General features: G+C 74.6%; 50 protein-coding genes and 2 pseudogenes (1 of these 52 cut by a window edge). 24 read left to right on the top strand and 28 right to left on the bottom strand.

Translation table 11 applies throughout. The features are described 5' to 3' along the window. Positions 1–169 precede the first annotated feature (169 nt). Entirely contained in the window at positions 170–1267 is a 1098-nt protein-coding gene (locus ACZ38L_RS22795) for a PLP-dependent cysteine synthase family protein (RefSeq protein ID WP_465696440.1), read from the top strand. A 25-nt stretch (positions 1268–1292) separates the two neighbouring features. Further along, the gene (locus ACZ38L_RS22800) at positions 1293–1787 is read left to right on the top strand and encodes a GNAT family N-acetyltransferase (RefSeq protein WP_465696442.1); all 495 of its coding nucleotides are present in this window, start codon (positions 1293–1295) and stop codon (positions 1785–1787) included. 8 nt (positions 1788–1795) lie between these two features. Here ACZ38L_RS22800 and ACZ38L_RS22805 read toward each other — a convergent pair whose 3' ends face one another. The 5 genes from ACZ38L_RS22805 to mscL all read right to left on the bottom strand — a co-directional run bounded on the left by ACZ38L_RS22805 (position 1796) and on the right by mscL (position 7399). Beyond that, positions 1796–2617, bottom strand: coding sequence for a DeoR/GlpR family DNA-binding transcription regulator (locus ACZ38L_RS22805; RefSeq protein ID WP_465696444.1), 822 nt, complete (start codon positions 2615–2617; stop codon positions 1796–1798). A gap of 86 nt (positions 2618–2703) precedes the next feature. Next, on the bottom strand, positions 2704–5094 hold the full coding sequence (locus tag ACZ38L_RS22810; protein ID WP_465696447.1) for a right-handed parallel beta-helix repeat-containing protein: 2391 nt from the start codon (positions 5092–5094) through the stop codon (positions 2704–2706). Positions 5095–5184: 90 nt separating this feature from the next. Next, positions 5185–6048 carry an MOSC domain-containing protein gene (locus ACZ38L_RS22815; protein WP_465696449.1) on the bottom strand — a complete coding sequence of 288 codons (864 nt, stop codon included), beginning with the start codon at positions 6046–6048 and terminating at the stop codon, positions 5185–5187. 139 nt (positions 6049–6187) lie between these two features. Beyond that, on the bottom strand, positions 6188–6736 hold the full coding sequence (locus ACZ38L_RS22820) for a DUF6643 family protein (RefSeq protein WP_465696453.1): 549 nt from the start codon (positions 6734–6736) through the stop codon (positions 6188–6190). Between the two features lie 219 nt (positions 6737–6955). Then, a complete protein-coding gene (gene mscL / locus ACZ38L_RS22825) occupies positions 6956–7399 on the bottom strand; it encodes a large conductance mechanosensitive channel protein MscL (protein WP_465696455.1) in 444 nt (147 codons plus the stop codon). A gap of 293 nt (positions 7400–7692) precedes the next feature. Between mscL and ACZ38L_RS22830 the strand changes: the two genes are divergently transcribed. From ACZ38L_RS22830 to ACZ38L_RS22840, 3 genes are all read left to right on the top strand, one after another. Next, a complete protein-coding gene (locus ACZ38L_RS22830) occupies positions 7693–8790 on the top strand; it encodes a glycosyltransferase family 4 protein (protein WP_465696457.1) in 1098 nt (365 codons plus the stop codon). Between the two features lie 149 nt (positions 8791–8939). After that, entirely contained in the window at positions 8940–9773 is an 834-nt protein-coding gene (locus tag ACZ38L_RS22835) for a slipin family protein (protein ID WP_465696459.1), read from the top strand. Positions 9774–9848: 75 nt separating this feature from the next. Next, on the top strand, positions 9849–10532 hold the full coding sequence (locus tag ACZ38L_RS22840; protein WP_465696462.1) for a thiol:disulfide interchange protein DsbA/DsbL: 684 nt from the start codon (positions 9849–9851) through the stop codon (positions 10530–10532). Positions 10533–10664: 132 nt separating this feature from the next. On the opposite strand, the gene ACZ38L_RS22845 is transcribed toward ACZ38L_RS22840, so the two are convergent. Next, complete coding sequence (locus ACZ38L_RS22845; protein WP_465696464.1) at positions 10665–11882, bottom strand: glycosyltransferase; 1218 nt, start codon at positions 11880–11882, stop codon at positions 10665–10667. A gap of 117 nt (positions 11883–11999) precedes the next feature. Between ACZ38L_RS22845 and ACZ38L_RS22850 the strand changes: the two genes are divergently transcribed. After that, complete coding sequence (locus tag ACZ38L_RS22850; protein WP_465696466.1) at positions 12000–12821, top strand: glutamate racemase; 822 nt, start codon at positions 12000–12002, stop codon at positions 12819–12821. On the opposite strand, the gene ACZ38L_RS22855 is transcribed toward ACZ38L_RS22850, so the two are convergent. The 3 genes from ACZ38L_RS22855 to ACZ38L_RS22865 all read right to left on the bottom strand — a co-directional run bounded on the left by ACZ38L_RS22855 (position 12777) and on the right by ACZ38L_RS22865 (position 15606). Further along, the gene (locus ACZ38L_RS22855; RefSeq protein WP_465696470.1) at positions 12777–13796 is read right to left on the bottom strand and encodes a polysaccharide deacetylase family protein; all 1020 of its coding nucleotides are present in this window, start codon (positions 13794–13796) and stop codon (positions 12777–12779) included. The genes ACZ38L_RS22850 and ACZ38L_RS22855 overlap by 45 nt on opposite strands. 249 nt (positions 13797–14045) lie before the next feature. Continuing rightward, positions 14046–14975 carry an NAD-dependent epimerase/dehydratase family protein gene (locus ACZ38L_RS22860; RefSeq protein WP_465696473.1) on the bottom strand — a complete coding sequence of 310 codons (930 nt, stop codon included), beginning with the start codon at positions 14973–14975 and terminating at the stop codon, positions 14046–14048. Positions 14976–15099: 124 nt separating this feature from the next. Next, positions 15100–15606: a PTS-dependent dihydroxyacetone kinase phosphotransferase subunit DhaM gene (locus tag ACZ38L_RS22865; protein WP_465696476.1), complete on the bottom strand. Its 507-nt coding sequence runs from the start codon at positions 15604–15606 to the stop codon at positions 15100–15102. A 329-nt stretch (positions 15607–15935) separates the two neighbouring features. Between ACZ38L_RS22865 and ACZ38L_RS22870 the strand changes: the two genes are divergently transcribed. From ACZ38L_RS22870 to ACZ38L_RS22880, 3 genes are all read left to right on the top strand, one after another. Further along, positions 15936–16238, top strand: a complete 303-nt coding sequence (locus ACZ38L_RS22870; RefSeq protein WP_465696478.1) for a DUF397 domain-containing protein — start codon at positions 15936–15938, stop codon at positions 16236–16238. A gap of 606 nt (positions 16239–16844) precedes the next feature. Further along, positions 16845–17339 (top strand): hypothetical protein, encoded by a 495-nt coding sequence (locus ACZ38L_RS22875; RefSeq protein WP_465696480.1) that lies wholly within the window; start codon positions 16845–16847, stop codon positions 17337–17339. Positions 17340–17656: 317 nt separating this feature from the next. Continuing rightward, a complete protein-coding gene (locus ACZ38L_RS22880) occupies positions 17657–18829 on the top strand; it encodes an acyl-CoA dehydrogenase family protein (protein WP_465696482.1) in 1173 nt (390 codons plus the stop codon). An 86-nt stretch (positions 18830–18915) separates the two neighbouring features. Here ACZ38L_RS22880 and ACZ38L_RS22885 read toward each other — a convergent pair whose 3' ends face one another. Next, positions 18916–20037 (bottom strand): aminoglycoside phosphotransferase family protein, encoded by a 1122-nt coding sequence (locus ACZ38L_RS22885; RefSeq protein ID WP_465696484.1) that lies wholly within the window; start codon positions 20035–20037, stop codon positions 18916–18918. A 439-nt stretch (positions 20038–20476) separates the two neighbouring features. On the opposite strand from ACZ38L_RS22885, the gene ACZ38L_RS22890 reads away from it, so the two are divergent. Next, positions 20477–21943, top strand: a complete 1467-nt coding sequence (locus ACZ38L_RS22890) for a DNA-binding protein NsdB (protein WP_465696487.1) — start codon at positions 20477–20479, stop codon at positions 21941–21943. A 10-nt stretch (positions 21944–21953) separates the two neighbouring features. Here ACZ38L_RS22890 and ACZ38L_RS22895 read toward each other — a convergent pair whose 3' ends face one another. Both ACZ38L_RS22895 and ACZ38L_RS22900 read right to left on the bottom strand, forming a co-directional pair. After that, on the bottom strand, positions 21954–22127 hold the full coding sequence (locus ACZ38L_RS22895; protein WP_396567364.1) for a hypothetical protein: 174 nt from the start codon (positions 22125–22127) through the stop codon (positions 21954–21956). Positions 22128–22251: 124 nt separating this feature from the next. Continuing rightward, positions 22252–22611, bottom strand: coding sequence for a PAS domain-containing protein (locus ACZ38L_RS22900; protein WP_465696491.1), 360 nt, complete (start codon positions 22609–22611; stop codon positions 22252–22254). 303 nt (positions 22612–22914) lie between these two features. Between ACZ38L_RS22900 and ACZ38L_RS22905 the strand changes: the two genes are divergently transcribed. Further along, complete coding sequence (locus ACZ38L_RS22905; protein ID WP_465696493.1) at positions 22915–24390, top strand: HEAT repeat domain-containing protein; 1476 nt, start codon at positions 22915–22917, stop codon at positions 24388–24390. Here the strand turns inward: ACZ38L_RS22905 and ACZ38L_RS22910 are convergent. The 4 genes from ACZ38L_RS22910 to ACZ38L_RS22925 form a co-directional block, all read right to left on the bottom strand. Next, entirely contained in the window at positions 24371–25513 is a 1143-nt protein-coding gene (locus tag ACZ38L_RS22910) for a MerR family transcriptional regulator (RefSeq protein WP_465696495.1), read from the bottom strand. The genes ACZ38L_RS22905 and ACZ38L_RS22910 overlap by 20 nt on opposite strands. Positions 25514–25581: 68 nt before the next feature. Beyond that, positions 25582–26442, bottom strand: a complete 861-nt coding sequence (locus ACZ38L_RS22915) for a 5-oxoprolinase subunit C family protein (protein ID WP_465696591.1) — start codon at positions 26440–26442, stop codon at positions 25582–25584. Between the two features lie 5 nt (positions 26443–26447). Then, positions 26448–27074 carry a 5-oxoprolinase subunit B family protein gene (locus ACZ38L_RS22920; RefSeq protein ID WP_465696498.1) on the bottom strand — a complete coding sequence of 209 codons (627 nt, stop codon included), beginning with the start codon at positions 27072–27074 and terminating at the stop codon, positions 26448–26450. A gap of 32 nt (positions 27075–27106) precedes the next feature. After that, positions 27107–27883 carry a LamB/YcsF family protein gene (locus tag ACZ38L_RS22925; protein WP_465696501.1) on the bottom strand — a complete coding sequence of 259 codons (777 nt, stop codon included), beginning with the start codon at positions 27881–27883 and terminating at the stop codon, positions 27107–27109. Between the two features lie 189 nt (positions 27884–28072). Between ACZ38L_RS22925 and ACZ38L_RS22930 the strand changes: the two genes are divergently transcribed. After that, positions 28073–28771, top strand: a complete 699-nt coding sequence (locus ACZ38L_RS22930; RefSeq protein WP_465696503.1) for a pyridoxine/pyridoxamine 5'-phosphate oxidase — start codon at positions 28073–28075, stop codon at positions 28769–28771. 52 nt (positions 28772–28823) lie between these two features. Here the strand turns inward: ACZ38L_RS22930 and ACZ38L_RS22935 are convergent, their stop codons facing one another. Next, positions 28824–29354, bottom strand: coding sequence for a hypothetical protein (locus tag ACZ38L_RS22935; RefSeq protein WP_465696505.1), 531 nt, complete (start codon positions 29352–29354; stop codon positions 28824–28826). Between the two features lie 151 nt (positions 29355–29505). Between ACZ38L_RS22935 and ACZ38L_RS22940 the strand changes: the two genes are divergently transcribed. The 3 genes from ACZ38L_RS22940 (at position 29506) to ACZ38L_RS22950 (ending at position 36591) form a co-directional block, all read left to right on the top strand. After that, positions 29506–31038, top strand: coding sequence for a hypothetical protein (locus ACZ38L_RS22940; RefSeq protein ID WP_465696507.1), 1533 nt, complete (start codon positions 29506–29508; stop codon positions 31036–31038). A gap of 67 nt (positions 31039–31105) precedes the next feature. After that, positions 31106–31978, top strand: a complete 873-nt coding sequence (locus ACZ38L_RS22945) for a hypothetical protein (RefSeq protein ID WP_396567441.1) — start codon at positions 31106–31108, stop codon at positions 31976–31978. 50 nt (positions 31979–32028) lie between these two features. Further along, entirely contained in the window at positions 32029–36591 is a 4563-nt protein-coding gene (locus ACZ38L_RS22950; RefSeq protein ID WP_465696509.1) for a hypothetical protein, read from the top strand. Positions 36592–36782: 191 nt separating this feature from the next. On the opposite strand, the gene ACZ38L_RS22955 is transcribed toward ACZ38L_RS22950, so the two are convergent. From ACZ38L_RS22955 to ACZ38L_RS22970, 4 genes are all read right to left on the bottom strand, one after another. Further along, positions 36783–38132, bottom strand: coding sequence for a M1 family metallopeptidase (locus ACZ38L_RS22955; RefSeq protein ID WP_465696512.1), 1350 nt, complete (start codon positions 38130–38132; stop codon positions 36783–36785). Positions 38133–38152: 20 nt separating this feature from the next. Further along, positions 38153–42010, bottom strand: a complete 3858-nt coding sequence (locus ACZ38L_RS22960) for a Pls/PosA family non-ribosomal peptide synthetase (RefSeq protein WP_465696594.1) — start codon at positions 42008–42010, stop codon at positions 38153–38155. Between the two features lie 326 nt (positions 42011–42336). Next, positions 42337–42726, bottom strand: a complete 390-nt coding sequence (locus ACZ38L_RS22965; protein WP_465696515.1) for an SSI family serine proteinase inhibitor — start codon at positions 42724–42726, stop codon at positions 42337–42339. 42 nt (positions 42727–42768) lie between these two features. Continuing rightward, positions 42769–43155, bottom strand: a complete 387-nt coding sequence (locus tag ACZ38L_RS22970; protein WP_465696517.1) for an ArsR/SmtB family transcription factor — start codon at positions 43153–43155, stop codon at positions 42769–42771. A 90-nt stretch (positions 43156–43245) separates the two neighbouring features. Between ACZ38L_RS22970 and ACZ38L_RS22975 the strand changes: the two genes are divergently transcribed. The 4 genes from ACZ38L_RS22975 (at position 43246) to ACZ38L_RS22990 (ending at position 47750) form a co-directional block, all read left to right on the top strand. Then, the gene (locus ACZ38L_RS22975) at positions 43246–44352 is read left to right on the top strand and encodes an NADH:flavin oxidoreductase/NADH oxidase (RefSeq protein ID WP_465696519.1); all 1107 of its coding nucleotides are present in this window, start codon (positions 43246–43248) and stop codon (positions 44350–44352) included. 172 nt (positions 44353–44524) lie between these two features. Continuing rightward, positions 44525–44992, top strand: a complete 468-nt coding sequence (locus tag ACZ38L_RS22980) for a DUF1003 domain-containing protein (protein ID WP_465696521.1) — start codon at positions 44525–44527, stop codon at positions 44990–44992. 189 nt (positions 44993–45181) lie between these two features. Further along, a complete protein-coding gene (locus ACZ38L_RS22985; protein WP_465696523.1) occupies positions 45182–46129 on the top strand; it encodes a CAP domain-containing protein in 948 nt (315 codons plus the stop codon). A 193-nt stretch (positions 46130–46322) separates the two neighbouring features. Next, the gene (locus ACZ38L_RS22990; protein WP_465696525.1) at positions 46323–47750 is read left to right on the top strand and encodes a sigma-70 family RNA polymerase sigma factor; all 1428 of its coding nucleotides are present in this window, start codon (positions 46323–46325) and stop codon (positions 47748–47750) included. 14 nt (positions 47751–47764) lie between these two features. Here ACZ38L_RS22990 and ACZ38L_RS22995 read toward each other — a convergent pair whose 3' ends face one another. After that, the gene (locus ACZ38L_RS22995; RefSeq protein WP_465696527.1) at positions 47765–47992 is read right to left on the bottom strand and encodes a hypothetical protein; all 228 of its coding nucleotides are present in this window, start codon (positions 47990–47992) and stop codon (positions 47765–47767) included. A gap of 291 nt (positions 47993–48283) precedes the next feature. On the opposite strand from ACZ38L_RS22995, the gene ACZ38L_RS23000 reads away from it, so the two are divergent. Beyond that, positions 48284–48487, top strand: a complete 204-nt coding sequence (locus tag ACZ38L_RS23000) for a cold-shock protein (protein ID WP_099897249.1) — start codon at positions 48284–48286, stop codon at positions 48485–48487. 300 nt (positions 48488–48787) lie between these two features. Here the strand turns inward: ACZ38L_RS23000 and ACZ38L_RS23005 are convergent, their stop codons facing one another. The 4 genes from ACZ38L_RS23005 to ACZ38L_RS23020 all read right to left on the bottom strand — a co-directional run bounded on the left by ACZ38L_RS23005 (position 48788) and on the right by ACZ38L_RS23020 (position 51789). Then, positions 48788–50302, bottom strand: a complete 1515-nt coding sequence (locus tag ACZ38L_RS23005) for an FAD-dependent monooxygenase (RefSeq protein ID WP_465696531.1) — start codon at positions 50300–50302, stop codon at positions 48788–48790. Continuing rightward, positions 50299–50421, bottom strand: a complete 123-nt coding sequence (locus tag ACZ38L_RS23010; protein ID WP_465696533.1) for a hypothetical protein — start codon at positions 50419–50421, stop codon at positions 50299–50301. Before ACZ38L_RS23010 ends, ACZ38L_RS23005 begins: the two co-directional genes overlap by 4 nt. A gap of 301 nt (positions 50422–50722) precedes the next feature. Next, positions 50723–51010, bottom strand: coding sequence for a hypothetical protein (locus tag ACZ38L_RS23015; protein ID WP_465696535.1), 288 nt, complete (start codon positions 51008–51010; stop codon positions 50723–50725). Positions 51011–51093: 83 nt separating this feature from the next. Continuing rightward, complete coding sequence (locus ACZ38L_RS23020; protein ID WP_465696537.1) at positions 51094–51789, bottom strand: FadR/GntR family transcriptional regulator; 696 nt, start codon at positions 51787–51789, stop codon at positions 51094–51096. A 181-nt stretch (positions 51790–51970) separates the two neighbouring features. Here ACZ38L_RS23020 and ACZ38L_RS23025 point away from each other — a divergent pair, with 181 nt between their 5' ends. From ACZ38L_RS23025 to ACZ38L_RS23040, 4 genes and pseudogenes are all read left to right on the top strand, one after another. After that, the gene (locus ACZ38L_RS23025) at positions 51971–52546 is read left to right on the top strand and encodes a gluconokinase (RefSeq protein WP_465696539.1); all 576 of its coding nucleotides are present in this window, start codon (positions 51971–51973) and stop codon (positions 52544–52546) included. Further along, positions 52543–53545, top strand: a pseudogene (locus ACZ38L_RS23030) (GntP family permease); the annotation flags it as partial. The gene ACZ38L_RS23025 and the pseudogene ACZ38L_RS23030, both read left to right, overlap by 4 nt. Positions 53546–53985: 440 nt before the next feature. Beyond that, positions 53986–54225, top strand: a complete 240-nt coding sequence (locus ACZ38L_RS23035; RefSeq protein WP_465696541.1) for a hypothetical protein — start codon at positions 53986–53988, stop codon at positions 54223–54225. Positions 54226–54499: 274 nt separating this feature from the next. Beyond that, complete coding sequence (locus ACZ38L_RS23040) at positions 54500–54910, top strand: DUF3592 domain-containing protein (protein WP_465696544.1); 411 nt, start codon at positions 54500–54502, stop codon at positions 54908–54910. Positions 54911–54950: 40 nt separating this feature from the next. On the opposite strand, the gene ACZ38L_RS23045 is transcribed toward ACZ38L_RS23040, so the two are convergent. Further along, entirely contained in the window at positions 54951–55343 is a 393-nt protein-coding gene (locus tag ACZ38L_RS23045; RefSeq protein ID WP_465696546.1) for a transposase, read from the bottom strand. A gap of 79 nt (positions 55344–55422) precedes the next feature. Continuing rightward, positions 55423–55675 (bottom strand): annotated as a pseudogene (locus tag ACZ38L_RS23050) (integrase core domain-containing protein) (it continues 846 nt past the right edge of the window).

The raw sequence follows: 55675 nt of genomic DNA on the forward strand, positions 1-55675 counted from the left end.
CCCCCCCCCCCCCCCCCCCCCCCCCCCCCCCCCCCCCCCCCCCCCCCCCCCCCCCCCCCCCCCCCCCCCCCCCCCCCCCCCCCCCCCCCCCCAGGCCCGCGCGGCGATAAGCGGAAGCTGGAGTTACGGAAATGGTTACTTATCGTAATCATTTGTTACCATCGGTTGCATGGAAACCGTGGATGTGGACCGTTCCGATGCCGACTACCGCGCCTGGCTGAAGGAGGCGGTGCGCAAGGTGCAGGCCGACGCCAACCGCTCGGCCGACACCCACCTGCTGCGCTTCCCGCTGCCCGCGGAGTGGGGGATCGACCTCTACCTCAAGGACGAGTCCACCCACCCGACCGGCAGCCTCAAGCACCGGCTGGCCCGCTCGCTCTTCCTCTACGGCCTCTGCAACGGCTGGATCCGTCCCGGCAAGCCGGTGATCGAGGCCTCCAGCGGTTCCACCGCGGTCTCCGAGGCCTACTTCGCCGCCCTGATCGGGATCCCGTTCGTCGCGGTGATGGCCAGGACCACCAGCCCGGCCAAGATCGACCTGATCGAGTTCCACGGCGGCAGCTGCCACCTGGTCGACGACCCGTCCGAGGTGTACGAGGTGTCCGCCCGGCTGGCCGTCGAGACCGGCGGGCACTACATGGACCAGTTCACCTACGCCGAGCGGGCCACCGACTGGCGGGGCAACAACAACATCGCCGAGTCGATCTTCCACCAGCTGCGCCTGGAGCCGCACCCCGAGCCGGCCTGGATCGTGGCCACCGCGGGCACCGGCGGCACCTCCGCCACCATCGCCCGCTACGTCCGCTACCAGCAGTACGACACCCGGATCTGTGTGGCCGACCCGGAGAACTCCTGCTTCTTCGAGGGCTGGGCGGCGAACGACGCGCACGCGACCTGCGAGCGCGGCTCGCGGATCGAGGGGATCGGCCGGCCCCGGATGGAGCCGAGCTTCGTGCCCGGGGCGATCGACCGGATGATGAAGGTCCCCGACGCCGCCTCGGTCGCCGCCGTGCGGGTGCTGGAGCGGGTGCTCGGCAAGAGGGCCGGTGCCTCGAGCGGCACCGGCCTGTGGAGCGCCCTGAAGATCGTCGGCCAGATGCGGGCCGCCGGCGAGCGGGGCAGCGTGGTCACCCTGATCTGCGATCCGGGCGACCGCTACCTGGACAAGTACTACTCCGACGCCTGGCTGGCCGGGCAGGGCCTGGACATCGCCCCCTACCAGCACGCGCTGGAGTCCTTCCTGGCCGGAAACCACTGGTCGGCGTAGTAGCCGCTGTGATAGTCACACCGTCATGAACGATCTACTGACCGAGCGTCTGATCCTGCACCCCCTCACCGCCGCCGAGGCGGAGCGCGTCGCCGCCGGCGTCGCCGGGCCCGGGGACAACTGGGCCCCCGACTACCCGGCCGAGGGCGAGCGGGTCGGCGCCGGGATGTTCCTCAAGGGCCGCGCCGCGGCGGGTGGTGACGTCCACCCGTTCGGCGGTTACGAGATCCGGCTGCGCGCCGACGGGCGGGCGATCGGCGGCCTGGGCTTCCACGGCGCCCCCGACGGGGACGGCGCGGTGGCGATCGGCTACGGGCTGGCCGAGTCGGCCCGCGGCCGCGGCTACGCCACCGAGGCCGTCCGCGGGATCGTCGCGGTGGCCGCCGACTGGGGCGTCAGGCGGCTGCTGGGCGACACCGACCATGACAACCTGCCCTCGCAGCGGGTGATGCTGGCGGCCGGCCTGGAGCTGATCCACGAGGACGCCGAGCTCAAGTACTACGCGATCACCCTCGCCTGAAGGTCCGCTCAGTCCGTCCGCTCGGCCGGCAGCGGGGCCAGCAGCAGCTCGCGGACGTACTCGCGGGCCGTCGCCGCGGCCTCCTCCGGGAGCGCGGCGTCGGTCACCCAGGTGTCCACCTCGGCCAGCTGGGCGAAGGTGGAGAGCCCGACCGTCCCCCACTTGGTGTGGTCGGCGACCACCACCACCCGGCGGGCGGAGGCCACGAAGTTCCGGTTGGTCTCCGCCTCCGCCAGGTTGGGGGTGGAGAGCCCGGCCTCGGGGGAGAGGCCGTGGGTGCCCAGGAAGAGCAGGTCGAAGTGGAGCGAGCGGATCGCCCGGTCCGCCACCGGACCGACCAGCGCGTCGGAGGGCGTCCGCACGCCCCCGGTGAGCACCACCGTGGTGCCGCCGCCGTCGCCCTGCCGCTGCGCCCGATCGAACACGTCGGCCACCCGGACCGAGTTGGTCACCACGGTCAACTGGCCGACCTCGGTGAGGTGTTGGGCCAGCGCGAAGGTGGTGGTGCCGCCCGAGAGGGCGATCGCGCTGCCGGGGGTGACCAGTGCCGCCGCGGTCCGGGCGATCTCCTCCTTGGCGATCAGCTCCAGTGAGGACTTCGCCTCGAAGCCGGGCTCATGGGTGCGGGCCTCCTCGATCGGCACCGCACCGCCGTGCACCTTCTCCACCGCGCCGATCCGGGCCAGTGCGTCCAGGTCGCGGCGGATCGTCATGTCCGAGACGTTCAGCCGGCGGGTCAGCTCGTTGACCCGCACACCGCCGCGCCGACGCACCTCGTCCAGGATCAGTGCCCGGCGTTGCTCGGCGAGCAGGTTGCTGTTGTCGGCCACGGACGCCGCCCCGCCTCTCAGTGCTCCAGCTGTCCTGCCCATCCTGCCACGCCGGGCCCGGTCGGCGACCGGGCGGTCTGATCAGCTCAGGAGTTCCGGGGCAGGGGCAGGTCGGCCGGGACCAGCAGCTGGAGTTCCTCGGTGGACGGGGTGGCCAGCTGCGCGACCCGCATCGCGTGCCGCTCCACCATGGTCTCGAAGACCTGCCGTGCGGTGCGCCCGTTGCCGAAGTTGGGCCCGCGGTCCAACGTCGCGAAGTGGTCGAGCAGCGCGGCGGCGGTGGCCTCGGCCAGCTGGTACTCGTGCTCCAGGCACTGGGTGCGGGTGATCTCCAGCAGCTCGGCGTCCGAGTAGTCGGGGAACGCGACGGTCCGCGAGAAGCGCGAGGAGACCCCCGGGTTGGCGGAGAGGAACCGCTCCATCTCCGCGGTGTAGCCGGCCACGATCACCACCACCTCGTCCCGGTGGTCCTCCATCAGCTTGACCAGGGTGTCGATCGCCTCCCGGCCGAAGTCCCGGGAGGCGTCCTCGGGCGCCAGCGCGTACGCCTCGTCGATGAAGAGCACCCCGCCGCGCGCCCGGTCGAAGGCGGCGGCGGTGCGGATCGCGGTGGAGCCGATGTGCTCGCCGACCAGGTCGACCCGGGCCACCTCGACCAGGTGGCCGCGCTGCAGCACCCCGAGCGAGGCGAGGATCTCGCCGTAGAGCCGGGCCACCGTGGTCTTGCCGGTGCCGGGGGAGCCGGTGAAGACCAGGTGGCGGCGGAGCGAGGGGGCCTTGAGCCCGGCCTGGCGGCGCCGCCGGCCGACCGAGATCAGGTCGATCAGGGTGCGTACCTCCTGCTTCACGGTGGCCAGGCCGGTCAACGCGTCCAGCTCGGCCAGTGCCTCGTCGGCCGGTCGGCAGTCCGGGATCGGCGCGATCAGCGGGGCCGCCGGTGCGGCGGCGGCCGTGGTCAACTGCGCGGTGCGCGGCGCCGGGAGCGCCTCGGCGAGTGGTGCGGGCGGGCCGACGTCGTCCGAGGTGCAGCCCGCCACCACCGGTCCCGGCTCGGAGAACTCGAAGCCGGCCCGGGCGTTCTGCTCGGCCCGGCAGCGGGTGAGCGCGCTACGGCAGCCGTCGATGATGTGGAAGCCGAAGCCCCGACCCTGGGTGACCCGGCAGTCCTCGAAGCTGCCCCGGCCCTGCGCCGAGACGTACACCGCCGCCTCGGCGCTGCCGCGCACCGTGCACTCGCGCAGCACCGGGTCGGCGCCCTTGGTGACGATCACCCCGGTGGCCACGTCGGCGATCTCGCAGTCGGTGAGCACCCCGCCGCTGCCGTGGTCGCGGAACCAGAACCCGGTGCCCGCCTCCTGCACCCGGCAGCGCGCCAGTTCCACCGAGGCGCCCGAGCTGACCGAGACCGCCGAGCTGCGGATCCGGCTGAACGAGGTGTCGGTGACGGTGGCCCGGGAGTCCCGGTCCAGCACGAAGAGGGCGTCCGGCAGGTCGTACAGCGAGCAGTCGGCCAGGTTGAGCCGGGCGCCGTCGCTGACCCAGATCGCCGGGTAGTCGCCGGTGCTGTCGGAGATCTCGCAGCCGGTGGCCTCCGCGGTGGTGCCCGGGTCCCAGACCGAGAGCGCGCCCCGGCCGAAGGCCCGCACGGTGGTCTGTTCCAGCCTCAGCAGCGAGCGTCCGCGCAGGTCGGCGGCGTTCTCCGGGAGTTCGTGCAGCCGGCAGCCGGTCAGCGTCAGCTCCGCCTCGGTGTCCAGGGTCAGGCCGTTGCCGGTGACCCGGTGGATCGCGCAGTCGGCCAGCCGGCCGGCCGCCTTGGCCTCGGCCTGCACCCCGCTGCCGCGGATCTCGTAGATCTCGCAGCCGGTCAGCTCGGCCAGGCTGCCGGCGTCGGTGAGCAGTACCCCGGCGCCGGCCGCGTGGTGCAGCCGGCAGCGGGCGAGCTTGGCGCCGGCCCCCTCCAGCACGGCCAGCCCGGCCTGCCCGGCGGCCGCCACCTCGCACTCCTCGAAGACCGCGGAGGCGCCCCCGCGCAGCCGCAGGCCCAGCCCGGACGGGTTGCTGACGGTGCAGGCGGTCACCAGGGCCTCGGCGCGGCCGTCCACCTCGATGCCCACCGCGGAGTGGGTGTCCACCCGGCAGCCGGTCAGCCGGGCGGCCACCTCCGGCCCGCTGACCAGGATCGCCGCGGTCGAGCTGTCGTAACCCTCGATCACCAGGTCGCGCACCGAGGCCGCGGCGGTGATGGTCAGCGCGATCCCGGACGGCGGGTCGATCCGGACCGTGCCCGGGCCCTCGGCGGGCAGCACGGTGACCGGCTTGTCGAGCACGACGTTCTCCCGGAACACCCCGGGGCGCACGGTGATGGTGTCGCCGGGCTCGGCGGCGGCGATCGCCTCGCGCAGCGTCTCGTACTCCCCGGCCCGGCGCCGCCAGCGCGAGCCGCTGTCCTGCGTGACCCGGACCCTGTGCTCACCCATGACGTTCCGTCGTCCCGCCTTTCCGCTGTTCACTGTGGGCCCACGGTAGCGTGTCCGGCCGGCCCGCCGGGCTCACCCCGGGACGGGGAGTCAGGCCGCCGGCAGCCGCTCGCCACGGGCCAGTACCGTCACCCGGTCGCCCAGCCGGACGGTGCCCAGCCGGTCCCCGGTCACCCCGCCGGGTCGCACCGGGATCAGATTGACGCCGAACGCGGCCTTGCGGTCGAACCGGTGGCGCGCGGCCAGCGCGCGCAGCGGCTGCGGGCCCTGCCGCAGGCCGGTCTCCTGGTCGGTGGTGGTGATCACGCAGCGGCCGCAGAGCTTGACGGCGCGGAACTCCAACTCGCCCACCAGCAGCCGACGCCAGCCGTCCTCCTCCCACGGCTCGGTGCCCTCGATCACCAGGTTGGGGCGGAACCGTTCCATCGGCAGCGTGGGGTAACCCTCCTCGGCCATCCAGGCGTTGAGCGCGGCCAGGGAGGCGGTGGTGGCGGCCAGCAACGGGAAGCCGTCGGCCATGCTGACGGTGTCGCCGGGCGCGCCGAAGGCCGCGGCGACCGGGCGGGCCAGCGGGTCGTCCAGGTGCAGCAGCCGGACCTCGCCGAGCCGTTCGGCGAACCAGAGTCGGGCCTTCTCCTCGGCCTCACTGGCGGCGAACCGGCTGCCGAAGACGTCACCCACGACGCGCGGCGCGCCGGTGGCGGGGGAAGGCACGGGCACGCGCAGCGGATCGCCGTCCGGCGAGGTGACCAGCAGCGAGCCGTCCTCGGCCAGTTCGGCGCGGTACTGCCCCATCGCGGGCAGCTCGCGCTGGGTCACCGCCTGGCCGTTCGGGCCGGCCAGCATCCAACGACGGTCACCGGCCAGACCCCAGGGCTCAACGGCCGCCTCGGACGGGCTCTGTCGGTACATCGACTTGACGGGGTATCGGTGCAGACCGGCGAGGAGAGGCATGGCCCCATCCTGCCAGGCCACCGGGGCTCACCCGGACCTGCGCGGATGCGCGCGGGCCGTTCGGGACACCGCCTCGCGGCGTCCCGAACGGCCCGTGGATGACCGAATCCCCCTCGGTCCGGCTGACCGGTCCTGATGGTCAGTAGGCCTGCCCCTGGTAGGCCTGCCCCGGCTGGCCGAACTGCCCCTGCGGGTAGGGCGGTTGGGCCGGCTGGCCCGGGTGCTGGAAGAACTGCTGCTGCGGTGGCACCGGCCGGACCGGGGCGACCGGCGCGGCGGGCCCGGGTCGGAAGTTGCCCGGCTGCTGCTCCCAGCCCTGCGGCGCGGCCGGCTGCGGGTAGCCGGGCGCCATCGGCGCGGCGGGCATGCGCTGCCCGGGCAGGTACGGCTGGCCGCCGTAGTTGGGGGTGGGCGGCTGCGGCGCCGGGTAGCTGGGGGCGGGGCTGCCGCCACCGGGGCCGAGGGCCAGCCGGGCCGGCGGCAGGGCCGGCAGCAGGCTGGTGGCCTCGAAGGCCGAGCCGTAGCCGGGACCCGCCTGCGGCGCGGCGGGGGGCAGCGCGGCAGGCACGTTGATCGGCGCGATCTGGGGGACTCCGCGCTCTGCGACCAAGCTGTCGTAGATGGGCGTGCCCGACGAGAAGGACGGAGGGTAGTAGCCGACTCCGTCGTAGGAGCGGGGCGAGGTCATGGGGCATACCGTAAGCCCAGATTGTTCCCCTGAGGAGACTGGGAGGGGTGGTAGTTCAAGTGTTTACACACTCTTCGCTCTCGCAAAGGGCCCGAATCAGGAGAACATCGGACATAGCGCCGTCGATTTCCGGTCATTCGAACACATAGGCGTACGACTGGAACACGCTGCGGCCATGTGTTCCAATAAGGGCCGGTCAGCCGGACGGTCAGCGGTCGATCAGCCGTGGTGCATCGTCTGAGCTGGGAATCCGGGTTGTCCCGCCACCTCCGAGGCGCAGAACGCGCAGCGCTTCGCAGCGGCCGGAATCCGGCTGAGGCACTCCGGGCAGTCGGTCTTGGCCGGCTCGGACGTCTTCGCCCGCTCCAGCCGGGCCTGCAGTCGGCTGACCGGGACCACCACCACGAAGTAGATCACCGTGCTGACCAGCACGAAGCTGATCAGCGCGTTGAGGAAGGCGCCGTACGGGAACCTGGTGCCCGCGACCGTGAAGGCGTGCTGGCTGACGTCGCCGACGATGCCGGTGGCGACCCCGACCAGTGGCGTCAGGAAGGCCGTGACGAACCCGGTGACGACGGCGGTGAAGGCCGCGCCGATGACGATACCGACCGCGAGGTCGACGACGTTTCCGCGCAGCAGGAAGCTGCGGAAGCCCTTGAACACGGCTTGACTCCGGGTGGATCGACGGGGAATCGAGGGGGGAACGCCTCGTCCCCTCGCCCGGCCATCCTGGCCATGCCGGGGGAGCGCGGTCCAGCCGGTGTCACCCGCTCTGGCTAATCCTGACCGTTCGCCAGAAACCGTGGGTCTGCACTGGTTTCGTCCTGCCGTCTTGCCGGCCCTGTCGGTCTCCCTGTCGGTCTCGCCGTCGGTCTCGTCGGTCTCGCCGTCCTCGGCGGCTGCGGAGTCTGCCGAAAGCGCCACCGACCGTCCCGGCCTGTGTCAGGGTTCGGTACATGACAGAGCCCGACCCGGAGTCAGTTCCCCGCGTCCTGCACGTCATGGCCGACCCCCGCCCGTACGGCCCGCAGCGGCTCGCCCGCGACCTCCACGCCGAGCTGCGCCGGCGTGGACGCCCGTCCGAGCTGTGCGCCCTCACCCCGGACGCCCTTGCCGCGGCCGGGCGCGCTGTCCTCGGGCCCACCCGCCACCACCCCGCCGCGCTGCGCGCCCTGCGCGCCGCCGCGCGCCGAGCGGACGTGGTGGTCGCGCACGGCGCCGGCGCACTACCCGCGTGTGCCGTCGCCGTGTTCGGCACCGGCCGCCCGTACGTCAGCGCCGGCCTCGAGACGCCGCGGCGGTGGACGGCGGGCCGGGGCAGCCGGTTGCGCACCGGGCTGCTGCTGCGCCGGGCGGGTGCGGTGACCGCGCCCGCCGAGGGGGCCCGGGCGGTGCTGCTGGAGCGCTTCCGGCTGGCCCCGGACCAAGTGGTCACCCTCCCCGACGCCCGGGCCGCCGACCGCTATCCGCCCGCCGTGAACGCCGCCGACCAGCGGGCCGCCCGAGCCTCGCTCGGCCTGCCGCGGGACGGGCCGGTGGTCGCCTGGGTGGGCGCGCTGGACGCCGAGAGACGTCCCGACCTGGCCGTGCGGGTGGCCGCCGGGGTGCCCGGCGTGCACCTCGCGCTGGCCGGCAGCGGGCCGCTCGCCGTGCCGGCCGCCCCCGGAGTCACCTTGCTCGGTGAACTGCCCGACCCCGCCACGCTCTACCGCGCCGCCGACGCGCTGCTGCTCACCAGTGCGCCCGGTGCCGGCGCGGGGCTGCCCGGCGTGCTGATCGAGGCGGCGCTGGCCGGCCTGCCGTGCGCGGCCACCGACGTCGGCTGGGTCCGCGAGGTGGTCCGTCCCGGGACCACCGGCGGGCTCGCCCCGCACGACGACCCGGCGGCGCTCAGCGCGGCGCTCGGCAGCGTCCTCGCCGGCGCCGGCGCGCTCGGTCCGCGCGCTCGGGCGCACGCGCTGGCGCGGTTCGAGCTGGCCGTCGTCACCGACGCCTGGGAGCTGCTGCTGGCCGCGGTCGCGGCCGGCTGCCGCCCGGGCCGCGCCATCAGCTGATCCGGTCTCCGCTCCGGCGTCAGAACCGTTGTCCTGACGGTGTCGCGGGAGCTCCGGAGGGCGCATACTGGCCCGCACGGCATGCGTCCGCACGACAGGACCCGTGGGGGCCCGGCTCGGCGCACCGCTGAGGGGTCGGGTCGAGGCACATGGGGCTGGGAATCGGCATCGCGGTCGTGCTGCTGTTCTGGTTGGTGACCGGGGTGCGCGTGGTCCAACAGTACGAGCGTGGAGTGGTGTTCCGGCTCGGCCGGGTCCGTGGACGGGTCAAGGAGCCCGGGCTGACCCTGCTGGTCCCGTTGGTGGACCGGATGCGCAAGGTCAACGTCCAGGTCATCACCATGCCGGTGCCGGCCCAGGAGGGCATCACCCGGGACAACGTGTCGGTCCGGGTGGACGCGGTGGTCTACTTCCGGGTGACCGAGCCGATCCGGGCCACCGTCGAGGTGCAGGACTACACCTTCGCGATGTCGCAGGTGGCGCAGACCTCGCTGCGCTCGGTCATCGGCAAGAGCGAGCTGGACGACCTGCTCTCCGGGCGGGAGAACCTGCACCGCGGGCTGGAGCTGATGCTGGAGAGCCCGGCCGAGGGGTGGGGTGTCCAGATCGACCGGGTGGAGATCAAGGACGTCGCGCTGCCGGACTCGATGAAGCGCTCGATGGCTCGCCAGGCCGAGGCCGACCGCGAGCGGCGGGCCCGGATCATCACCGCCGACGGCGAGTTCCAGGCCGCCGCCAAGCTGGCCGAGGCGGCGCTGCAGATGGAGCAGACGCCCTCCGCGATGCAGCTGCGGCTGCTGCAGACCGTGGTGGAGGTGGCGGCCGAGAAGAACTCCACGCTGGTCCTGCCCTTCCCGGTCGAGCTCCTGCGGTTCTTCGACGCCGCAGCCTCCTCCGACTCTCCCACCTCCTCCGCCTCTCCCACTTCCTCCAACTCCTCCGCCCCTCCCGCCTCGTCCCTCACCGCCCACCGTCCGGAGTAGCCGGTGGTCCCCCGATCGGGCGACCCGGTCGAGGTCAACCACCATGCTGATCACGCGAACTGACACCGTGTCCGCATGCAAACCGTCTCCCGCACCGCTGTCCTGCTGCTCGCCACCGCCCTCACGCTCGGCCCGGCGGTCCCCACGGCCGCCGCGGCGGCGCAACACTCCACCGGTTCCGCCCCGGTGGTGGCCCGCGAGGGCGAGCAGTACATCAGCCTGAAGCACCCGCAGCCGGTTCACGACACGTCCGTCCGCGAGGTGGTCGAGATCTTCTGGTACGGCTGCCGGCACTCCGCGCAGCTGGAGCAGCCGTTGGAGGCCTGGGCCGCCCGGCAGCCGCACGACGTGGTGCTCCGGCGGATCCCCGCGGTCTGGCCCGGCGCCTCCGACCAGACCGTCGAGCGCGGGCACGCCCGGTTGTTCTACACCCTCGACCGGCTGGGCGAGGTGGACCGGCTGCAGAGCGCGGTCTTCCGCGCGGTCCGCGACGACGGCCTCGACCTCACCACCGAGGACCCGGCGGCCGGTTGGGCGGCCGAGCACGGCATCGACGAGCAGCGCTTCCGGTCCGCCTACGAGTCCCCCGAGGTCCGCGACGAGACCGACCACGCCCCGGACGAGATGACCCGCTACGAGGTCACCGAACTCCCGACCGCGGTGGTGCAGGGCCGCTACCAGACCTCGGTGACCCGCGCCGGCGGCGTCACCGGCATCCCCGCGATCCTCGACCAGCTCCTCCAGAAGACCGGCCACTGACCCCGCACCCTCCCGCCTCCGCCCCTCGCCACCTGCGGCGAGGGGCGGCACCTTGCCCGCCGGACTCTTGCGCGACACCCCCGTTGCCCGCCCGCTCCTCCGCTCGGGTGACCTTGCGCGGGGCGGGGCCGCTCAGTAGGTGCGGCCCTTCCAGGCGGCCCCTTGGCCGCGCCAGTGTTGGACGGCCGAGTCGACGGTCATCAGGAGGTACAGCAGGGCGGTGAAGGGGAGCAGTAGTGCCACGGCGGGCGGGCGGTCGTAGTAGCGCAGCATCGGCAGGTACGTGCCGGCCTGCACGGCCCAGGCGGCCAGGCCGGTGGCGGCGAGTGGCGAGAAGCCGGTCAGCAGGCCGGTCAGTGCCGCGGCCGGGGGGACCAGGTAGACCACGGTCAAGCCGAGCACGGTGCCGAGCAGGAGCAGGGGGGAGTGCCGCAGTTGGGCGTAGGCGCTGCGGGAGACCATGCGCCAGAGCGGGGCGAGGCCCGGGTAGGGGCGCACGCTGGTCACCCGTAGCTCCGCCGGCCGCTCGGCCAGGCCGAGCCAGGTGCGCCCGCCGCTCCGCTTGACCGCGCGGGCGAGGGACACGTCGTCGATGACCGCGCCCCGGATCGCGGCGATCCCGCCGGCTCGCTCCAGCGCGCGCCGGCGTACCAGGGTGCAGCCGCCGGCGGCCGCAGCCGTCCGCGCGCCGGGGCGGTTGCTCCAGCGGAACGGGTAGAGCTGGGCGAAGAAGTAGACGAAGGCGGGCACGATCAGCCGCTCCCAGCCGGTCTCGGTGCGCAGCCGGGCCATCTGCGAGACCAGGTCCAGCCGGTCGGTCTCGGCGGCGGCCACCAGAGCGGCCAGGGTGTCGGGGCCGTGCGTGATGTCCGCGTCGGTGAGCAGCAGCAGCTCCACCTCACCGGCGAGTTCGACGCCGTGCCGCACCGCCCAGAGCTTGCCGGTCCAGCCGGGGGGCAGGGGCGGCGGGGTGGTGATGGTGAGCGGTAGGCCGCCCGGCGCCCCGGGGAAGCCGGGGCCAGGGGCGGCGGCCACGGGGGTGGCGGCCACCGCGCCGGCCAGCGCCCGCGCCGCCGCCGCGGTGCCGTCGGTGCTGTGGTCGTCGACCAGGATCACCCGGGCCCGGCCGGGGTAGCGCTGGGCCAGCAGTCCCGGCAGGCTCTGCGGCAGCAGCGCGGCCTCGTCCCGGGCGGGCACCACCACCGCGACGTCCGGCCAGCGGTCCGGAGCGCGTCGCCCGGGCGGCAGCCGGACGTCGGTGCGCCAGAAGAGGCCCTGGCAGCAGGCCAACCAGAGCCAGCTCAGCAGCGACAACAGCGACAGCGAGCTCAACCACCACAGCAGCGTCACCCCCGCAGTCTGCCCCAGCGGCCACCCCCGGGGTGCGAGGACGCCCGGAACGGGAGGAGGAGGACGGAGCGGCGCGAACCGGTGCCCTCCCGCGCGCATCGACTAAGGTCGTTCCCTGTGAAGATCGCACTGATGGACTCCGGAATCGGCCTGCTCGCGGCGGCCGCTGCCCTGTGGGCCCTGCGGCCCGACGCCGACCTCGTGATCTCCAACGACCCCGAGGGGATGCCCTGGGGCCCGCGCACCCCTGCTGACCTCACCGAACGGGCGCTCGCGTGCGCCCGGGCGGCGGCCGCGCACCGGCCGGACGCCCTCGTGGTGGCCTGCAACACCGCCTCGGTGCACGCGCTGGCCGCGCTGCGGGCGGAGCTCGAGCCCGAGCTGCCGGTGATCGGTACCGTGCCGGCCATCAAGCCCGCCGCGGCGGCCGGCGGGCCGGTGGCGATCTGGGCCACCCCGGCGACCACCGGCAGCGCCTACCAGCGTGGGCTGATCCGGGCCTTCGCGGACGGCACCGAGGTGACCGAGGTGCCCTGCCCGGGCCTGGCCGACGCGGTCGAGCGGGCGGACGAGGCGGCCATCGACGCCGCGATCGCCGCGGCGGCGGCCCGGACCCCGGCCGGCCTGGCCCACGTCGTCCTCGGCTGCACCCACTACGAGCTGGTCGAGGACCGGATCCGCGCCGCGCTCGCCCCGACCGCCGCCCCCGACCTGGTGCTGTACGGCTCGGCGCACGCGGTCGCCGCGCAGGCGTTGCGCCGCGTCCCCGGGGACGGGACCGCCGCCGGGGACGAGGACGGGAAGAGGGGCGGCGGTGAGCTGATCGTCCTGGAGAACGGCCGGCTCGGCACCTTGCCACCCGCCGCCGCCCACTACCCGCAGGGCCGGTTGCTGCTAGCAGCGGCCACCGCCCCGACGCCGGTGCACGGCGGCGTGTAGCCCCGACAGCACGGTGTCGAGGTGCACCGGCCCGCCGGTCGCGTCGACCGGTACCCGGCTGACCCGCAGTTCCTCCTCCGGCAGCCGCCGCCCGAGCCGCTGGTCGGTCACGAAGCCCGTCCGGTAGCCGAGTTCGCGCAGCACCGGAACGGTCCGCGGGTCGAACCCGCCGCCCGGGTGGGCGAAGGCCGTCGGCGCGCTGCCCAGCCAGTCGGTCAACGCCCGGTGCGCCGAGACGATCTCGGTGCGCACGGTGTCGTCGTCACACTGCCCCAGCTCCGGTTCGCCCAGGCTCTGGCTGCCGATGGCCACCTGCCCGGCCGCCAGCTCCCGCAGGTCCTCCGGGGTCAGCCGCTCGCGCCGGGGCGGCCGGGCGTGCGCGCTCACCCGCAGTTCGTGCAGGCTGCGCCGGCGGTCCGGGTCGGGCAGCGCGGCCAACTGGGCGAGCTGGTGCTCCGCACCGTCGGCGGTCAGGGTCCGGGCCCGGCCGCCGTGCGCCGTGAGGAAGGCCGCCTCCTGCCGCCATGGCAGCCGGTCGGTGCCGATCAGCTCGGTCACCACGAAGGCCACCGCGGGCAGTCCGCGGGTCCGCAGCGCGGGCAGCGCGTGTTGCAGCACCTCGCGGTCGGCGTCGTCGAAGGTGATCAGCACGCTGCGCGGCGGCAGCGGACGCCGCTCCGCGAGGGCTTGTTCCAGCGCCCACAGCGAGATCGGCACGGCGGTGCGGCAGAGCCGGTCCAGCTGGGCGCCGAACCGCCACCGGTCGGGCACCCGCCGGTAGGCGAGCACGGGCAGCCGCCGGGCCGCCCGGGCCCGGAGGATCGGCTGGGCGGGGGAGTAGCGCAGCCACTGGACCAGCCGGTCGGCCGTTGCCGGCCGGTCCGGGGTGGTGGATCGGGACGCGGACGGCCAGGGCTCGGCGTACGGCGCGGTCCTCAGGTCCGGCAGGTCCGGCGTGGTGTCCGGTCGCGGCACAGTGCCCCCCAGGCGTGGCCGGGGGGTGGCCCCGGCGTCAGTTGGTGCAATGTAGTCAGGACTCGTATGGCCGGTGGATGGTTGTACCGCGCGGCCGGCGAAAGTCGCCTCCAGCGCGCGGCGGGCCGGAGTCCCCTCTGACAGCTTCCGTCACGAACCCGGGGCCGGCAGGTCCCTTCACAAACCCCGGGCAGGAGCGCCACAGACCTCCGGGGAACGACCCGGATCCGACACCGCGGGCCGGTCCGCCTACCGACCCCGGAACCAGGCGGCCGTCCGCGCCAGCCCTTCGGCCAGCGGCACCGGGACGACCCGCGGGAACAGCGCACGCAGCCGGGTGGCGTCAGCCTGCGAGTCCCGGACGTCGCCGGGCCGTGGCGCGGCGTGGACCACGGCCGGCGGCCGCCCGAGCACCGTGCCGAGCTGGGCGATCAGCTCCAGCAGGGTGGTCCTGGTCCCGAACGCGAGGTTGACCGGGTCCGGGTGCGCCACCCGGCGCAGCACCGCCTCGGTCAGTACCTCGGTCACCGTGCCGACGTAGGTGAAGTCCCGGCTCTGCCTGCCGTCGCCGTGCACCGTCAGCGGCCGCCCGGCCAGCGCGGCGTCCAGGAAGGCCGGCACCACCGCCGCGTAGGCGTGGTCGGCCGACTGCAGCGGCCCGAAGACGTTGAAGAACCGCAGCGGCAGCACGTCCAGCCCGTAGCAGTGGTGGTGGGCCGCCAGGTACGACTCGGCGGCGAGCTTGCCGACCGCGTACGGACTCATCGGCGCGGGCCGCATGGTCTCCCGCTTGGGCAGCTCACGGTTGGCGCCGTAGACCGAGGACGACGAGGCCGCCGCGACGTACGGCCCGCCGGCCCGCCGGGCCGCCTCCAGCACCTGCAGGGTGCCGGTGGCGTTGGCGTGGTGGCTGGCCAGCGGATCGGCCACCGAGCGCGGCACGGACGGGAGGGCGGCCAGGTGGACCAGCGCGTCGGCGCCGGCGAAGGCCTCGTCCAGCAGCTCGGGGTCGAGCACCGACCCCTCGTACAGCGTCACGGCGAGTCCGGCCAGGTTGCTCTTGTGGCCGGTGCTGAAGTCGTCCACCACCCGGACCTCGGTGACCTGCCGGCGAGCGAGCAGCTCGGCCACCAGGTTGGCCCCGATGAACCCGGCTCCGCCGGTGACGACCACACGCATGCGTGCCCTCCTGGATCCCGCCCGGAAGCCCGACCCGGCACCGACGGCGGTCGCCCGCCGACGACCGATGCCGATCGTAGCGGCTCGGACACGTTCCGTGGACCCGTTCGGCCGGGTGCGCCCGTCAGACCTTGCGCTGGCGGTAGGTCTCCTCGGCGGCGTCCAGCACGGCGGCCAGGTCGCCGCCGGCCGAGGCGGTCTCCACGGCGGCCACCGCCCCCTCCACGAACGGCGCGTCGGCGAACCGGACCGGGAACGGCAGCCCGTGCTCGTCCGCCGCCGCGAGCAGCGCCTGCACCACGTGCACGGCGGCCGGCAGGTCGGCCAGCACGGCCACCCCGTGCCCCTGGTCCACCCGACGGGCGGCGGCGGCGATCAGCAGCGCGCTGCTGCCGAGCCCGTCGCCCGGGTGGCCGCCGGTGGCGGCGACCGGGGCCGGGTCGCCGGTCTGCGCCATCGCCCGGGCCAGGTCGGCGACGTCCTGCGCCAGGTCCCGACTGTGCGACACCAGCACCACGCCGACCCGGCCCAGCGCGGCGGACCGCACCGGCGACTGGCTCGGCACCCGCGCCACCGAGGGCGCCTCCCGGATCGGGATGACCTCGGCCTCGGTGCTGTCCCGCTGGCCCATCGACTGCTCCCCGCTCTCCTCGGTCGAACCGGCCGCCCGGCCGGCGTTGCCCCGCGCTCGCTGCGCTGCCCACTCTCGCAAACTCGCCCGGCCCCGTCCCGTGCGCACGCCGGGCGGCCGGCACATATGCGGTTCGGGGCCGGACCGCGACCGCCGGGCAGGAGGGCGGTGCGGTCGGGCCAGGGGCCCGGCGGGCCGGTGCGGGCCCCGGCCAGGCACCGGCCCCGGTCGGTGTGGGCCGGCCGGCGAGGAGTCCGCCCGAGGCCGCCTCCGCTCCGCGACCGGACGGCTACGCTGGCCTCCGGATGTCATCGGGAGGAGCAACAGCAGTGGCAGGCAACACTGATACCAGTGGGACCGTCGAGCACTCGGAGGGCGCCCAGGCCCAGGAGACCCAGGCCTCGGAGGCCGTCCCGCAGCAGCGCAAGCCGAAGCTGGACACCAGCGGGGCGACCTGGCTCTCCGCTCCCCAGCCCGACGGGTCGCCGGGGGACGTCCAGATCGCCTTCGTGGACGGCTACATCGCGATGCGCGACGGTCGCTTCCCGGACGGGCCGGTGCTGGTCTTCACCCCGGGCGAGTGGCGCGCCTTTGTCCTCGGGGCGCGGGACGGCGAGTTCGACCTGACCTGAGGCCGGGGGATCCACGAACCTCCGCCGCCGTACCGGACTCCGGTGCGGCGGCGGTTTCGTGTCGCCGGCCGGCCTCGGAGTCCGGTGCGGTGGCGGCGAGTGGGGCAGACGCCGTGCCGACCGCCCCCACGCGGTCGTGCACGGCGTCTGCCGTACGACCCGGCTCGCGAGGCCGGGCCCCCTCCCGAGGTGGTTCCCCGAGCCGGTCCCAGGGGACCGGCAGTCGCCGGGAGGTCGGCGGCGGGGCCTGAAGCCCAGGCCGCCGCTGCCCGGGATCCGAACGCCCCCACGCGTCGGTGTCCCGGGCGTGGTCCGCGAGTGCGACGGGTGTCGGGGAACCCGCGAACCAGGCTTTGGGTGAAGGGGTGCTGTGCGCTGAACCTTGCAGCTGCGGTACGACGATGTGCGTAAGGGAGGAAGAGCGCACACAGGTGCGCCACAGCAGGCCACCCCCACATGGAAAGCGTCCACAGCAGCTGCCGTACATCCGCGACCGTAGCCCGGACGGTTGCTCAGCGTCAACATTCGTCTCTGAGAGTGCGTCCACCCGTCCCCGACTGGCCGCCCGGTGAGGGCCCCCGGACCTGGGACACGTACGATGGCGGCATGTCTTTTCTCCGCCGACGCTCCGGCACCCCCGCGGGCCCGGACTTCGACGTGCTCGCGATGGACCCGGGTGACTGGCCCGGGCTCTTCGGTGCCGCGATCATGACCGGCCCGGACGGCTCCTGTCAGGGGATCTTCCTCCGGTACGACCTGTTCGGCGGCCGGGGCCCGGCGATGTTCATCGGAAACCTGCCCGAGGGGTCGCCGGCCCGGGACACCCCGGACGGGGTTCCGTTCGAGATCAGACAGCTGCTCGCGGCGCTGGAGAACGACGAGCCGGTCGAGCTGGTGTCGGCCGAGGACTTCCCGGTGATGCTCGGCGACGACCTGCTGATCGTGAAGAAGGTCAAGGTCAGCGAGGAGCGGGTGTTCTGCGCCCAGTTCGACCGCAGCGACAACGTCCAGGTGACCATCGCCTCGTGGGACCGGCCGATCGCGGACGATCTCTACCAGCTGCTGAAGCCGCTGTCGGCCGATCTCTTCCAGCAGGGCTGAGTCGGAAGGCGTCGCCGGCAGGGCCGGACCGCCACCGGCGCCAGCGTCAACCAGCGCTTGACGCTGGTGATCAACCCTTCGTACAGTCACCACCATGTCGTCCCGCCGCCCGCTGCTGACCCGCCGCAGCTATCTGGACCTGCGGCGCACCGCCAGCGCGATCTGTCTCTGAGGCCGTCGTCCCGGGTCTCCGCGCCCCGACCGCGGACGGCGGCGCCGGGGCTCCGCGACCTCCCGGGCCGTCCGCACCCGCACGCCCCCAGCGCCGTGCAGCCGCCGGCTGCCGCGCCCCACGCCGGACGCCCGGAGGCAGCGCCATGGAACCCCTGAACGATCAGTCCCCCCTCGCCACGGCGCTCGCCGGGTTGCCCCGGGTGGTCGACCTGCTGGCCGCCCGGGCCGAGGAACACGACCGCGACGCGACCTTCCCGTACCAGGGGATCGAGGCGGTGCACGAGGCCGGTCTGCTCACCCTGACGGTCGGCCGGCACTACGGCGGCCCCGGCGGATCGCTCGCCGACACCCTCCGGGTGCTGGCCGAACTCGGCCGTGGGGACGCCTCGGTGGCCCTGGTCGCGGCCGGCACCCTGTTGCTCCACGCCGAGCAGGCCCGCACCGGCCGCTGGCCCGCCGCGGGCTACCGCCGGCTGCTGGCGGAGTCCCGGCGCGGCCCGGCGCTGGTCGGCACGCTCGGCCCGGATCCGGCCACGAACCAGCCCACGGTGGCCCGTTGGGACGGCGGCGGCTGGCTGCTGACCGGCCGGAAGACCGGCTGCACCGGCGCCGAAGCGCTGGCCTGGATGCTGGTGCGGGCTCGGACCGACGAGCCCCGGCCGCGCACCGGGACCTTCCTGGTCCGTGGCGACAGTCCGGGCGTGGAGGTCGATCCGGTCTGGGACCAGCTGGGCCTGCGGGCCAGCGCGGGACACGACGTGCTGCTCGGCGGGGTTCGGGTGCCGGCGGAGGCAGCGCTCGACCTGCGTGCGGAACCCGACGCTCCGGCTGATGAGTTGGCCGCGCACAATACGGTGGACGGCGGGCTGGACGATGGACTCACCGCCGCCTGGCGGGAGTTGGCGCCGGCCGCGGTGCAACTCGGGGTGGGCCGGGCGGCCCGGGACTGGCTGGTGCGCTTCCTGGCCCGGCGGCGGCCGGCCGGTGCGGAGCGCCCGGGCGAAGGCCACCGCGCGGCGCTCGGTGAGGTGGAGAGTACGCTGATCGGCGCCGAGGAACTGCTCGCGGGGGTGGCGGCCCGGATCGACGCGGGCGGGTCGGAGGCGGTCGGCAGGGCCGGCGTGGTGGGGCTGCTGGTCAGCCGATCGGCGGTCGAGGCGGTGCAGCGGGCCGTGGCGCTCGCCGGTAGCGCCGGGCTGAGCCGGCGCCACCCGCTGGAGCGCCACCTGCGGGACGTGCTGAGCGGCCGGCCGCACGGGCCGGCCGAGACGGCGGTGCTGGCCGCCGCCGGCCGGGCCGCGCTGGCCCGGGGCTGACCACGCCCGGAGCCGGCTCACGGGTCACAGCCGGCTCGCGGGTCGGGCCCGCCGGACCTCGGGCCCGGCCTGTCGCCCTCGCGCGCTCAGCGGGTGCCCACCGCGGCCCGGACCGCCCGACGGGCGAGCGCCGCGTCGTCGTACAGCCGCCGGATCATGATCCGCTGCTCCTCCCCGGCACCCGGCACGTCGTACAGCCGCAACTCCCGCATCAGCACCAGCACCAGGTTCACCAGGAACGCGTCCCGCGCCAAGGTGCCGCCGACCTGGGCGAGTTGGCTGATCTGTCGGCGGGCCGCGGTGTCGCCGGAGAGCACGCTCCAGAGCACCGCCAGGTCGTAGCCGGGTAGGTACCAGCCGGCCTGCTCCCAGTCGACCAGGACCGGACCGGAGGGCGCCAGCAGGATGTTGGACAGCAGTGCGTCGCCGTGGCACAACTGCGGTGCGGTGTGCGCCAGTCCGTACAGCAGCTGACGCAGGTCCCCGGCGTCCCGGTCGGTCAGCTGGCCGATCGAGTGGAACCGGCTGATCTCCACCTGGTAGTCCAGCGGCTGCTGGAAGACGTCGGTCGGCGGCCGCCAGAGGTTGAGCGCCCGGATCGAGCCGAGCACCGCGCGAACCTCGCCCGGCGTCGGCGCGTTGGCCGGGTGCCGCTCCAACGCGGCCGGCCGGCCCGGGATCCGCTCCATCACCAGCACGCAGCGATCGTGGTCCGCCGCGACCAGCCGCGGCATCCGGACCGGCGGACGGTGCCGGACGAACGCCCGGTAGACCGCCACCTCCCGGTGGAACCGCTCCACCAGCACCGCCCGCCGCTCGCTCTGCGCGGGTTGCGGGGCAAGGCACTTGGCGACCACCGCGGTGCGCCCGATCAGCCCGGTGACCAGGATGTGCCGGCTGTCCTCCCGCAGCACCTGCCGCGGCGAGAACGCCGGACATATCCGCGTGATGTGGGCCAGCGCGGCGCGGACCGCGGGGGCGGCCAGCGCGGCGGGATCGGCCCGCTCGACGGCGGGGGCGGGCTGCGGCGCGCGGGGGCGCAGCAGGCGGTCGGCCCCGGCGCGCGGCGCGAACCCCGGTGCCTCGACGCGCCCCGCGGGACGGGCGGGCAGCGGAGGCTTCGGCCCGGGCCGGCGGATCGCCGCGGTTGGCGGGCGCTGGGCGGCACCGGTCCGGGGCGCGGTGGGGGAAGTCGCTGAGGGGTACATGGGGTGGAGGAGATCCCTTCCTTGCCGTTGGCATATGTCAGCCAGTGCGGCGGCACTGGCGGCGTGCAAAGGGTGCGCACCCCGGTGTACGGGGAGCGCGCTCCGGCGTACCGGAAGCGACGACCGCGCGCGGGGGGTGGGTCGGCGGTCGACCGCGCGCCGGGGGCGCGCGCAGCTCCGTTCCCGGCCGTTCCGATGGCCCGCGCACCCTGGGGACATGCGCGGACCGCCCGGTCGGCCGGGGACGGCGCCGTCACGCCACCCGGTCGCCGTCCCCGCCCCGAACTCTCGGCCCGGGGTTGGGTTGGCGCTTCTCTACCTGACACCGAGAAGCCACTGGCTGACCACTGGGCGAGGCCTGGCGAAAGCCTGGCGAATGCTCGCGTGGCACATGACGGCCCATTAGTCTCGAACCAGCCGAGGAGCCTGGGGGCTTGAAGTGGGCAAGGAACCCAACACCAGACTCGCCGACCTCTTCGCCCTGACCGGATGGTCCAAGGGCGAGTTGGCTCGGCTGGTCAACAAGCGTGGTGCCGCGCTGGGTCAGCAGCAGCTGTCCACCGACACCTCGCGGGTGCGGCGCTGGATCGAGCAGGGGGAGATCCCCCGCGACCCGGTGCCGCAGGTGCTGGCGGCCGTGTTCACCGAGCGGCTCGGCCGTGTCGTCACCATCGAGGACCTCGGCCTGACGCGGCACCGGCGGACCAGTGCGGGACGGGCGGAACAGGGCGCCCGCCGGGAGCCGGAGCGGACGGCGGAGATCCTCACCGAGTTCACGGGAATGGATCTCATGCTGAACCGACGCGGACCGCTGAGCCCGGGCACGGCACTGCCCGGCCTCTCGGTCGTCCCCGAATCCCTCTACGACTGGCTCACCGGGGCCGGCGCCGCGCAGGCCGCGCTGCCCGGACAGCGCCAGGCGATCACGGCCGAGGCCGGTCGCCCGCTGGTCGACGTCTACGAGCCCGGCCCGATCGGGCCGGAGGAGGTCGAGTCGCTGGAGCGCTCGGTCGAGGTGTTCCGGGCCTGGGACGCCTCACGCGGCGGTGGCCTGCAGCGCAAGGCGGTGATCGGCCAGCTGAACGAGGTCGGCGGGCTGCTCACCCACCGCCACCCGCCGGAACTCGCCTGCCGGCTCTGGCTGGTGGCGGCCAACCTGGCGGTGCTGGCCGGCTGGATGTCGCACGACATCGGGCTGGAGTCGGCCGCCCAGCGCTACTTCGTGATCGCCGCCCAGGCCGCCCGGGAGGCCGGTGACCGGCCCAGAGCCGGCGAGGCGATCTCCCGGGCCGCCCGCCAGATGCTGCACCACGGCCGGGCCGACGAGGCGCTGGACCTGATGCGGCTGGCCCGTGCCAGCGGTGGCGCGCAGAGTCTGCCGCAGACCCGGGCGATGCTCAACACGGTGGAGGCCTGGGCGCAGGCCTCACTGGGCAACTCCCAGGAGGTCACCCGGCTGCTCGGGGAGGCGGAGGAGCTGTTCGTCCAGGAGATCACGGAGCCGCTCCCGGCCTGGATGTGCAAGTTCGACGAGGCCGAGCTCAACGGGATGAGCGGCCTGATCTACCGGACGCTGGCCGAGCACGATCCGGCGGCCCTGGTGCCGGCCCGGCGGCACGTCGAGGCCGCGCTGTACCAGCGGCCCGCGCGGGGGCAGGAGCGCTCGGCGCTGCTGGACCTGCTCTCGATGGCCTCGGTGCACTGGATCGGCGGCGAGCCGGAGGGCGGGCGGCACTACACCGAGCTGGCGCTGGCCCAGATCGGCCACACCTCCTCGCACCGCACCTGGGACCGCTTGCGCCGGATGTACCGGCTGACCGACCGCTACCGGGCGCTGCCGCAGGTGGCCGAGCTGCGGGCGCGGATCAGGGCGGCGGTGCCGCCGACCCGCCGCCCCGCGTCGTAGCGCGCCCGGCTCAGTTCTCGGCGGCGGCGCCGTGCACCTGGTCCCAGGCCTCGCTGACGTAGCGCTCGCGCTCGGTCAGGCTGAGGTGCGGGTAGTAGTCCTTGAGGCGCTCGACGACGACCTGCTCCGGCTCGTGGCACTCGTGCAGCAGGAACGTGGCCTTGTGGAGAATCTGGCTGTCCATCGGTAGGGGTCCTCCCTCGTGCAGGTCCGCCCTGTGCCGACACTGCGGCCACAGCATAAGTGCCGGGGGCGGGCGCCGGTGTGCGCGGGTGGGTCGGGCCGAGGGTACTCCAGGGCGCTCGGGCTCAGCAGGCGCGCAGCCGCAGGCGGAGCGAGACCACCTGGCCGTCCGGGTCGAGCTCGGGCCGCCCCGAGCAGTGCACGGACGCGCCGCCGCCGGCCCGGGCCACCCGGACCGTGCCGTCCAGCGGCCGCCCGTGCACCAGCGCCGCGGTGACCATCCGGCACAGCACCGGGCGGTCCTGCGGGACCAGTCGGCCCGGGAGCTGGTCCAGGGTCAGCGGGCCCAGCGCCGGGTCGTGGCCGAGCAGTCGGAACACGGCCGCGGACCAGTACACGGTGTCCTCGGCCAGGTTCCAGACGGCGGTGGCGGCGCTGTGCGCCGCGGTGCCGGAGGCCTCGGTGGCCGCGCCAGGCAGACTCATGGTCCCTTCCAGTCCAGAAGCAGAGGAGAGGGGTGCTCGCCGACGACTCTGGCACAGCGGCGGCACTGCCGTGCCAGGATCGGCGAATTTCTCAGGCATGGTTCTCTGGCATATGCCAATGTCCGGTGCTTCGCTGCTTGCCGGGACGCCGGGGCCCGATTCGCCGCACTATGTGCGCCAGGGTCGCGCAGGCGGTAACCTTCGGTGATTCCGGCGCCCGGGCGCCCGCCCAGCGTGACCACCCAGACCCCCGGCGACGGAAATCCCGTTGCCTCGACGACCGCCGCAACGGATGCTGACCTCATGTTCGAGCCCGTGATAGCCCCCAGTGCCAGCCTGCTCGGCCTGCTCCAGCGAGGCCGCGGCGACGGGCAGCTGCATGCGCTCGCAGCGGACCGTGACGAGGCCATCGCCGCGCTGGAGGAGTGCGTCACGAGCGACCCCAGGGCCGACTGGCAGGTTGAGAACCGTTCCCTCTACTACGCCCGGGTCTACATGGAGCTGGAGGCCCCACTCGGCGGCATCGAGCGCCACCTGACCTGCGCCGACGACCTGCTCGACGACGACGAGAGCCGTACCGGCCTGGCCCTGTCGGTGCTCGGCCACCTCGCCGCGTACGGCCGGCGGGACGCCCTGCTGCTGCTCCGCCGGTACGTCGCCGAGGGCACCAACTGGGCCTGGGCGCTCGACGAGCTGGCGCTGCGCGACGACGACCACGCGCTGCTCGTGCTCGCCCCGGCCGTGCTGCGGCGTTTCCCGGCCGACCCGCAGGGCGAGGCCGAGCTGCGCGCGGCGATCCGCTCCGCCTACGAACCGCGACCCTGGCGGCTCTGGGCCGCCCACCACCCGCGGGTGGCCGCCGCGAGCGAGCAGTCGCCGTTCGATCTCTGGCAGCGTCAACTCAACCGGCGTGATGTCACCCCCGGCTGGAGTGTCGCCGACGTGCTGGCCTGGGCCGACCGGCGGGAGCCCGGGCAGCCCGCGGACCCGCTGGAACCGGTGGGCGGCCGGGACGACGACGCCGACCCGGCCGCCGTGGACCGCCGGGCCGCCGCGGCCGCCCGGTGCCTGGCCGCCGTCGTCCGCCCCGAGGACCGCGCGACCGTACTGGCCGCCGCCCGGCAGGGTGAGCAGGGCGCCCGCCGGGCCGCCCTGCGCCACCTGGTCGACCAGCGGGACCCGGCGGTGCCCGAGCTGATCGAGGCGGCCGTCGCCGACGCCGACCCGCGGATCGTCCAGGCCGCCCTGGAGACCGTGGGCCGGATGCGCGGCCCGGGCGCGCTGGAGCAGGCCCGCCGCTGGATCGACCCGGCCACCGGCGGCGCGGACAGCGCGCTCGGCGAGGCCGCGGTCTGCCTGCTCGCCGACATCGGCACCGCCGAGGACGTGCCGGTGCTGGTGGCCGGGCTGCGCCGGTGGGTGCTGGTCCGCGGGGTCGGTGGTGCCGGCCTGGGCGGGCTGGTGGACGGGGTCGGGCGGCTGGCCGCCACCGAGGCCGTCTGCACCCTGCGGCACATCTACGGCGAGGCCGCCTCGTCCGACCTGCGCGGCCGGGCCGCCCGGGCGCTCGCGGCCACCGACCGCTGGTTCGCCAGCGGCCCCGCGGTCGAGTGCCTCTGGGACTGCGAGGAGAGCACCCGCGAGCTGGCCGCCCGGCACGTGGTGACCACGGGCGACGCCCGGGTGCTGGAGCGGCTGCGCCGGCTCGCGGCCGATCCGGCCGAGGAGGCCGAGGTGCACGCCGCCGTGCGCGGCCGGCTCACCGCCCGGGAGCGCTGAGCTCGGCGGTCTCCGGGAGTTCGACCACGTCGGCGACCCCGCAGGCGATGTTGTCCGGGCCGCCGGCCCGGTTGGCCAGCTCGATCAGCTGCTGGACCGCCTGCTCCGGGTCGGCGATCGCGCTCAGCGCGGTGTGCAGCCGATCGGCGGGCAGCACCGTGGAGAGGCCGTCCGAGCAGAGCAGGTAGCGGTCGCCGGCGCGGGCGGTGAGCAGCGAGAGGTCCGGCTTGACCCGCTTCTCGCCGGTCAGCGCCTGGAGCAGCAGCGACCGCTGCGGGTGGGTGGCCGCCTCGTCCGCGGTGAGCCGGCCGTCGTCGACCATCGACTGCACCAGGGTGTGGTCGTGGGTGATCTGGAACAGCTCGCCGTCGCGCAGCAGGTAGGCGCGCGAGTCACCGATGTGCACCAGCGCCAGCTGCGAGCCGGACCAGAGCAGCGCGGTGAGCGTGGTGCCCAGGCCCGCCAGCTCCGGCTCGGCCGCCACCAGGCCGCGCAGCTCGGCGTCGGCCTCGGCCACCGCCTCCTCCAGCGCGTTCAGCAGGTCGCCGGTGGGCAGCGCGTGGTCCAGCCGGCGGAGCGCGCCGATCGCGGCGGCGCTGGCCCGGTCGCCGCCGGCGCGGCCGCCCAGCCCGTCGGCCACGGCCAGCAGGCGGGGACCGGCGTGGACGGAGTCCTCGTTGCGGGTGCGGACCCGGCCGATGTCGGATCGGGCGGCGTAGCGGATGCCCAGCGGGGCGGTGGTTCCGGTCATGGTGCTGTTCCTTCCGGACAGTTGGTCCACGAGGAAGGCGGCGAGTTCCCGGCGGGCGGCGGTCTCGGCCTCCACCCGCGCCCAGTAGGCGCCGACCTGCTCGGCGGCGCGGGCCGGCGGCAGGTCGCAGACCAGCCGGATCCGGGCCAGCGGCATGCCGAGCCGGCGCAGCCAGGCCACCAGGCGCGCCCGATCCAGCTGGGCGGGGTGGTAGTAGCGGTAGCCGGACCGCTCGTCGACCTCGGCCGGGGGCAGCAGGCCCAGCTCGTCGTAGAGCCGCAGCGCCTTCGGCGACAGCCGGGACGCCCGGGCGAAGGCGCCGATGGTCAGCAGGTCGGCGCTGGTCGTCGGTTCGTCCCCGCTCACTGGCACGCTCGCCCTCCTCGGGCCGGGTCCCTCGCCCGGCCCGACCGATGCTGGGCCTTCCCCCAGGGGCAAGGTCAACTCCGCCCGCCGCACGGCGTGAACCGGATCGGGACCCCCGGCCTGGCCTGTGCCGCGGCGGCCAGGTCGGCCTCCGGCACCACACCGACCACGGGGTAGCCACCGGTGGTCGGATGATCGGCCAGGAAGATCACCGGCTGCCCGTCCGGCGGCACCTGGACCGCGCCCAGCACCATGCCCTCGCTGGCCAGCTCGCCCGGGCGGGTGCGGACCAGGGCGGGTCCCTCGGTGCGCAGCGCGATCCGGTTGCTGGCCGCCGCCACCCGGTAGCGGGTCGCCGCCAGCGCGGCGAGCGTGCCAGGACGGAACCAGTCCGCCTGCGGTCCGGGGACCAGCCGCAGCACCAGTTCGGTGGGCACGGCGGGCAGCGGCACCAGCTCGGCGGGCGCCCCGTCGAACTCCTCGCCCACCGGCAGCCGGTCGCCGGTCCGCAGTGGGGACGGGCCCAGCCCGGCGAGCAGGTCGGTGGAGCGGCTGCCCAGCACGGCGGGCGGCGCGAACCCGCCGCGGACCGCGAGGTAGCAGCGCACGCCGACGTCGGCCGGGCCGACGTCCAGCCGCGCACCCGGTGGGACGAGGACCGCCGCGCCCCAGGCCGCCGGCCGGTCGTCCACCCGTACCGCGCACGGCGCGCCGGTCACCGCGACCAGCACCGGGGCACCCAGCGTCCGCAGCGCGACGCCGCCCATGGTGGTCTCCAGGGTGGCGGTCCCGGGCGGGTTGCCGACCAGGCGGTTGGCCGCCCGGTGCGCGGGCCGGTCCAGCGCGCCGGCCCGCGGCACGCCCAGGTGCGCCACGCCGCGCCGGCCCAGGTCCTGCACGGTGGTCAGCGGGCCGGGGTGCTCGACCAGCAGCATCGGCTTCACCGGCCACCCGCCACCGGGACGAAGCGCACCCGCACCCCGGGCGCCAGCAGCGCCGCCGGCTCCCGGGTCTCGGCCCACAGCACCAGCTCGGTGCGCCCCAGCAGCTGCCAGCCGCCGGGGGAGGAGCGCGGGTACACCCCGGTGTACGGCCCGGCCACCGCGACCGCGCCGGCCGGCACCGCGGCCCGCGGGGTCGCCCGGCGCGGCACCGCGTACCGGTCGCCGAGGCCGGTCAGGTAGCCGAAGCCGGGCGCGAAGCCGCAGAACGCCACCCGGTACTCGATCCCGCTGTGCAGCGCCACCGCACCGGCCTCGTCCACGCCCCAGTGCGCCGCCACCTCGGCCAGGTCCGCGCCGTCGTACACGGTCGGCACCTCCAGCAGGGGCCCCGCCGGCAGCTCGGTGGCGCGGACCGTCCAGCCGGCCAGTGTCCGGGCCAGCGCGCGCGGCTCGGCCACCCCGTCCAGCAGTACGGTCCGGGCGGCCGGGACGACCTCGGTCACCTCGCCCAGTCGTCCCGCCGCCCGTTCCGCCAGCACCCGCGCGTACAGCGCGGCGACCTGTTCCGCCGAGCCGGCCGTCAGCAGCAGCGCCCGCTCGCCGACCGGACGTACCTCGAGCATCCCGCCTCCCCCTCCATGTGTTTGAACGGTTGTCAGGTGAAAGCCTCGACCCGGATCCCGGCCGAGGCCAGCGCCCCGCGCACCCGCCAGGCCAGCTGGGCGGCGCCCGGGGTGTCCCCGTGCACGCAGAGCGAGCGCGCGTCCACCGCCACCGGCTCGCCGCCGACCGCGGTGACCAGCCCGTCCCGGGCCATCCCGACCGCCCGGGCGATCACCGCCTCCGGGTCGGTGATCACCGCCTCCGGGTCCTTGCGCGGCAGCAGCGTGCCGGCCCAGGTGTACGCCCGGTCCGCGAACGCCTCGGTGACCACCGGCAGCCCGACCCCCTCGGCCACCGTCAGCAGCCGCGAGCCGGGCAGGCCGAGCACCGGCAGCGGCCCGTCGCAGATCGCGCCCGCCCGTAGCACCCCGGCGACGACCGCCTCGGCCTGCTCGCTGTCGGAGACCACCCGGTTGTAGAGCGCGCCGTGCGGCTTGACGTAGCTGACCCGGGAGCCCGCCGCCCGGGCGAACACCTGCAGGGCGCCGATCTGGTAGGCGATCTCGTCGGCCAGCTCCTCGGGCGGCACGTCCATCGCCCGCCGGCCGAAGCCGGCCAGGTCGCGGTAGGAGACCTGGGCGCCGATCCGCACCCCGCGCTCGGCCGCCAGCGCGCAGACCCGCCGCATCGTCGACGGGTCGCCGGCGTGGAATCCGCACGCGACGTTGGCGCTGGTCACCACCGACAGCAAGGCCTCGTCGTCGGTCAGCGTCCAGCGTCCGAACCCCTCGCCGAGGTCCGCATTGAGATCGATCACCGCACCGGTCACGACGGTCCGCCTCCTAGCGCTGCTGCGGGTTCCCGAGGCGATCGTAGGGCTTCGCCGGGAGAGCGGTCCCCTGCCACCACCCCGTCGCGGGGCAGGCCCGGAGCCGCCCTCCCCCGTCCGGCCGAACCGGGCGCCGCGGCCTCGCGCTCCCGTACGCTGGCCGTCCGTCAGACACCAAGGGAGGCCGACGTGCCCGAGCAGAGCGACCGGTCCCAGGCCCCGATCCCGACAAGCCTCGCGGAACTGCTGCGCGACCGCCCGCCGATGGCCCGCGCCCTGCCGTCCTTCGAGCCCGACCGGGCGCCGGCCGAGCCGGCCACCCTCTTCCTCGCCTGGCTGGCCGAGGCGGTCGCCGCCGACGTGCCGGACCCGCAGATCGTCACGCTCGCCACGGTGGACGCCGACGGCCTGCCGGACGCCCGGGCCCTGGTGCTGCGTGAGGTCGACGTCCGGGACGCGGGCTGGCTCTTCGCGGCCGACGCGCAGAGCCCCAAGGGGCGGCAACTGGCCGCCCACCCGTACGCCGCGCTGACCGTGTACTGGCCGCAGCTGGGCCGCCAGGTCCGGATCCGCGGCCCGGTCGAGACGGCCGACCCCGCCGACGCCGCGGCCGAGTTCCGCACCCGCTCGCCCGCCGCCCGCACCGCCATCCTGGTCGGCCACCAGAGCGAGCCGCTCGGCTCGCCGGCCGACTACCGGGCCGCCGCCGGCCGGGCCGCCGCCCTGCTGGCCGCCCGCCCCGACACCGTCGCCGCGACGCACACGCTCTACGCGTTGCGGGCGCGGGAGGTCGAGTTCTGGCAGGGCGCCGCCGATCGGTACCACGTCCGCCTCCGCTACCGCCGGGCGACCGCGCCGACCTGGGAGCGCACGCTGCTCTGGCCCTGAGCCGCGCGGCCCCGGGCGCGGGAAGCCCGGGCGCCGGGGCGGCAGTGGCCCCTCAGGCCGGGCGAGCCGAACCCGCCTCCCCCGCCGCGGCCGCGAGGCGGCGGATGCCGCGGAGCACGATCAGCAGCGGAACCGCGCCCACGATCCCGAAGGACATGTCGACAAAGCTCCAGTACGGCGGGATCCCGCGCAGCGGGCCGCAGATGAGCGCCAGCGGGATGATCCCGGCGCAGGCGCCGAGCGCCCACTGGACGACCCAGACGTTGCGCACCGGGTCCCGGAGGGGGCCCCAGAAGGCGCCGGCGATCACCAGGTGGGCGAAGGCCAGCCAGTCCGTGCCGTAGGCGAGGAACGAGTAGCGCTGGTCGGTCTCGGCGATGCCGGTCCGGATCCGGTCCAGCCAGCCGAGGACGGCGGGCGGGGTGGGGAGCCGGTGCGCGGTCTCGGCCAGCCAGGCGCTCTCGAGGCGCAGCGGGAAGGCGGTGAGGCCGCTGAGCACCAGGCAGACGATGAAGATCCACAGCCAGCGGCGGACGCCGCGCAGGGTGGCGGCCGGGCTCTCGGTGGACGGGACAGTGTGCATGGCAGACCCCCTGGGCCGGCGCTGGTTCGCCGGTGCGGCCGACTCTACGGGTGGAATTGAACGCGTTCAACTTCGCGGCGGACGGCCGGACGAAGCGGGACGAGCGATCCCGTTTCGGACCTTGTCCGCGTGGGCCCTAATCTTGTCCACCGTGACCGTCATCGCTGATCAGCCCGTCGACCGTGAGGCCCGGCCGTCCGCCGCCGGTGCCCGCCCCGCGCCGGGCCCGGCGGCCGACGAGGGCCTCGCCCGCCGGCTCAAGGCGCTGGCCTGCACGGCCCCGCTGCACGACCTGGACAACCGCAAGGTCAACCTGGCCGGCGAGTACGGCGGCTACGCCATGGCCGAGGTCGGCCTGGCCGCGATCGACCTGGTCACCCTGCACATGGACTTCGACGCCGGCGCCGACCGCGAGCTGGTGTTGGCCCGGCTGTTGCCCCGGGTGGCCGCCCAGCACCCGGAGCGCCCGGCCACCGAACACCAGCGGGTGGCCCGCTGGGTGCTGGAGTCGCTGATCAACGTCGGCAGCGTCGACCGCGGCTTCCGCGCCGTCTACGGCACCTTCGGCGCCGACGGTGAGTACCTGCGCCGCGACTACGACTTCAAGCTGATCGAGGAGGTCCCCGGCCCGGACGGCGGGGTCTACCTGCGCACCACCGACGAGGCGGTCAACGTCCTGGTCGGCGCCCTGGACACGGATGTCACCTCGGCCCAGATCGCGGCCGAGGTCAAGCTGGAGGTGCTGATCCGGCGCGGTCGGCTGGCCGACGCCCAGCTCGCCGCCGAGCAGGCCCGCTACCGCACCGTCCAGTACGCCGAGACGCTGCGCCGCGCGCTGGACGCCACCCGTCGCAACGTCCGCGCGGTCGACTGGATGCAGGCCGTCCCCGACCTGATCGACGAGGCACTGGACCACATCGCCGACCGCTACCGGCACGAGAACGCGATCCTCACCAACATCCGCCGGGCCCGCGACGAGGCCGAGGGCGGCGAGCACAAGCGCCGGGCCGCCGAGCTGGTGGACATCGTCAAGGACTGCATCCGCCGGCACACCCAGCTGCAGACCCGGCTGCTGGAGGCCGGCCCGCTGTTCCGCGCCGAGCAGGACCGGCAGGCCTTCGCCGCCCCCGCCGCGCGCGCCGGCATCGACCTCTACGGCCAGCTGGTCGCACCGCTGCTGCGGCTGCCGGTCGAGCAGGCGATCCGCCCGACTGATGCCTTCTTCGCGCGCGGCACCGGTCTGCGCACCCCCACCGCGGTCCGGGTCACCGACCTGGTCGACCTGTTGCTCACCCCGCCGGTGGAGCGCGAGCACCTGGGCGCCGAGCTGCCCGACCCGGACCTGGTCGCCACCCCGGACGACAGTCGGTTCTCCGAGGCCCAGCTGGAGGCGGCGCTGGAGCTGCTGGACCTGCCCGCCGAGGCGCCCCGCCGGCTCTCCGGCCTGCTCGCCGAGGCCCGCCGGCAGGACCCCGAGCTGCCCTACCTGGTCGCCCTGCTCGCCGTGCACGCGGCCAGCCCGCCGGTCGGCACCGCCTACCGGCAGGGCGAGGAGCGGCTGCTCTTCGCGGTGGACGACGGCACCCGGCTGGCCGACCCGGAGTTCGGCGGCGCCGACCTGATCGTCGGCAGCGCCCTGCTGGACGCCGCCGGGATGGCCGCCGACCGGAAGGACGCCCAGTGACCACCCGTCAGCGGCCTACCATGACCACCCGTCAGACCAGCAACCCGTACGAGGAGCAGCACCCGTGATCACCCCTCACGACGCGGTCCGGCCGGCCGAGGCCGAGCCCGCCCCGGCGGCGGCGCTCACCCCGGGCGACGTGGCCGACGCCGCCCGCCTGGTCTCCTTCGGCCTGCAGGCCAAGCTGCTGCCCGCCCGCGACGCCGAGTACGCGGAGCTGGTCCGCCGCTACCGCGAGGACCCGCCGTTCGCCCGGCTCGCGGACGCCGTCGCGACCGGCCTCGGGCTGGTCGTGCTGGAGGTCTCGGCCCGCGCCGGGATGGCCGTGGCCGGCGCCGAGGACTCGGTCTTCGCGGTGAAGATGGGCGACTACTCGCGCCGCGCCGCCTCCGAGACCACCGACCGCTTCCTGCACGGCCTGGCCCACCTGGCGGTGGCCGCGATGGCCTTCCCCCGGCCGGAGGACCTCGCCGACGACGGCTACCTCGGCCGGATCACCGTCAACGGCGTGGACGCCTTCGTCCGGCAGGCCTGCCGCCGGCTGGAGGAGCAGGCCGAGCAGAGCGGCGACAACACCGACCCGGCGAGCGACGCGCCCGGCCTGGAGGCCGCCTGGCGGGTCTGGGCCCGCCGCTCGGCCACCGGCGCCACCAAGGACGCCCGCCGGCTGTCCGGCTCGACCATCGGCATCACCGGCAAGGCGGTGGCCTTCCTGGTCGACTCCGGCTTCCTGCAGAAGACCGCGGACGACGCCGGCGGCACCTACCGCACCACCGCCCGCTACCAACTCCAGGTCCGCGACCTGGCCGGCAGCGCCGCCATGGCCGAGCTGCTCGACCTCGGCGTCGTCCCGGTCACCGACGGCAGCGCCACCCTGCTGCCCGCCGACCAGAGCGACGAGCTGGTCGCCGACGCCGGTCTGCCGTTCCACTCGCTCTGATGTCCCTCCGACGCCCCCCGAACCCCCACACCCGCTAAGGCCGCCTCTTCATGTACGAGCTCAACCGGATCCGCCTCTACTCCATCGGACCGGCCGGCGCCCGCTACGCCGATACGGTGCTGGACCTGCGCGGAGTCGGCGAGCCGGTGGCGAACCCCGCCCCGCAGCAGCCCGGCCTGTTCGGTGAGGAGCCGGAGGGCCCGCAGCGCCGCCCGGCCCCGGCCGGCGTGCTCTTCCTGGAGAACGGCGGTGGCAAGTCCGTCCTGCTCAAGCTGATCTTCTCGGTGATGCTCCCGGGGCACCGCAACACCCTGGGCGGCGCCAGCTCCGGCGTGCTCCGCAAGTTCCTGCTGGCCGACGACTGCGGCCACGTCGCCCTGGAGTGGCAGCACACCGTCACCGGCGAGCTGATCGTGGTCGGCAAGGTCAGCGAGTGGCGCGGCCGCCAGGTCTCCTCCGACCCGCGCAAGTTCGCCGAGAGCTGGTACTCGTTCCGGCCCGGCCCCGGCCTGACCCTGGACTCCCTCCCGGTGGCCGAGCGCGCCACCCTGGGCGACCCGAACGCCCGTCCGCGCGGCCGCCGCCGGACCATGAAGGGCTTCCGGGACGCGATGACCGAGGCCGGCAAGGCCTACCCCTACCTCGACCTGACCTTCGAGGACATCCACGACCGCTGGAACGAGCACCTCGGCGAGCTCGGTCTGGACCCCGAACTCTTCCGCTACCAGCGTGAGATGAACGCCGACGAGGGCGAGGCGGCCGGCCTCTTCGCGGTCAAGCACGACGCCGACTTCACCGACCTGCTGCTGCGCGCGGTCACCGACACCCGGGACACCGACGGCCTGGCCGACCTGGTGCACGGCTTCGCCGCCAAGCTCGGCCGGCGCGCCGAACTCGGCGCCGAGCGCGACTTCACGGCCGGCTCGCTCGACCTGCTGCAGCGCATCGTGGAGGCCACCGCCGCCCGCGAGTCGGTCCGCGACACCCACCGCGGCGCCGAGCGGCGCACCCGCCGGCTGGCCCAGGCGCTGGCCGCCCGGGCCGGCGCCGAGCGCGACCGGGTGCAGGACCTGGCGATCGAGGTCGCCGCCGCGGCCGGCGCGGTCACCGCCGCCGAGGCCGACCGCACCCGGCACTCGCTGATCACCGCGGAGCTGACCCATCGGCACGCCACGCTCAGCCTGGCCGCCGCCACCGCCGAGGCCGCCGCGCTGCGCCGGGAGTTGCTCGACGCGCGCACCCTGCACGCCGCCTGGCAGGCCGCCGAGGCGGTGCTGCGGCACCGCGCCGCCGCCGACCGCGCGGCCCGGGTCGCCGCCGCGATCCGCGAGGCCGAGCTGGACGCCGCCCCCGCGCTGGCCGCCCGTGCCCAGGCCGCCGGCGCCCTGGCCCACGCCCTGGAGGCCGCCGCCACCACCGCCGAGGAGCGCGCCGAGACCGAGGAGGCCCGGGCCGCCGAGCTGCAGGCCGACGGCGCCCGGGCGCAGGCCGACGGCCTGGCCGCGGCCACCGCCGGCCAGAAGGCCCGCAGCGAGGCCGATCACCTCCGCCAGCGACTCGCCGAGGTCGAGCAGGAGACCCAGGCGGCGATCGCGGCCGGCTGGATCGACGCCGCCGACGACCCCGACCCGGCCCGCGCCGCGCTGCGCGCCGCCGACGCCGAGCAGAGCGCCACCACCGCCCTCGACCAGGCCCGGGCCGCCGCCGAGCAGGCCACCGCCCGGACCCGGGAGGCCGCCGCCGAGGAGGGCCGCGCCGAACTCGCCGCCGCCCGCGCCAGCGACGCCCGCGCCGCCGCCCAGCGCGCCCTGGCCGCCGAGCAGCGCACCGCCGCCCAGCTCGCCGCCGAGCCCCGGCTCGCCGAGCTGCTCGCGCTGAGCCCGTACCAGGGCGGCACCGAGGAGCCGGACGGCGAACTCACCCCCGCCGTGCTGGACGCCGCCGCCGAGGACCTGCGCGAGCTGCTCGACAGCGCGATCGCCGGCGCCGAGCGCACCCTCTTCGACCTGCGCACCGCCGCCGCCGACGACTCCCGGATCCTGGCCGCGCTCGGCGACGGCGGCCTGCTGCCGCCCGGCCCGGACGTGCTGGCCACCGTCGAGTACCTCGGCGAGCACGGCATCCCGGCGCTGCCCGGCTGGCGCTACCTCGCCCAGTCCGTCGACCCGGCGGACCACGAGCGGATCCTGGCCGCCCGCCCCGAACTGGTGGACGGCGTGGTGGTCACCGACCCGTCCTCGCTGGACCGCGCCCGCGAGGCGTTGCAGGCCGCTGCCCTGCTGCCGCGCTCCACCGTCGCGGTCGGCACCGCCGCCTCGCTGATCGCCCCGATCAACGACGAGCCCGCCTTCTTCCTCGTCCCGCCGAACCCGGCCATGCACGACGAGAGCGCCGCCGACCAGGAGCGCCACGAGCTGCGCGCCCGGGCCACCGCCCGGGAGGAGCACATCCGCGAGCTGGCCGCCCGGCTCGGTGGCGACCGCGCGCTGGCCGCCCGGCTCGCCTCCTGGCACGCCCAGTGCCCGCCTGGCACCCTCGCCGAGCTGGCCGGGGCCGTCGAAGCCGCCGCCGAGCAGGCCGAGCTGGCCGTCGCCCGGCTGGCCGCCGCCCGCGCCGAGCACACCGAGGCCGAGGCCGACCGGGTGGTCGCCGCGGGCCTGTACGAGGAGCGCCGGGAGAGCGCCCAGCGCACCCGCCGCCGCGCCGACGCGCTGGCCGGCCTGGCCTTCCGGCTGCGCGAGCGTCCCGCCTGGACCCGCGCGCTGCGCGAGCTGGCCGAGGACGCCGCCGAGTGCGAGCGCCGCCAGGCCGCCTGTGCCGAGCGCGCCCAGGCCTGCGACGAGGACCGCCGAGCCGCCCAGCGCGCCGCCGACGACGCCCGCCGCACCGCTCGGACGCTACGCGCCGAGCGCGCCGAGCTGTCCGGCACCGTCGCGGTCAGCGAGGAGCTGCCGACCGCCTCGCTGCCCGCACTGCGCGAGGCCTACCGCGCCGCCGCCCAGCTGTACGAGAAGGTCGGCGTCGGCGCCGACCTGCGCGCCGAGCAGGCCCGCGCGGAGAGCGACGAGACCGCCGCCCGGGCCGAGCTGGACCGGCTCACCAACAAGGTGCGCACCCGCGCCGAAGAGCTGCTGGCCAGCCCGGACGGCGCGGACGGCCCGGCTCGCCTCGCCGCCGCCGCCCGCGCGGAGGAGCTGGTCGCCACCATCGAGGCCCGCTCAGCCGCTGCCAGCGAGCAGCTCGGCCGACTGCGCGGCGAGGTCGAGCGCTCGGCCCCGGCCACCGGCGAGTCGCACACCGAGCTGCCCGAGGAGCTGGTCCCGACCGACCCCGAGCACGCCCAGCAACTGCTGCGGGGCGCCACCACCCGGCTGGCCGAGAAGCGCGAGCTGCTGGAGAGCACCCGGATCGAGCACGGCGAACTGCTGCGCACCCTGCAGTCCGCGCAGTCCGCCGCCGGCGACTTCGACGAGGCCGCCGCCCAGCTCCGGGACGGCCTGCGCGACCACGCGCCGGACGAGACCGAGCAGCCCGCCGAGCCGTACCTCGACTCGCTCGCCGAGGCCCGCACCGCCGCCACCGAGACCCGGCGCGCGCTGCGCACCGCCTCGGCCGAGCTGACCGCCGCCGACCTGGCCGTCCGGGACGCCTGCGACGGCCTGGTCCGGCACGCCAACGCGGCCCGCTACGAGGCGGTCCGCACCCCGGCCCGGCAGCAGATCCGCGAGCTGCCCGCCGCCGCACTGCCCGAGCACGCCGCCGCCTGGGCCGCCGCCTTCGCCCCCCGACTGCGGGTGCTCTCCGACGAGCTGGAGCAGCTGGAGCGCAACCGCGGCTCGATCGTCGACCGGCTGCGCGGCCTGGTGGAGAGCTCGCTGGCCACCCTGCGGGCCGCCCAGCGGCTCTCCCGGCTGCCCGAGGGCCTGGGGGAGTGGTCCGGCCAGGAGTTCCTGCGGATCCGCTTCGAGGACCCGGACCACGCGGTGCTGGTCGAGCGCCTCGGCGAGGTGATCGACGAGGCCACCCGGGCCGCCGTCCGGAAGAACTCCGACCTGCGCCGGGACGGCATGTCGCTGCTGCTGCGCGGGGTGGCCGCGGCGATCGGTCCGAAGGGCGTCAGCGTCGAGATCCTCAAGCCGGACGCCGTGCTGCGCGCCGAGCGGGTGGGCGTGGGCCAGATGTCGGACGTCTTCTCCGGCGGCCAGCTGCTCACCGCGGCGATCGCGCTCTACTGCACGATGGCCGCGCTGCGCGCCAACGACCGCGGCCAGTCCCAGCTGCGGCACGCCGGCACGCTCTTCCTGGACAACCCGATCGGCCGGGCCAACGCCACCTACCTGCTGGAACTCCAGCGCGCGGTGGCCGACGCGCTCGGCGTCCAGCTGATCTACACCACCGGTCTCTTCGACACCACCGCGCTGGCCGAGTTCCCGCTGGTGATCCGGCTGCGCAACGACGCCGACCTGCGCGCGGGCCTGAAGTACATCTCGGTCGAGGAGCACCTGCGGCCCGGCCTGCCCACCCCGCCGGACCCAGACGGTCCGGCGATCCACGGCGAGATCACCGCCACCCGGATGTTCAAGCGACCCGCCGAGGTGCCGGTGGGCGGCTGATCCGGCGGGCCCGGGCCCGGGGCCACAGGGCCTGTCCGGCGGATCTCTCCGGGCCCGCGACGCCGGACATCCCGCCCGGACGCACGCCCGAACCGCCCGAGTACGACCCAGTACGAGGCCGACTCGGGCGCACGCCCAGCCGGGCGCCCAACGCCGCGGTCTGATCCGAAAAGATCCGCCGGACAGGCCCTCTAGGCCCCGGGCAGCGGCGGCAGTGCGCCCTGGAACAGCCAGGCGTCGAAGAAGCGGTCCAGCGGGTGGGCGGCGTACCGCTGGGCGTGCAGCACGAAGCCGGCCGTGTTGACCACGCCGTGCCGGTGCTGGGTCGCCCAGTCCTTCAGCAGCCGGAAGAACGCCCCCTCGCCGACCTCCAGCCGCAGCGCGTGCACGGTCAGCCCGCCGCGCTGGTAGAGCCGGTCGTCGAACATCAGCTTGCGCCCCGGGTCGGCCAGGATCAGGTCCTGCGGCAGCCCGGCGAGCAGCCGGTGCGCGTCGGCGGCGTGCTGCTGGGCGGTGCGGCCGCCGGAGTACTCGGACCAGAGCCATTCGGCGTACTTGGCGAAGCCCTCGTTCAGCCAGATGTGCCGCCAGTCGGCGACGGTGGCGCTGTTGCCGAACCACGAGTGGGCCAGCTCGTGCGCGACCAGCCGCTCCGAGCCGCGCACGCCGTCCACGTGGTTGGTGCCGAAGGTGGCCATGCCCTGCGCCTCGACCGGGACGTCCAGCTCCTCGTCGGCGATCACCACCGCGTACTCGCCGAACGGGTACGGCCCGAACAACTCGCTGAACAGCCGCATCATCTGCGGCTGCCGGCCGAAGTCCGCGCCGAACTGCGGCACCAGCCGGGCCGGCACGTAGCCGGTCTGCGGCACCGCGCCCGGCTCGGGGTCGACCAGCAGCACCTTCTCGTACGGGCCCACCGAGAGCCCGACCAGGTAGCTGGAGGTCGGCGCCGGCTGCTCGTAGACCCAGGTGGTGCTACTGGCCCGGGTGCTCAGCGCGAGCAGCCGCCCGCTCAGCACCGCGGTGTACGGGGACGGCGTGGTGAGCGAGATCTGGTAGCTCGCCTTGTCCGCCGGCCGGTCGTTGCACGGGTACCAGGACGGCGCGCCGACCGGCTGGCTGGCCACCAGCGCGCCGTCGGTCAGCTCCTCCCAGCCCAGCCCGCCCCACGGGCTGCGGACCGGCTTCGGGTTGCCCGACCAGTGCACCTCGACGGTGAACGCCGCGCCGGGCGCCGGCGCCTTGGCCGGCCGGATCCGCAGCTTGCCGCCGCGGTGGGTGTAGTGGGCGGCCTTGCCGTCCACCAGCACCCGGCCGATCCGGAACTCGGCCAGGTCGAGCGCGAACTCGCGCAGCGGCTCGCCGCCGGCCAGCGCGCTCAGCCGGGCGGTGCCGGCCAGCCGGTTCGGGCCGGGCCGGTAGTCCAGCGCCAGCTCGTAGCGGTGCACCCGGTAGCGGGTGTCGCCGTTCGCCGGAAAGTAGGGGTCCGCCTGCTTCGGGCTCACCGCTTCGTCCGCTCCCCGTGCCGTACCGATCATGCTGCCGTACCGATCATGCCCTACGCCTGCCAGGCCTCGATGGGGTTGCCCAGCCAGCGGCTGTCGGCGGGCACCGACTCCGCGCGCATCACCAGCGACGCCGGGCCCAGGGTGCTGCGCTCCCCGATCGTGCTGCCGGGCAGCACGATCCCGCCCGGGCCCAGGGTGGCACCCGCTCGGAGCACCACAGTATCCATGCGCATGATCCGGTCGTGGAAGAGGTGGGTCTGCAGCACACAGCCGCGGTTGACGCTGACCCCGTCGCCCAGGGTGACCAGGTCGGCCTCGGGCAGCCAGTAGCTCTCGCACCAGACACCCCGGCCGATCCCCGCGCCCAGTGCCCGCAGCCAGAGGGTGAGCAGCGGGGTGCCGGGCACCGCGCCGATCAGCCAGGGCACCGCGAGCACCTCGACGAAGGTGTCGGCCAGCTCGTTGCGCCACACGAAGCCGCTCCACAGCGGGTGCTCGACCGCCCGGAACCGGCCGACCAGCAGCCACTTGGCGGCCACCGCGACCAGGCAGGCCAGCACCCCGGCGGCGAGCAGCACCGGCCCGGCCAGCAGCGCGATCAGCAGCGGGTCGCGCAGCGCGCAGAGCGCGGCGGCGGTCAGCACGGCCAGCGCCGCCGAGCAGAGCACCGGCAGCAGCCGGCCCAGCTCGACCAGCCCGCGCGCCCAGAGCAGCCGGGTCGGCGGGTCGTAGGTGAGGCTCTGGTCGCCGGCCTCGGTGGCCCGCGGCAGCTTCACCGGCGGCATGCCCAGGTAGGAGCTGCCCTTCTTGGCCTTCTTCGGGGTCGCCGAGAGCACCCCGACCAGGCCGCGGTCCGGCACCGCCCGGCCCGGCGCGGTCATCCCCGAGTTGCCCAGGAACGCCCGCCGGCCGATCTCCGCCCGCCCGATCCGCAACCAGCCACCGCCGAGCTCGTAGGGCGCGATCAGGGTGTCGTCGGCCAGGAACGCGCCGTCGCCGACGGTGGTCAGGCTGGGCAGCGCCAGCACCGTGGAGACCTCCGCCCGCCGGCCCACCCGCATGCCGAGCAGCCGCAGCCAGACCGGGGTGATCAGGCCGGCGTAGAGCGGGAAGAGCGTCTCCCGGGCCAGGTCCATCAGCTGGCTGACCGTCCAGGCCTGCCAGCCGGTCCGGCTGTGCATCGGGTGGTAGCCGCTGCGCAGTCCGAGGCTGAGCAGCCGCACCGCGGCCAGTACCAGCAGCGCGTACGTCAACCCGAAGGCGAGCGCGGCCGGCACGACCGCGAGCAGGGCGCCGCGCAGCGCCGCGTCCAGCCCGTCGCCCGCACCGACGAAGGCGCTCGCCACCAGCAGCGCGGGCAGCGCCGCCAGGGCCGGCAGCAGCGAGAGCGCGAAGCCGGAGGCGCTGTACGCGAAGGCCCAGTGCGGCCGGCGCGGCGGACGCCGCTCGGGCCAGCCGTGCTGGGCCTTGCCCAGCTTGACGGCCGGCGCGCCGGCCCAGCGCTGGCCGGTCGGCACCTGGCCGGTCACCCCGGAACCCGGCGCCACCTCGGCCCGCTTCCCGATCTTCGCGCCCGGGAAGAGCGTGCTGCGGGTGCCCACCACGGCGCCCGCGCCGACCCGGATCGCCCCGATCTCCAGCCGGTCGCCGTCCAGCCAGTAGCCGGACAGGTCCACCTCGGCCTCGATCGCGCAGCCCCGGCCCAGCTTGAGCAGCCCGGTCACCGGCGGCAGCGCGTGCAGGTCGACTTCCTTGGCGATCCGGGCGCCGAGCGCCTGCCCGTAGCGCACCAGCCAGGCCCCGGAGAGCGAGGTCGCACCGCTGTACTCGGCCAGCCGCTCGGCCGCCCAGAGCCGCAGGTGCACCGAGCCGCCGCGCGGGTAACTGCCCGGCCCCACCCCGCGCAGCAGCAGCCGGGCACCGCCGGCCGCGACGGCCAGGCGGCCGGGCGCGCTGTACAGCAGCAGGGCACCCGCACCGACCAGCCACCAGGAGGCGGTCGGCGCCCAGGCGAAGCCACCCAGCCAGGAGAGCACGTTGCCCAACGCCAGCAGCGCGACCGCCCAGCGCAGTCCCACCACGGCGAAGAGCGGCGGCAGCAGGAGCAGCTGGAGCGCCTTGGCCCGGGTCGGGGTGGGCTGGACGGTCCGGGCCGGGCCGTCGGCCTGCGCCGAGCGCTCCAGCACCCGGGCGAGCTTGCGCAGCGTCGGCTGCTGGTAGATGTCCAGCACCGCGGCGGAGGGGTACCGGCCGCGCAGCAGGGTGGTCAGCCGGGCGGCGGCCAGGCTGCCGCCGCCGATCGCGAAGAAGTCGTCCTGGGCACTGGTCACCGGCACCCCGAGGATCTCGGTCCACTGCTCGGCCAGCCAGGCCTCCGTCCCGTACAGCTGCTCGGCCGGGACCGCCCGCTCCAGCTCGGGCAGCGGCCAGGGCAGGGCGGCCCGGTCGACCTTGCCGGAGGTCCGGGTGGGTAGCGTCTCCACCGGCGCCAGCAGCGGCACCAGCGCGGCGGGCAACTCGGCCCGCAGCCGCTCCACGGCCGCCGCCTGGTCCCAGCCCTCCTGGGTGACCAGGTAGCCGACCAGCAGCTGGTTGCCGCCACGCGCGGTGCGGACCGCCGCGGCGGCCCCCGCGACACCCGGCAGCGCCTGCAGCGCCGCGTCCACCTCGCCCAGCTCGATCCGCCGCCCGCCGAGCTTGATCTGCTCGTCCGCCCGGCCCAGGAAGAGCAGGCCCTCGGGCTCGGCCCGGACCAGGTCGCCGCTGCGGTAGGCGCGCTCCCAGCCCAGCGACTCCAGCGCCGCGTACTTCTCGGCGTCCTTGGCCGGGTCGAGGTAGCGGGCCAGGCCGACCCCGCCGATCACCAGCTGGCCGCTGTCACCCATCGGCACCGGCTGCCCGGCCTCGTCCACCACCGCCAGCTCCCAGCCGTCCAGCGGCAGGCCGATCCGCACCGGCCCCTCGCCGGTCAGCAGCGCGCCGCAGGCGACCACGGTGGCCTCGGTCGGCCCGTAGGTGTTCCAGACCTCGCGGCCCTCGGTGACCAGCCGCTCGACCAGCTCGGGCGGGCAGGCCTCGCCGCCGAAGATCAGCAGCCGGACCTCGGTCAACGCCTCGGCCGGCCAGAGCGCGGCCAGCGTCGGCACGGTGGAGACCACGCTGATCTCCTGCTCGGCCAGCCAGGGGCCGAGGTCGGCGCCGCTGCGCACCTGCGCGCGCGGCACCGGGACCAGGCAGGCGCCGTACCGCCAGGCCAGCCACATCTCCTCGCAGGAGGCGTCGAAGGCGACCGACAGGCCGGCCATCACCCGGTCACCGGGGCCGATCGGCTCGTCCTGGAGGAAGAGCGCGGCCTCGGCGTCGACGAAGGCGGCCGCGTTGCGGTGGCTGACCGCGACGCCCTTGGGCTTGCCGGTCGAGCCGGAGGTGAAGATGATCCAGGCGTCGTCGTCCAGACCGGGACGGCCGGCGGTGCCGCGGCCGGGGCCGCGCACGGTCAGCTCCCGGTCGGCGCCCAGCACGGCGCACACCCCGGCCTCGCCGAAGACCAGCGCGGCACGCTCGTCCGGGTCCTCGGCGTCCACCGGCACGTAGGCCGCGCCCGCGGCCAGCACCGCGAGGATCGCGACGTAGAGGTCGTTGCTGCCGGACGGGACGCGCACGCCGACCCGGTCGCCCGGGCCGACCCCGGCGGCGGCCAGCCGCCTGCGCAGCGCCTCGACCTCGCCGGCCAGCGCCCGGTACGTCAGCACGGTCCGGCCGTCGTCCAGCGCCGGCTCCTGGGGATGGGCGCGGACCGTGGCGTCCAGGACGTCCACCAGGGTGCGCGGCGCCGGCGCCGGGCGGCCCCCGAACAGGGCGGCGGGCCCGGGGGCCTCGCGGTCGTCCGGCGTGCCGGTCCGGGTCATCACAGCCATGCGGTCCTCAGTCCTTCGTCCCCCACCACGGCCGGTCGCCGGCGCCGGGGAGCCGGCGGCTCCGCGTGCTTTCGGGTGCGCTGCTCCGGCCTGGAGCAAAACAACCCGATCGATAGTAGTCACCCCGCGCGCCAGCGGAATGGCGCCTCGTCAGCCCAACTGGGCCATCTCGATGTGAATCTGATTAACCATCAGTCAGTACTGGTGCTGTGGAGGAAGGAGTTTGACGTCGAGTCAGTCGAATTGACGGACCGTCAGGCGAATTTTCCAAGTGTGAGCCAGGCAACAGCCGTTCGGGTGAGATCGCCCCCCGGTGATCAGAAGCTGAACACCGGGTAGGTCGCGACCCGCAGCTTGCAGTCGTTGCCGGACTCCATCCGCCACCGCACCGGCCAGCCGTTCCAGTCGCCGGTGGCACTGCCGGTTACCGGCCGGTAGAGCTGGTAGCAGTCCACTCCGGTCTGCGGGGCCAGCCGGCTCGGGTCACCGTCCACCCGGTCCAGTGCCTGGCAGGCCCCGGCCGCCATCGGATGGCTTCCGCCGGCCGGATGGCAGTCCAGTTCGGCCCGCGCGGTCGTCCGGCCGCTCTGGTCGGTCACGGTCAGGTTCAGGTGGTACACGCCGGGCTCGGCCTGGGCAGGAGCGGGAAAGGCCAGCACGGTCAGCGAGGCGGCGGCGAGGGCCGCGCGGATGCGCAGGGGAATCACCCGCACAGAGGTAGCAGCGGCTCGGCCGCCACGCCCAAGCCGTCACCCGATGGTGGGCGTGTCCGCGACCTCCGGTGTGGGGAGCTCCCGGGGCAGGCGGGCCTCCTCGGCCAGCGCCCCGGCCAGCACGCCGTCCAGCAGGCCGGGGAAGAGCGCGTCCAGGTCGTCCCGGCGCAACCGGCTCATCCGCGCGGTGCCTCGCCGGTGCTGGTGGATCACTCCGGCCTCGCGCAGCACCCGGAAGTGGTGGGTGCTGGTCGACTTGCTGACCGGCAGGTCGAACGCGATGCAGGACATCTCGCAGTGCCCGGCGGCCAGCGCCGCGACGATGCTCAGCCGCAGCGGATCGGCCAGCGCGTGCAGCACGTCCGCCAGGCGGATCTCCGGGCGCGCCGGCTCGGGTAGGGCGGCACAGTCTGGATCGGTCACGCGGCTATCGTACGACAGTTGTCGAAGTACGACTGTAGCCGTAGTACGGTTTCTCTCGTACATATCGGGTCCTGCCCTGAGGAGTCCACCGTGTCTGCCCTGTTCGAGCCGATCACCCTGCGCGAGCTGACCATTCCCAACCGGGTCTGGATGGCGCCGATGTGCATGTACTCGGCCGCCGGCGAGGGGCCGGAGACCGGCGTCGCCACCGACTTCCACCTCACCCACCTGGCCTCCCGGGCGGCCGGCGGCACCGGCCTGGTGATCGTCGAGGCCACCGCGGTGCTCCCCGAGGGGCGGATCAGCCCGCAGGACCTCGGCCTGTGGAACGACCGCCAGCAGCAGGCCCTGGCCCGGGTGACCGAGGCGATCAAGAGCTACGGCTCGGTGCCCGCCATCCAGCTCGCCCACGCCGGCCGCAAGGCCTCCACCGCGGGCCGCCGGGGCGGCGGCGCACCCCTCGAGCCGGACGCGGGCGGCTGGCGGACCGTCGGCCCCAGCCCGCTGGCCTTCGAGGGCTACCCCGAGCCCGACGCGCTCAGCACCATGGAGATCGCCGAGATCGTCCAGGCCTTCGCGGACGCCGCTCGCCGGGCGCTGGCCGCCGGCTTCCAGGCCGTCGAGGTGCACGGCGCGCACGGCTACCTGGTCCACTCCTTCCTCTCCCCGGCCGCCAACCACCGCACCGACGAGTACGGCGGCTCGTTCGAGAACCGGACCCGCTTCGCGCTGGAGGTGGTCGCCGCGGTCCGCGCGGTCTGGCCCGCCGAGCTGCCGGTCCTCTTCCGTACCTCGGCCACCGACTGGCTGACCGAGGACGCCGAGGAGGAGCGGGACGGCTGGACCGGCGAGGACACCGTCCGACTCGCCAAGGAGCTCCAGGCCGCCGGCGTCGACCTGCTCGACGTCTCCACCGGCGGCCTCACCGCCGGTGCCCGGATCCCGGTGGCCCCCAACTACCAGGTCCCCTTCGCCGCCCAGGTGCGCGCCGCCACCGGTCTGCCCACCGGTGCCGTCGGCCTGATCACCCAGCCCGAGCAGGCCGAGGCGATCCTGACCGCCGGCCAGGCCGACGTGATCCTGCTCGGCCGCGAACTGCTGCGCACCCCCTACTGGCCCCAGTACGCCGCCCGCACCCTCGGCGCCGAACGCCGCTGGCCGGTCCAGTACCGCGCCGTGGTCGGCGCCGACGCCTGACCCCGGTCCGTGACGACCCCTGGTCCGGCCCCGCCCGGCGGCCGGACCAGGGTCCCGGCTCCGGATGACCGGCGGGTCGGGGCAGGAGGCCCCGGAAGCGGAACGGAACACCTCCGCGTGGGCACCGTCCCCCCGGCAGGGTCCACGGAATCGCCTGGCACAATGCCCCGCCATGAGTACTCAGCCGATATCCGCCGCCACCGAGACGGCGAGCAGGACCCTGCACCGCTGGCGCCGTCACCCCGGTGTGCGCAGCGACGACGAACTGACCCTGGGTGAGCGCGCCGCCGACAAGATGCGCAACGGGATGGGCTCCTGGGCCTTCGTCTTCGGCTCGTTGGTCTTCCTCGCCGCGTGGATGGGCTTCAACGGAAACCACGGCTTCGACAAGTACCCGTTCATCCTCCTCAACCTGGTGCTCTCCTGTCTGGCGGCCATGCAGGGCGCGATCCTGCTGATCGCCGCCAAGCGCAGCGACCAGATCTCCAGCGAGCTGGCCCAGCACGACTTCGAGACGGACGTCCGCTCGCGGGAGCTGCTGGAGCAGCTGATGGTGAACTTCGAGGCGCTCACCGCGCAGCACAACGAACTGCACGAGGCGCTCGCGAAGGTGAACGCGCAGCTGGAAGCCAAGTCGTAGGCGCACGGCCCCTTCGGCGGGTTGACCGGCTGGGGCCGAGCCGGACCAGGCCCGGCGTCCGGTCCGAGGAGGGGCGCCGGCTGAAGGCGGGCCACTCCCGGTGCTCGGTTTTCGTTATCGGGAGCCACCCGTGTGCTCTCCCAGGTATCGGGGCGGACTGTCGCGCCGGCTGGTACCGAAGGTGGATCGATGAGCAGTGAGTTCGAGACCGTGGTGTTCGACGCGCGGCCTGCGGGGGAGCGGGATCGGCCCGGTCGTGCCGCTGAGGGGATGGGCGTCGTGCCGGGCAGGGCGCGGCACGAGCGGGGGCGGGGCCGTCGGCGGGCCGCCAGGCGTCCGCGCGGTGGAGCGGCCGTCGCCGGCGCGGTCGCCCTGGTGGCCGTCGTCGGTGGTGTGGCCGCGGTCGTGACGTCCGCGGGAGGCGCGCAGTCACCGGCCGCGGTCCCGCTGCCATCACTGGCCGCCGTTCCCGCCTCCCCCGCTGCCGCGATATCCGTGCCGGCGGCGGCTTCACCGAGCGCCGGCGCCACGGTCGCGCCCGCCACCACGCCGGCCTCCCCGTCCTCGGCGACTCCTCCGGCCCCCGGGCGGCAGCCCACCGCCGCAGCCACGACGGCGCGGCCCGCCGCCCCGGCCGGCGGCACCGTGACCAGGGACTCCGCGTCCGGGAACGCCGCCGGCCCGAGCGTCACCGCCACCGGGGCCCCGACCGGCGCCGGCCCGGTAGCGGGTTCGCCGGCCACGGGAACCGCCGCGCAGTTCGCCCGGCAGATCATCGACATGGTCAACACCGAACGGGCGAAGGCCGGTTGCGGACCACTCACGGTGAGCGCGAAGCTCCAGGCGGTCGCCCAGGAGCACTCCGACGACATGGCCGCCCGCGACTACTACGAGCACGACACCCCCGAAGGGATCGACCCTGGCACCCGGATGACCAACGGCGGCTACGACTGGCAGAGTTGGGGCGAGAACATCTACCAGAGCCCGCGGGACCCCGGCACGGCGATGACCGGCTGGATGAACAGCCCCGAGCACCGCGACAACATCCTCGACTGCGCCTTCACGAACACCGGCGTCGGCGTCAACCTCAGCTCCGACGGCCCGTGGTGGACCGAGGACTTCGCCCAGCCCCAGTAACCGGGAGGGCGCCCCACCCCCGCCCGGTCGGGCTGGACGCGCCGAACTGCGAGGATCTTTTCCTGATATATGAACTGCTGTGTGGGGTCTCCCAAGGTATGGGCGGCAGCGGTCGGGCGAGTGAGGGCGGCGGATGCGCGTGGACGGCGGAAGCGGACCGGAGACGGTCATCGCGGCGAGAGCCGGTGATGCCGTGGCCCGGGAACAGCTGGTCACCGCGTATCTCCCGCTGGTCTACAACGTCGTCGGCCGGGCGATGAACGGCCACGCCGACGTGGACGACGTGGTGCAGGACACCATGCTCCGGGTCGTCGACAGCCTGGACGGCCTGCGCGAGCCCTCCTCGTTCCGGTCCTGGTTGGTGGCGATCGCGATGAACGAGGTACGCCGGCGTTGGTCGACCCGGCAGAACTCGCCGGTGCCGGCGCTGGACGAGCTGGCCGAGGCCGCCGACCCCGGCTCGGACTTCGTGGACCTGACGATCCTGCGGCTCGGGCTGTCGGGCCAGCGCAGGGAGGTGGCGGAGGCCACCCGGTGGTTGGACGAGCGTGAGCGCGACCTGCTGTCACTGTGGTGGCTGGAGGCCGCGGGTGAACTCACCCGGGCGGAGCTGGTCGCGGCCCTCGGCATCCCGCCGCAGCACGCCGCCGTGCGGGTGCAGCGGATGAAGGAGCAGCTGGAGGTCGGCCGGCTGGTGGTCCGTGCGCTCGCCACCGACCCGCCGTGCGCCGGGCTGTCGGCGCTGACCTCGGCGTGGGACGGGCAGCCGGCCGCGCTGTGGCGAAAGCGCATAGCCCGGCACGTCCGGACCTGCCCCACCTGCTCGGGACACCAGCGCGAGCTGGTGCCGGTCGAGGGGCTGCTCGCCGGCCTCGCCCTGGTGCCTCTGCCACGGCACCTCACGGCCCTCGTCCCCACTGCAAGCCGGTCCGCCGGCCCCGGGGCGGCGGGCGGCCGGCGCGGGCTCGGCGGACGCCGGCCCCTGCAACTGGCCGGCACGCTCGCCCTGACCACGACCGTGTTCGGCGCCCTGTACTGGCTCGCCGCCCCAATCGGCAGCACCGACCCCGCCCGGTCGGACGCGGCCCCACCGTCGACCTCCGCGGCCGCCGCCGTGCCGACCCCGCCGCCGTCACCGACCCCCGCGTCCAGCACCGCTCCGGCGGCCGCTCCGTCCCCGTCCGCCACGCCCGAGCACACGGCACCGGCCACCTGGGCAACCGAGTCCGCCGTCCCGAGGAGCCTTGAGGAGCAACTGGTCGAGCTGATCAACGTCCAGCGGGCCAAGGCCGGTTGCCGGCCACTGCGGATAGATCCGCGACTGCACGCCGCGGCCCAGCAGCACTCCGCCGACATGGCGGCCAACGGCTACTTCGACCACACCGACCAGCAGGGCGACCAACCCGACACCCGGATATCGGCCGCCGGGTACCAGTGGAGTGCGTGGGGTGAGAACCTCGACCAGGACGCGAGGTCACCGGGCACGGTGCTGAACGACTGGATGGACGGGGCGATCCACCAGCAGAACATGCTCGACTGCCGGTTCACCGACGCGGGTGTCGGGACCGCGGCCGGGTCCGCGGGACTGCTGTGGACGCTCGACCTCGCCGCGCCGGGCTGAGCCTGACGCCGCCCTCAGAGCTTGAACAGCTTCGCGTACGGCGGCGAGATCCGCTCCTGATGCGAGCCGAAGTCGACGAGGACCGCGGTCTCGCCGGCGCCCTCGACGGCGATGGCCCGGCCCAGACCGTACTGGTCGTGGGTCACTCGGTCTCCGACGGCGAACTGCTTGGGAGGCGGTGGAACGACGGCGCGGAAGGGACTGGTGGGCAGGTGGCGCCGGGGCGCGGCTGGTTTCGTCATCCGTGCCAGTATGCGCCTGAAACGCGGCTGTGGGGAGTGGGTCCGAGCATTGCGGTGCGGCAGGGCTGAAAGTGCTGCCGACACGGTCGGGAAAAATCCCCTGTTCTGGTCCGGACCCTGCTACAGTCGTCAATGTTGCAGTTGTGGTTCCCATGAACTCTGTGTGCGCCTGCTGGTTGTGACCGCAGGCGCATTTTTGTTTCCCGGACTTTTCCCGGGCGGGTGATCATCGCGGCGACTCGGGGTCCGCGCAGTGCGGACTCCGGAGAGCCCCTTGAAGGAGAATTTTTTATGGCTAATGGCACTGTGAAGTGGTTCAACGCGGAGAAGGGCTTCGGCTTCATCGAGCAGGACGGTGGCGGCGCCGACGTCTTCGCCCACTACTCGAACATCAACGCCAACGGCTTCCGTGAGCTGCTCGAGGGCCAGAAGGTCGAGTTCGACGTCACGCAGGGTCAGAAGGGCCCGCAGGCCGAGAACATTCGCCCGCTGTAGTTTTTCTGCCACGGCACCCCCCCTGGTAGCAAGGGGCCCGCACCGCACGCAGTGCACGGTGCGGGCCCCCTTGGCATTTTCCGTGGCGCTGCCCGTGAAGAATCCCGGCCGATTCGGGTCCCGGTCCCGCCACCGGCGGCCGGCTCCACGCGAGGCGCACGGCGCCGTCCCCGGGCCCGCGCCCAGCCGTGAAACTTCCACGTTCGAGTCTTTCGTTCCCGGTCCTCGCCGAGCGTCGATCACGGGTGACCTGCCGCACGGTTTGACCGTCCGCACCCCCGCTCTCCGCTTTTCCGGCGATCAGCCGTCCGCGGTTCGCGACGGTCCGCCGATCCACCGGCGCAGCGCCGTCGCGATGCCGTCGGGGCCCGCGGACGCGTCGGCGGCGCACGCCACGTACCCGTCGGGCCGCACCAGTACCGCGTCCAGCGCCGACCACGCCCCCGCGTCCGGCTTCGCGCGCCGCACCTCCACCCGGGGGCCGGCCTGCGCGGCGAACGCGTGGTCGGCGGTGAAGTCGGCGAGCAGGAAGCGGTCCGGGCGCAGCGCGCCCAGCAGCGTGCCGCCCTCCAGTGACAGGTCGGGGGCCCTGGTGCCGTCCAGCGGATGGGCGCCGTCGGGCTGCGGATAGCTCAGGCCCAGCCCGGACAGCCAGCCGGTCAGTTCCCGCGCGGCGTCGCCGTCGCGTTCGATCAGATCGTGGAAGAGCGCCCGCAGCGCGGCGCCCGCCGGGGTGAAGTTGTGCATCAGCGCGCCCTGGGCGAGGGTGTTGGCGGCCAGTCGCTCCGCCACCGGACGGCGTTCGTGGTCGTAGCCGAGGTCGCCGTCGACCAGGGCGGGCGTCGCCCAGCCGTGGATCTCGGCCGCCAGCTTCCAGGCCAGGTTGGCGGCGTCCTGGAGTCCGACGTTGAGGCCCTGTCCGCCCGCGGGCAGGTGGACGTGGGCGGCGTCGCCCGCCAGCAGCACGCGGCCCACGCGGTAGCGGGCGGCGCGCCGGGTGCTGTCGCTGGAGCGCGACAGCCACTGCGCGGTGCGCAGGCCGAAGTCGGTGCCCGCGATCCGGATCATCGTGGCCCGCAGTTCGTCCAGCGTCAGTGGCTGGGCCTGCCGGGCCCGGATCACGTCGGCGGCCAGGCCGGTGTCCGCCCGGTCGGTGCCGAAGACCCGGAAGGCGTCGCCGGGCAGCGGCACGACGCTGACCGAACCGGTCTCGTGGAACCACAAGTGCTGTACGCCGGAGGGCGGTTGGTCGAGTTCGACGTCGGCGACGAAGCCCAGTGCGCTCGGTGGGTCGCCGGGGAAGTCGATGCCGGCGAGCCGGCGCACCGTGCTGTGACCGCCGTCGGCGCCCACCAGGTAGCGGGCCTCGCGGACCGATCCGTCGCCGAGCCGTACCCGCACCCCGTCGGCGTGCTGCGCGAACCCGGTGACCTCGCGTCCGTAGTGCACCGGTACCCCGCGCTCGCGCAGCAGCCCGGCCAGCACGCGTTCGGTGACCGCCTGGGGGACCATCAGCACGTAGGGGTACGGGGTGGGCAGGCCGGAGTAGTCCAGCAGCCGGGACAGCAGCGCGAAGTGCGCCCACCGGGTGGCCCGGCCCAACTCGATCAACTCTTCGGTCAGTTGGCGCCCGCCTCCGGTGCGCAGCGGAGCGAGTGCCTCCAGCGTGCGCGGGTGCACGGTGATCGCCTTGGAGTGGCGGCTCGGCTCCGTGTTGCGCTCGAACACCTCGGTCCGCACACCCGCCGCCTCCAGGAAGGCGGCGGTGGCCAGTCCGACCGGGCCGCCGCCGGCTACCGCCACCGTGGTGTTCACCGGCCACCCTCCTTCGGACGCGGCAGGACGATCCCCGCGGTCCGCCAGGCCCGCGCGGTGGCGGTGAGCCCGGTCGGGGTGACGGCGGTGCCGACTCGTTCACGAATGGAGCTCATCATCGAACCCTTCGTCAGTTCCTCTTGACATGAAGATAATGAACGTTGAGAGGAGGCGGGCAGCCGATCGCGCCGGAGTAATCCATGTCACAACGGTTCGCGGGCGACACGTCGACCGGCTCGCCGAGGTCCTGGCCGGACGGCTCGGCGGCCCCCTGCCGGAGGCCGGGGCACTGGCCGGCCGGAAGCGACGGCTCGCCGGATGAACGCCGGGTCGCCAGATGAACGCCGAACCGCGCACGCTGCCAACGGCGTTGGGGGAGTGAGGGGGCCGGGCCGCACCTGCCGGGTGCCGGCCGGCCGCTCAGCGGCCCGACCAGGGTTCCCGGCTGCCCGCGACCGGCGAGTCACGCCCCGGGCCGCGGCGGCGCTGGGCCGCGATCTGGCGGCTGATCACGATCTCCAGCAGGCACCAGACGATGCCGAACACGCCCACCCCGGTGACCAGCAGGGCCGGGGTGAGCAGCCAGCTGTGCGCCAGCGAGGCCAGCGTCGCCACGGTCAGCGCGACCAGCACGAACGCGAGGAAGAGCCCGGTTCGCACGGCGGCCGCCCGCACCTCGTCCGGCATTCGTCGGCGTCCAGCGGACATCGGCCACTCCCCGCGCTGCTTCGAGGTGTCCTGCGCACCCCCGTCCCACTGACTGCCCGCCCCTTCCGCCGGCAAACGAGGCGTCAGCCGAGGGTGGCGTCCAGCTCCTCCAGCGCGCCGACCACGATGGTGCGCATCGCCCGCTCGGCCGTCTCGGCGTTGCCGGCGCAGATCGCCTCCGCCACCTCGCGGTGCAACTGCACGGCGTAGGGTCTGGGTTGGTGCGGCATCAGATCGTGCTCGGTGCGCCCGGTGAGCACCGCGCCCACGGTGTCGCCGAGGTGGGCGAACATCTCGTTGCCGGAGGCGCGCAGTACGGTCGCGTGGAAGGCGATGTCGTGGCGGAGGAACGCGGCCAGGTCGGCGGCCCGCGCGGTGACCGTCAACTCGACTGCCAGGGAGGTCAGTTCGCGACAGTGGTCGGGTGTGGCGAGCCGGGCGGCGAGCGCCGCGGCGGCCGGCTCGACGGCGACCCGTAGCGAGCCCAGCGAGCGTAGCTGGGCCGCCCGGTCGGTGCCGGCCAGTCGCCAGCGGATCACCAGCGGGTCGAAGACGTCCCAGTCGGACTTCGGCTGCACGGTGATCCCGACCCGTCGCTTCGAGGCCACCAGTCGCATCGACTCCAGGACCCGCACCGCCTCGCGGACCACCGTGCGGGAGACCCCGAACCGGGCCTCCAGCTCCTCGATCCGCAGCACCGCCCCCTCGGGGAGTTCGCCGGAGGCGATCGCCGGTCCGAGTTCGGCGAGCAGTCGGCCGGGCAGCCCCTGGATGTCCATCCGGCCAGCCTAGAGGGCGGTGCTCCACCAGGACGGGCGGACCCGGCCATCCAAGCCATATTGATATGACGATTTGATGTCGCTCTCTTGAATAAGTCATACCTTTGCGTGCGATAGTGACGTCACGCGGGTCGCGCCCGCCCCGGACGCGCCCTGGCACGACCCTCCAGGAGCAGAACCCATGGCTCTCAGCGCCGAGAACCAGCCGTCCGCCCCCGCCGCCAAGCCGCTGATCGTGGTGATGGGCGTGTCCGGGGCCGGTAAGACCACCGTCGCCCGGCTGCTCGCGGACCGCCTGGCCCTCCCGTTCGCGGAGGCCGACGACTTCCACCCGGTGGCCAACATCGCCAAGATGTCGGCCGGCATCCCGCTGGACGACGCGGACCGCGCCCCCTGGCTGCACACCCTCGGCGCGTGGCTGGCGGAGCGCGGCCGGGCCGGCACCGGCGGCGTGGTCACCTGCTCCGCCCTCAGGCGCCGCTACCGCGACACCCTGCGCGCGGCCTGCCCCACGGCGTTCTTCCTGCACCTGGACGGCAACCGCGGGCTGGTCGCCGACCGGCTGGCCGCCCGCACCGGCCACTTCATGCCGGCCTCGCTGCTCGCCTCCCAGTACGCGCTGCTGGAACCCCTCCAGCCGGACGAGCACGGCGCCGTGCTCAACGTCGGGAGCGAGCGCGAACCCAGGCCGGACCCCCACGAACTCGTCGAGAAGGCCGTCGCCCTGCTGCGGCCCGTCAATGGAGACCTCGCGTGACCCTCACCGCCCTGCTCGCCGCCCCACCGGCGCTGCCGCACACCAGGAGCGACGGGCAGCTGCTGCTCGCGGCCGTGCTCAGCATCGGCGCGATCGTGCTGTTGATCACCCGGTTGAAGCTGCACCCTTCTCGCCCTGACGCTCGGCTCCGGGCTGCTCGCCGCGCTCGCCGGCGCCCCGTTCGACCAGCTGACCAGTAGCTTCTCCACCGGCTTCGGCGCCACCATGACCAGCGTCGGCCTGCTGATCGGGCTCGGCGCGATGCTCGGGCGGCTGCTCGCCGACTCCGGCGGCGCGAACAGCATCGCGGACGCCGTGCTGGCCCGCTCCGGGCCGCGGTCGCTGCCCTGGTCGATGGCGCTGATCGCGGCACTGCTCGGGCTGCCGCTCTTCTTCGAGATCGGCGTGGTGCTGCTGGTGCCGATCGTGCTGCTGGTGGCCCGGCGCGGCAACCTGTCGCTGATCCGGGTCGGCGTCCCCGCGTTGGCCGGGCTCTCCGTGCTGCACGACCTGGTCCCACCGCACCCGGGCCCGCTGGTCGCGGTCGACGCGCTCAAGGCCAACCTGGGCATCACGCTGGCGCTCGGCCTGCTGGTCGCGGTGCCGACCCTGGTGATCGCCGGACCGCTCTTCGCCCGGGTGGCCGAGCGCTGGGTCGGCCCGCTGGAGCTTCCGGCGGCCCCCGCTCCGGCGCCCGCCGAGCCGCGCGAGCACACCCCCGCGTTCGGCGCGGTGCTCGCCACCATCCTGCTGCCGGTCGTGCTGATGCTCGGCAAGGCACTGACCGACGTGGTCGTCGACGACCCGAAGGCCACCCTCCAGCGGATCTTCGACTTCGCCGGCTCGCCGCTGCTCGCGGCCGTGCTGCTGGGGATGGTGACGCTCGGTCGGGCGGCCGGTTTCAGCAAGGCCGGGATATCCCGGACGGTCGAGCAGTCACTGGGCCCGATCGCCGGTATCGTCTTCATCGTCGGCGCGGGCGGCGGCTTCACTTCTACCGGGCGCTCCTGGCGCGGTACCACGGTATCGGCGGTCAGGTCGTCGCGGTCCCGTCCTACATCAACCCTTCCGGGGACTCGGGGGACTGGAACCGGCTGATCGGGTCGTCGTCGAGCAAGGTCGGCGTCGCGGTCGCGAACGTCCTGAACGGGCCCGGCTCGTCGGCCGTCAGCGCGTGGACCGACGCGATCAACCGCACTCACGCCTCCGGCAAACGCGCGTCCAGCAACTCCGTCACCGTCACGACCACGAGCCTGCCCGATGGCCACCCCGTCACCAACATCAGGTTTTCACCCTCGGCCACCTCCGCCACCTACTCGGCGGACTTCCTGGTCCCGTTCTCCTTCCACCGGGTCTTCATCCTGAACGGCCTGAACGACAACTCCCCCTGCTGGTCCATCAACTGCGACACCCTGGACTACGTCTGCGCGCACTACCTGGTGGAGAACAACACGCTGCTGTCCTACAGCGGCACCCAGGCCGGCCAGTGGTCGTGGACCCCGGTGGCGTACGTGCCACCCGCCGTCAACGGCTACACCTGGAGCTGGACCATGCCCCTCGGCACCTCGACCACCCAGACCGATCACGTCGTGGTCCAGACCGAGGGCTACGGACCGCTGACCAATGTCTTCGCCCCCTGCCCCTTCGTCGGTGCCTCACAGTGGGGGTACTGCGGCTGAACCGACAACCGATGCCGGGAGGCCCGGAGGTTTCGCGCACCAGGGGCGGATCGCGACGGTGCGAGCGGACTGAGCGGGTGGCCAGTGGAAGGGCAGAGGCGGACCGTGCTGAACATCAGCGGGAACCGCGGAGAAGCGTGCCACGTGGTAGTCCGTGAGGAGTGGCATCGACCGTGCGCAGCCCAAGGAAGGAACGGCTCCACGCGATCCGGCACGACGTGTGACGCACCCGCACGATCTCGTCCGTCATCCTTCGAATCAACAGGGGCCAGGCATGACAGGAACAGCAATGGCCGTGGGCGTCGCGTTCTGCACCGCCGCCGGAGCGGCGTGCCTGTGGGCCGCGGTCCGGGAGCGCCGCCTGCTTTCGCACTTGCGGCAGTTCGGACTGCGCACCGAAGGCACCGTGATCCGGCAGGAGGTGACGGATCCGGCCGAGCCGATACGGGTGCCGGTCATCGAGTTCACGGACAGCCTCGGCCGTCGCACCGAGTTCAAGCCGGGCGCGGCTGGGAGCGGCCTGGGACTGCCCGTCGGGAGCCGGGTTCCGCTCGTCTACTCCTCCGAAGACCCCAAAACCGTACGGATATTCACCGCGCGCTACCGCGTGGTTCCCGTCGTCATGCTCCTGGTCGGTGCGACGGTCTTCTTCGGCGCCGCAGCCGCGATCGGACTCGCCGGCTGAGTCGTCGACCCTGCGTGATCTTGGTGGTTAATTCCAACTGTCATGCAGCAAACGCGAGTTGGAGTCTTACGAGGTTGCTGTGGCTGGCGCGGTCGAGGGGGTGGCCGTTCCACCAGGCGTGGGGGCGGATGAGATTGAGGGCGGCGGCGCTGGTGGTGTGGTCGAGGTGAGTCTTGGCCAGGCCGCGGTAGCGGGCGCGGCGTAGTCCGGTGGTGTGGGTGGCCTGGCGGATAGTCCCTTCGATGCCGGCGCGAAGTGCGTAGTCGCGTTGCCAGGTGCCGTCCTGTTGCTCGGTGCGGGCGGCGTGGATGGCCTCGGTGAGTTCGCGGGGGTAGAGGTTGAGCCGACGGCCCTTTCGTGAGCTGGTGCACTGCTCCTTGACCGGGCAGGGGATGCAGTCCAGGGCGGCGAAGGAGACGACGGTCTTGGCCACGCCTTCCTGGACGACGTTGTTCCAGGTGGCGCTGGTCTCACCAAGATCCTGTGCCTGCCGAAAATGTCATCCGGCCTGCTCAGGCTGCATGTTGGTACTCATGGAGGAGGCCGCCGAGACGGTCGGTTCGGCGTATGTCGAGGTGGGTGATTTGCTCCGGATTGTCGATCGGCCGGGGAAGCGCGCGGAGGGGGCGGGCGTTCGCGATCCCCTGGTGCGGCCTGTGGGAGTTGTAGAACTTCTCGAACTCCCGTAGGGCGTGGAGTAGGTGCCGCTCGTTCCAGATCAGGGTCCGGTCCGGCAGCTCGCGGCGGCAGGTCTGCACCCAGCGC

This window comes from Kitasatospora sp. NPDC024654 (genome assembly GCF_055559155.1).

Excerpts from the sequence above, each read along its gene's own strand:
- ACZ38L_RS22795 (WP_465696440.1), top strand. The coding sequence starts at position 170 with ATGGAAACCGTGGATGTGGACCGTTCCGATGCCGACTACCGCGCCTGG.
- ACZ38L_RS22800 (WP_465696442.1), top strand. The coding sequence starts at position 1,293 with ATGAACGATCTACTGACCGAGCGTCTGATCCTGCACCCCCTCACCGCC.
- ACZ38L_RS22810 (WP_465696447.1), bottom strand. The coding sequence starts at position 5,094 with ATGGGTGAGCACAGGGTCCGGGTCACGCAGGACAGCGGCTCGCGCTGG.
- ACZ38L_RS22815 (WP_465696449.1), bottom strand. The coding sequence starts at position 6,048 with ATGCCTCTCCTCGCCGGTCTGCACCGATACCCCGTCAAGTCGATGTAC.
- ACZ38L_RS22820 (WP_465696453.1), bottom strand. The coding sequence starts at position 6,736 with ATGACCTCGCCCCGCTCCTACGACGGAGTCGGCTACTACCCTCCGTCC.
- ACZ38L_RS22830 (WP_465696457.1), top strand. The coding sequence starts at position 7,693 with ATGACAGAGCCCGACCCGGAGTCAGTTCCCCGCGTCCTGCACGTCATG.
- ACZ38L_RS22835 (WP_465696459.1), top strand. The coding sequence starts at position 8,940 with ATGGGGCTGGGAATCGGCATCGCGGTCGTGCTGCTGTTCTGGTTGGTG.
- ACZ38L_RS22840 (WP_465696462.1), top strand. The coding sequence starts at position 9,849 with ATGCAAACCGTCTCCCGCACCGCTGTCCTGCTGCTCGCCACCGCCCTC.
- ACZ38L_RS22860 (WP_465696473.1), bottom strand. The coding sequence starts at position 14,975 with ATGCGTGTGGTCGTCACCGGCGGAGCCGGGTTCATCGGGGCCAACCTG.
- ACZ38L_RS22865 (WP_465696476.1), bottom strand. The coding sequence starts at position 15,606 with ATGGGCCAGCGGGACAGCACCGAGGCCGAGGTCATCCCGATCCGGGAG.
- ACZ38L_RS22875 (WP_465696480.1), top strand. The coding sequence starts at position 16,845 with ATGTCTTTTCTCCGCCGACGCTCCGGCACCCCCGCGGGCCCGGACTTC.
- ACZ38L_RS22880 (WP_465696482.1), top strand. The coding sequence starts at position 17,657 with ATGGAACCCCTGAACGATCAGTCCCCCCTCGCCACGGCGCTCGCCGGG.
- ACZ38L_RS22885 (WP_465696484.1), bottom strand. The coding sequence starts at position 20,037 with ATGTACCCCTCAGCGACTTCCCCCACCGCGCCCCGGACCGGTGCCGCC.
- ACZ38L_RS22895 (WP_396567364.1), bottom strand. The coding sequence starts at position 22,127 with ATGGACAGCCAGATTCTCCACAAGGCCACGTTCCTGCTGCACGAGTGC.
- ACZ38L_RS22900 (WP_465696491.1), bottom strand. The coding sequence starts at position 22,611 with ATGAGTCTGCCTGGCGCGGCCACCGAGGCCTCCGGCACCGCGGCGCAC.
- ACZ38L_RS22905 (WP_465696493.1), top strand. The coding sequence starts at position 22,915 with ATGTTCGAGCCCGTGATAGCCCCCAGTGCCAGCCTGCTCGGCCTGCTC.
- ACZ38L_RS22915 (WP_465696591.1), bottom strand. The coding sequence starts at position 26,442 with ATGCTGCTGGTCGAGCACCCCGGCCCGCTGACCACCGTGCAGGACCTG.
- ACZ38L_RS22920 (WP_465696498.1), bottom strand. The coding sequence starts at position 27,074 with ATGCTCGAGGTACGTCCGGTCGGCGAGCGGGCGCTGCTGCTGACGGCC.
- ACZ38L_RS22935 (WP_465696505.1), bottom strand. The coding sequence starts at position 29,354 with ATGCACACTGTCCCGTCCACCGAGAGCCCGGCCGCCACCCTGCGCGGC.
- ACZ38L_RS22950 (WP_465696509.1), top strand. The coding sequence starts at position 32,029 with ATGTACGAGCTCAACCGGATCCGCCTCTACTCCATCGGACCGGCCGGC.
- ACZ38L_RS22955 (WP_465696512.1), bottom strand. The coding sequence starts at position 38,132 with ATGATCGGTACGGCACGGGGAGCGGACGAAGCGGTGAGCCCGAAGCAG.
- ACZ38L_RS22960 (WP_465696594.1), bottom strand. The coding sequence starts at position 42,010 with ATGACCCGGACCGGCACGCCGGACGACCGCGAGGCCCCCGGGCCCGCC.
- ACZ38L_RS22980 (WP_465696521.1), top strand. The coding sequence starts at position 44,525 with ATGAGTACTCAGCCGATATCCGCCGCCACCGAGACGGCGAGCAGGACC.
- ACZ38L_RS22985 (WP_465696523.1), top strand. The coding sequence starts at position 45,182 with ATGAGCAGTGAGTTCGAGACCGTGGTGTTCGACGCGCGGCCTGCGGGG.
- ACZ38L_RS22995 (WP_465696527.1), bottom strand. The coding sequence starts at position 47,992 with ATGACGAAACCAGCCGCGCCCCGGCGCCACCTGCCCACCAGTCCCTTC.
- ACZ38L_RS23000 (WP_099897249.1), top strand. The coding sequence starts at position 48,284 with ATGGCTAATGGCACTGTGAAGTGGTTCAACGCGGAGAAGGGCTTCGGC.
- ACZ38L_RS23010 (WP_465696533.1), bottom strand. The coding sequence starts at position 50,421 with ATGATGAGCTCCATTCGTGAACGAGTCGGCACCGCCGTCACCCCGACC.
- ACZ38L_RS23015 (WP_465696535.1), bottom strand. The coding sequence starts at position 51,010 with ATGTCCGCTGGACGCCGACGAATGCCGGACGAGGTGCGGGCGGCCGCC.
- ACZ38L_RS23020 (WP_465696537.1), bottom strand. The coding sequence starts at position 51,789 with ATGGACATCCAGGGGCTGCCCGGCCGACTGCTCGCCGAACTCGGACCG.
- ACZ38L_RS23025 (WP_465696539.1), top strand. The coding sequence starts at position 51,971 with ATGGCTCTCAGCGCCGAGAACCAGCCGTCCGCCCCCGCCGCCAAGCCG.
- ACZ38L_RS23040 (WP_465696544.1), top strand. The coding sequence starts at position 54,500 with ATGACAGGAACAGCAATGGCCGTGGGCGTCGCGTTCTGCACCGCCGCC.